Consider the following 56199-nt stretch of genomic DNA (forward strand, 5'->3'; position numbering starts at 1 on the left):
GTCATCCAGTGCAACCAATATGCGCCCATCTGTTTCAGGAGACGGAATCAGCTCCCAGATAGTTTTCCACAGCCCAGCCCACGGAAAAGTTGAAGAAGCCATGAAAGTGTAAAAGCGCTTATTCTTGATCTCAAACCCAAACAACGTATCAAGGCAACGCCAAAGATTAGAGGTCATTGATGACGTAAAAGGAACGATAATAGACAGGATCGTGTAAACGAACAGAGAGGCTCGTTCGCGGCCTAAAGTGGTTTCGGAAAAATGATCTTGAAGCGGGAGTAAAATATCGCGTAAAATGAACATGAATGAGGTCGTTTTATTTGTATAATCAATGTGTTATAAACTTTTATTATACAGTAAAACCAGGCCTCATTCATGATTAACCTGTTGTTTTTAAAAAGAATTCAAGGCTTTTAGTCAACGGAATGGCATTAATATTAGTAATACCAAATATTTCAGGAAAATAAGCATTAGCTGATATTCTTATGCTTTAAAAACTAGGAAACTTCAGCTATGAAATATTGAGGCCTTATTAAGGTTTACTGGCATAGTAGAGCGGACTTTAGTCTCTCAGTGCTAAATAACTGAAGTTTCCCAATTATTGAGTAGCTGAAATATACAATGCTGGTGTATCGAGGTTTATTTTAGGTGGTTTTGCCATGTTTATAGCAAAACCCTACTTAATTCCCCTTAGGCAATAGCATTTGAAACGAATGAAAGACTATCTTTTTCATATAGTTGTAGCATAGTTTCAATTTTACCATAAATAATTATTGGGAAACTTCAGCTAAATAAATCTCCCGCCTACATTAAAATCGTTGCATAAGTTCTTGCACCTCTATTGGGGCGTTGGCTTTAGCCTACATGGGGTAATATCAGTGCAGGTTAAAGCCAGCGCCCCATATACTGAACTTTATACTGCGAATACTTATGGAACTATTTATATTAGCGGACTAAAGTCCGCTCTACACTATACACAACGCTCGAATGACACCTAAAAAACCCAAAGGTACACGCAAAGGTTTTACCACCGGGGCATGTTCTGCTGCAGCGGCCAGAGCTGCGACTTTAGGCCTGTTAACAGGGAAAGTACCTGAGAAAATCGAATCCTTATTACCCAATGGTCAGCGGGTCAGCTTTGCAGTACATGCAAGTTCGGTCGCTAAAGATCATGCGCAAGCAGTTATTATCAAAGATGCCGGGGATGACCCCGATTGCACGCATAAAGCGCATATGACTGTTGCTGTGTGCATCTTAAGCGATACCGCCAACCAGGTGTTATTAAAAGGGGGCGACGGGGTAGGAACCATTACCATGCGCGGCCTGGGCCTGGAAGTTGGAGGTCCGGCAATTAACCCTGTTCCACGCAAAAATATTGAAGCGAACATCCGCGAAGTCGCTAGCGACATGCTGCAAACAAAGAGCCTTGAAGTGACTATTTCAGTTCCAGGTGGCAGGGATATGGCCAAGAAAACCTTAAATGATCGTCTAGGTATTATTGATGGTATATCAATTTTAGGCACCAACGGCATTGTTCACCCATATTCCACGGCAGCCTTTCGTGCCAGTGTGGTTCAAGGTGTAGAAGTCGCGGCTAATCAGGGACAGCAGGCGGTAGTCTTAACCACTGGCGGGCGTACCGAGAAATTTACCATACGCGAATTAGCTGATTTAGATCCTGCCTGCTTTGTACAGATGGGCGACTTTTTAGGTCCTGCTCTGGATAGTGCGCAGCAAGCTGGGATTAAGCAAATCATTATCGGCGGCATGGTGGGTAAAGTCAGCAAAATTGCCCAGGGTGAAGTGATTACTCATGCGCGGCGTAACCCGGTTAATACACAATTATTAGCTGACCTTGCTGCAGAAGTGGGTGCCGAAGTCTCGGTTTGTGAGGAAATAGCTGCAGGTGAGACCGCCAGATTTGCAGGGGAACGCATGCATGAACAGGGACTGGCCGACGCTTTTTATAAAGCATTATGCGCACGCGTGGTTACCACACTTGAGGCGCGCTACCCTGGCGTTTTTAGCTACCGAATCTTAATGTGTGATTTTGATGGAGAAAAGTTAGTAGATTATGGCGTATAAATGTCAGATTATAGGTGTACTGGATAACGGGCTGGAAGGCCTGTCATTTGCCGCATTAAACGCGCTGCAGAATGCCGAGGTAGTAATTGCGGCAACACGGGTATTAACGCTGTTTGCTGATTCAATCAGTGCTGCCGAATGTAAAGACCTAAGCGGAAATTTAGCTAAAGTGCCGGAGTGGATCAATAGCGCGTTAACCCGTAAAAAATCCGTTGTAGTATTAGCCACAGGTGATCCTCTTTGTCATGGTATAGCCAGCTTTTTAACTAAAAAACTGGGTGCTGAACAGCTTGAAATTTTACCCAATGTATCCTCTGTGCAACTAGCATTTGCCAGCATAGGGATGGCCTGGCAAGATGCAAAGATCTGCTCGGTACATAATAAAGATGCAGGGGAATGGCAAACAGGTTTTGGTAGAGAGCATGGCTTTTATAATTTACTACAAGCGATCAACCAGCACGATAAATTAGCTATTTTAACCAGCCCTGAAAATGACCCATCGCGTATTGCGCACATGCTAGTTATGGAAAATATGGCAGATTTATTTAGCATGGTGGTTGCGGAAAACCTGCTCTGCACTGATGAGAAAATCTTTCAGGACATAAGCATCGCTGAACTAGCCGGGCAGATATTTAGCGGCAATGATGTAGTCATCTTGTGCCGATTACAAGCTAAACAGCCGGAGTTACTGTTTGGATATGCAGATCATGCATTTAAGCAGCGCAAACCGGATAAAGGCCTGATAACCAAGCGCGAAGTGCGTGCCGTATCACTAGCAAGAATGCAATTAACGGCTGAGAGCATTACCTGGGATATAGGAGCAGGATCAGGGTCAGTCGGTATAGAAGCAGCTAAACTGTGTACTAAAGGGCATGTCTATGCAGTGGAAAAAAATGTTGCTGACTTTGCGATTGCCAGTGAAAATGCGCGTGACTTTGCACTGCATAATTACACCATCATAGAAAATAAAGCACCGCGGGGAATGGAGTACTGGCCAGCGCCGGATGCTATATTTATCGGTGGCTCTGGTGGTGAACTAGCTGAGCTTATTGCACTTAGCCTAGAGAGGCTGCAGGCGAATGGCTGTCTAGTCATGAACTTTGTAACACTGGGAAATTTAACTACCGCATTAGAGATATTGAAGCAAAGCAGTGCAAGCTGGGATATCACCCAGTTACAAGCTTCACGTAGCCAACCTATTTTACATATGCACCGTATGCGCGCTGAAAATCCGGTATGGGTCGTCTGTGCACAAAAAACAATACACAATGGAGTGAATACTTAATGCGTACTACGCTTTATACCATGAAGGAGATGAACATAAGTAAGAGAAGAGACCTTATTAGTAAAGACCAAAAATCAGACTCACAACGTTTTGCTTTATTACCTTTTACCAAGTTAAACAGTGATATGGAAGTCACAATAACGTCAAGCTCTTTATGGAGAACTAAATGATAGCAAGCTTATATGGTGTCTCCTTAGGTCCTGGTGACCCTGGCTTAATCACTAGAAAAGCCTGGGAATTATTACATTCCGGGGCAGAGTGGACTTACCCGGTAAGAAAAAAACAGGGTAAGAGCTATGCGCTCAACATTGCTCTGCAAGCAGGGTTAACGCCTCCGGAAAATCATACCGAGCTGGTTTTTCCGATGACCCATGACCGGGAAATATTAGCTAAATACTGGCTGCGGGCTGCCGAGCAGGTATTATCCAAATTACAGGCAGGCAATGATGTGGTGTTTTTAGTTGAAGGAGATGCTTCAACCTATTCGACCTTTCAGCACCTGGCAAAAACTGTCGCCGCGCTGGATGCCAGCATTATCATTGAAACGATTGCCGGGGTCAGCTCATTTAATGCGGCGGCGGCGCGCGCTAAAATCCCACTGGCGGATACCGATGATACGGTTGCGATTATTCCGGCTGGCTACGGTATAGCAATGATTGAAAAAATGCTGCATGACTTTGATACCTTAATTTTATTAAAGGTAAAGCCACTACTTGATGATATACTCGAATTATTAGAACATAAGAATTTATTAACTCAGTCTTGTTTTATCGAAAAGGCTGGGTCTAATGAAGAGCGCATTGTCCGCGATGTAATGAGTCTAAAAGGGCAAAAAGTCAATTATTTATCATTGCTAATGGTACATAATTCCCATAGAATTAGGGAGGAACTTATCCGCGGTTGCCGGAAAAAGTAAACTCCTATAATAAGAAATCAAGAGGAAATAATATGAATGGTACGCAAAAATTAATGGCCGCAGTTGTTGCTGTATTTGTAATCGGTTTTTTAATGGTTGGAGGCAACAAAGAACAAACGGTAGAACAACAGGAAAATGCCGCGATGGTTAGGGCGACTGCTCAAATGCAGCGTATGGCAAATTTAAAATGCCCACAAGCAATAAAAAAATTCACCGGCGATCAAACGTATTTCCCTACATCTACTGATACCGATCATCTAACTTATGTGACTATGATCTGGGATGCGTCTAAATCAGATGATAAATATAGCTTTAAGTTAGCCAAGTGTACAGTACATGAAACTGTAGGCGGTATTTCACTGTTAGTCATTGATGGCAAAACAAAGATTGAGAAAGAAGTTAAGCGCTAGCACGCGGATTAGTCATTCAGTCGAAGAAATCACTTAGCTGAAGTTTCCCAATTATTGAGTAGCTGAAATACACAATGCTGGTGTATCGAGGTTTATTTTAGGTGGTTTTGCCATGTTTATAGCAAACCCCTACTTAATTCCCCTTAGGCAATAGCATTTGAAACGAATGAAAAGACTATTTTTTCATATAGTTGTAGCATAGTTTCAATTTTACCATAAATAATTATTGGGAATCTTCAGTTACTTAGGTAACGTGCATAAATAACTCACCCGGATTATTTATTGCGCGTTGCCTTAAAGTTGCCAATCTTCTCAAAACCGTGAAGCGGGTTTGACCCAGCAAATGGGTGAGGGAGAAAAAGCCTAATAGATATAATATTCAATGACTTATGCGCGCAATCAGCGTTCAACTGATGTTATTAGGATCAAGCAGAGCAGATTGATGCTAGTTTTCTGCTAAAATTGCTTAAACTGCACTGAATAACGGAAGCTTTCGGGGTCAAAATAATCAAGTTCTATGCCATTAATTTCCACATAGGGGTACATAAGGTAATTAACAGGTTTTGACTGCTGTGCGGGCGGCAGTCTAATCCCTCTGCCGCCTCGTTCAAGCACCATCCGGTATGCATCGACACCGCCAAAAAAATACTTTCTAAGCTCTTTTGTATCGGCTAATACCAGGTTATCTTCCAGCATTTTTTTCTTACATCAGCGGGATCAACGGCTACCCAGCCTGTACCGGGAAGGTAAAATTCAGCCCAGCAATGATAATCATTAGTAATGTCTTGCACTGCTTTTGTACCTAGTCTAAGGCCAAAAACTTCTCTGGCTGGAACGCCGATGTTTCTTGCTAACGCCACATAGACAGAACTAATATCAGCGCATTTTCCACTTAATTTGCTTAAGGTCACTTCAACAATACCAAGGCCGCAACCTTTGACGCTGGGATCTCGCGATGTGTTTTCAACGACCCAGTCATAAACAGCCTGTGCTTTTCAAGAATACCGGTTTTACCTTTTTTGATGTTATTAGCAATTTCTGCAACCTGCCCTCCCGTTGGAATCCACCATTCAGACTGCAAATATTTTTGTATTTCAATCGGTACTGGTGCGCCGGTATCGCGTAAGTTTCTATTCTGGCGTTCTTTGCTGCTTACCTTAACCCATCTTCGTCACTATTGATGATGTAGTTGTTATAAATCAATTGGTTGAAATTTTAAAAAGTAGCCAGTTGGCACTACAGATTTTGTGTTTTTGTCATCAGTGTTCCCCAATCAATTGAGGCCGTGAAACTAACCTCGCCACAAGAGAGCTCATAAAGCACTGTAAAGACATTCCTGTTATTATTGCGTTTTGAACTGCTCGAATGGTATACGAGCTGATACGAGATATTCTTGCCTGGAAAAATAATGGATTCACAAAACGATCTCGTTTTTGAGCCTGTTGCTGCCTAATCTCCAGAGCCTTGCTATATTTTTTATCCGATGGATGAATCAATTCTGGCTGTTGTGTTTTTGAAATCTCTTCAAACACGCGCATTAAATTATAGCTCATTGCAGTCAGGCGCATTTGATTTTCAAGTGAGCGGGTATTGGAAGACCAAGCTTTAGTTTCCTTGAAATTACTTTTAGTGTTATTGAATGTCTTTTCAATCGTCCATCGCTTGAAATACAGCATGGCAATGGTTCCAGGGTTAATAGTCATTGGCAAGGTTGTCACAAACCGGTGAAGTTTTCCGGTTTCTGGATCACGGTAATCCACCACGTTAAATTTGATGCCCTTGTTTTCGTACACACTGTATGCTTCAACCCCTGTATTGATCTTATGGCGGGAGTCAAAAGGGATAGGCTCAACCAGAGTCGCAATTGAATTTTCTTTTAGCATTGAAATCATGTAATTAGCATGTCGTTTCTGCCGATCCCACCAGACAAAGTCGGTGACGGCTTTATCGTAGACATAGAGATGTTTCTGAGAGCTGTTATTTCCCTTGTTTTGCTTTCCAATATGATCTCGTAACACAGGTATTTCTTGATGTCTCTGAGTTCCGTTTGTCACCAGACAAAGAAATCTGAGCAACCCACTTCTGAGATTCAACGCGTAAATCCCCCCGGCCGCATAAACTTTCCCCTTGCTGTTCTTTTCAGCATGGCAAGCATGATCAATAAAATGTCCATCCGCTGCTTCTATGGTGTATTCGTCAAGTTCCGGGAATGTTTTATGATAATCATGCTATAGCAGTGTTTCAGAGTGAAGATGATAGCTCTGCTGTTCAAATGCCTCAAGCATACTTGTTCGTCTATGCGACTTCAGTGATTTAAAATACGTTGAGTGGGGAAGCAGCTGGCCATAAATCTGTTCATTGGTTTGGAGGAAATGGCGACCACTATCGACCACACTGATACAGCGTAATAACCCAAGGCGAATAAAGTCGATATCCTTCAACTCTGGGCTTGAACGAGCCCACAAAGGATGACGCTCTGCTAACAGGGCACGTTCCATACTTTCATTGCAGTGTTGGTGAATACGTTCAGAGAGTGGTAGGTCTTTAAGCATGGGTGATATCCGTTTATGAGGTGATTACAACGGTAATTATTAGAAAAATTTTTTCGGCAATTGCAAGCTTTATTTGAAATTATTTGTTGTTTTTTTACGGTGCCTACAGAGTGTTTATTTGCTGTTATAAGTGATTAAAATCAGAAATATGGAAATATTCGAGTGGTGCTACCTTCAGGTAGGTTATAGGCTGCTTTGTTTAGGTACTTCTTCTGTAACTACTCAGCGTATTTTTTAACTTTAAAATCAAATGGATATATTTTAATTTAACCTGACTTTAGTCATTTTCACCTTTAAAAAGGGGTGAAAATTGGGCTAAAATTCAGAGAGATACATTAATTATTATTTTAAATCAATCTGTTATGAGTTTAAATTACGCTGAGTAGTTACCTTCTTCTTTCAATGGGAACACTGATGGTTTTTGTATAAAACGTTGATTTTTTTAGAGTATTTTTGTCGCATGTAAATTACACTCAAATAACGATGATTTTTTTGACAAAAGTCAATGAATTTATCGACAAAAATAATATAAATGGCACTACAAAACTTTCAAAAAAACACCATTGATTTTAAAGAGAATTTTTCGACAAAAAATCGATTAAACCGATGAATCAATAGCTTAGAAAGATAAAAGTGACGAAGATGGGTTAAAACCAAACAGTAAACGTTTCTGCTGAATTCCCTTTGGCCACTCAGCATAAAAGTACAACACACCACTGATCGGTTCTTTATAAACGCCAGAGTTTATAAAATTGCCTTGAATATGCATATCTTCAATTAATTGATACTGCCCGGACACTGGGTACGGTAGCCATATTTTCGCAGCTTGTGGCGACTCAGTGGTTTGTAAATCTACTTTAATATTGATATGCCCTTGTTGCTCATTTGCAGGGCTATATTCTGGTATAAATAAACAGAGAGTAAAGAGTAAAAAAATAACGTTTGATTTCATGGCGTAACTTGTGTGTTTAAAAATAAATGGACTTAATAGTCTAGGCCATACTAAGAGTGTGCTGGTGCAGCACGTAGCTGATAATATCTTTTAGTGCATTGTGTGTCAGACCAGTTATTAGGATTAATTTACATATCAAAAAAGATATTTTAACCAGTGCAGCAATATATGCTCACTGATGTTTTAGAAGCAAGCAGTGTCAAAACAGACATTTCTCAATATGATATACTTTTCAGGCTCTTAATTATTGGCCTACAGAGCAGCTAGTACAGCACCCACTAAATTTAACTAACACCATTTACAAGGGACAATACATGACTGTAAAAACCATCATATTAGCAGCTGGGCAAGGTACGCGCATGCGATCAGCCTTGCCAAAAGTATTGCATAAAGTTGCCAATCGCAGTTTGTTGCAACATGTATATGATACTAGTAAGCAAATAGATAATAATGAAATTATTATCATCTATGGCCATGGTGGCGAGCTGGTTAAGCAAACATTATCTGAGATAGATGCTCAATGGGTAGAGCAGCAAGAACAATTAGGTACGGGACATGCCGTATTACAAGCGGATAGTCTGATAGAGAATGAAGATACTCTGCTTATTTTATATGGTGATGTGCCGTTATTGAGTAAACAGTCTATCGATGGTTTGCTGGCCAATGTATCAACACAAAGCGTGGCGCTACTAACCGTTAATCTTGAAAATCCGACCGGCTATGGACGTATAGTGCGTGATGATACGACTGATAGGGTGCTAAAAATAGTTGAGCAGAAAGATGCGACAAAAAAACAGCAGGGTATTAACGAGGTCAATACTGGCATTCTTGCCGTTAAGGGCGAACAGTTAAAGCTCTGGATTCACCGCCTGGATAATAGTAACGCGCAACAGGAATTCTATCTAACCGATGTCATAGAAATGGCGGTTAATGACGGTATAGCTATTAAAACCAGTCAGCCAGAATTTATAGACGAAGTGTTAGGGGTCAATGATCGCAAGCAACTGAGTCACCTTGAGCGAGTTTATCAAAGCTTGCAGGCAGACAAATTAATGGAGCTGGGCGTAAGCTTATTAGATCCTGCGCGGGTAGACTGCCGGGGAAGTTTTACTGCTTTAGGTCAGGATATATCGGTGGATATTAATGTTATTTTCGAGGGCAATAATAGCATAGGTAATAATGTAAAAATTGGAGCCAATACCATTCTCAATAATTCAGTGATTGCCGATAATGTAGAGATTCTAGCTAACTGTATTATTGATAATGCTATAGTCGGCGCGGGTAGCAGAATAGGGCCCTTTGCCAGATTACGCCCACAGGCAGAGCTAGCTGAGCAGGTGCATATTGGAAATTTTGTAGAAGTCAAAAAGGCGACAGTGGCAAAGGGGAGCAAAATTAATCACTTAAGCTACATCGGTGATGCCACAATAGGCAGTAAAGTCAATATTGGTGCGGGCACTATTACCTGCAATTACGATGGCGTTAATAAATTCCGCACAGTGATAGAAGACGGTGCATTTATTGGGTCAGATACACAACTAATTGCCCCGGTCACAGTAGGTAAAAATGCTACCATTGGGGCGGGTTCGACGATTACCAAAAGTACCCCAGATGAAAAACTAACCTTAACTCGATCTAAGCAAATCACAATACAAAACTGGCAGCGTCCAGTTAAGAAGGAGCAATAATATGTGTGGCATAGTCGGAGGAATTGCACAAAGAAATGTCCTCCCTATTTTAATTGAAGGCTTGAAAAGGCTGGAATATCGTGGCTACGATTCGGCTGGATTAGCGGTTATTGCAGATAAGCAAATTCATCGGCATCGAGAAATCGGCAAGACTAAAGGCCTGGAAGATTTGCTTGCTGCAGATCCATGTTCAGGAAATATCGGCATTGCTCATACGCGTTGGGCAACCCATGGCAAGCCCAGTACCCAGAATGCTCACCCCCATATCTGTAATAACAAAGTGGCAGTAGTACATAACGGCATTATTGAGAATCACCAGCTGTTGCGTGATACACAAAAAGCCCAGGGTTATAAATTTACCTCGGAAACTGACACTGAAGTCATTGCCCATCAGATTTATCAAGAATTAGAAAATACCGATAGTTTGTTACAAGCGGTAAAAAATACCATCCAGCATTTAGAGGGCGCTTATGCACTAGGCGTGGTCAGCAAAGATGAAGAAGATACATTAATTACCTGTCGTAAAGGCAGCCCCTTAGTAATTGGTGTAGGTATAGGTGAGTACTTTATCGCCTCAGATGTAGCCGCGCTATTACCTGTTACCCAGCGCTTTATCTTTTTAGAAGAAGGGGATATTGCTGAACTGAAAATTAACAGCCTGGTTATCTATGACAAAGATGATCAGCTAGTCGACCGGCCAGTTAAAGAAAGTAGCTTAAAGGCTGATGCGGTAGATAAAGGCGAGTATCGGCACTATATGCTCAAGGAAATATATGAGCAACCTAATGCCATTGCCGAAACCCTGGAAGGGCGATTTATAGCGGATAAGTTACAAGACTATGCTTTTGGGCATAATGCCGCAGCAATATTTGATAAGGTAAATGCCGTACAAATATTGGCTTGTGGCACCAGCTTTCATTCTGGCCTAGTGGCAGAATACTGGTTTGAAAAATTAGCTCGCGTTCCCTGCCGAGTGGAAGTCGCCAGTGAATTTCGATATCGCAAGCCGGTACTATCAGCAGATACTCTAGTTGTGACCATCTCGCAATCGGGTGAAACAGCCGATACACTGGCAGCATTAGCAGAAGCAAAAAGGCTGGGTGCGAAGTACTCATTAAGTATTTGTAATGTACCCGAAAGTTCCTTAGTTAGAGAGTCAGACTTAGTATTAATGACCCGGGCCGGGCCTGAAATTGGCGTGGCATCTACTAAAGCATTTACTACCCAGTTAGTTTCTCTAATGTTGCTGGTGATGGCAGTGGGCAGACGCTTTGCCTTAACGGCTGAAACAGAGGCAGAAATAACCACAGAGTTATTCAAATTACCCCGCATTATCAAAGAAGTACTACAAATTGATACAGAAATTGAAACCTTATCAGAGCAATTTGCCGAAAAAAATCACGCCTTGTTTTTAGGTAGAGGAACGCACTACCCCATCGCGATGGAAGGTGCTTTAAAATTAAAAGAAATATCCTATATTCATGCGGAAGCCTATCCTGCAGGTGAATTAAAACATGGCCCGCTCGCCTTGATAGATGCTGAAATGCCTGTGGTAACAGTCGCACCTAATAATAGTTTATTAGAAAAACTGAAGTCCAATATCCAGGAAGTCAGTGCCAGAGGTGGGCAACTAATTGTTTTTCTTGACGAATCAATTAGCACAGAAGCGGATGACAATGTGCAAATTGTCAGGATCCCCAAGGTAAATAACCTGATTGCCCCGATAGTCTATGTGATTCCGCTACAACTACTTTCCTATCATGTCGCCATACTTAAAGGCACCGATGTCGATCAGCCAAGAAACCTTGCTAAATCAGTAACGGTGGAGTAATGCTGGTAGCGAGATGAATTGGCCTTCGTTCCCAAACTCTGTTTGGGAATAAGCGTTGCATGATTTTTTTAGGATATGAGTGTATTTTGTGAGCACCTAAGTATATTTCCATTCAGTAGCGATTAAAAAGATGCAGGATTTTGAGCAAATATTTCAGCGCGCCGCGACCAGAAAAGGCGGCGAAGATCAGCTAAAATCACTCTTACCCCCAATCAAATCGGTAGAGGAAGTCTGTTTGCTAACAGATGACCGGATCTTGTCGATAATGACCCAGTGTATCTTTCAGGCAGGGTTTAACTGGAAAGTCGTGGAAAAAAAGTGGCCGGAATTTGAAACCGTATTTAATAAACTCAAGCCTGAAATACTGGAATTATTATCCGCAGAAGACTTGGAAGCATTGGCCAAAGACGCACGCATAATCCGCAATATGCAAAAGATAATAACCGTTCCCAGAAATGCGCAATGGATAAATGAAATCGCTAAAGAGCATGGCAGTTTCGCAAAATTTATCGGTCTATGGCCCACATACAATATTGTTGAGTTGTTTAAGCTACTTAAAGCAAAGGGGCGCGCGTCTAGGCGGAAATACAGGGCCAAGAGTATTAAGACTGGTTGGTATAGACAGCTTTATATTAAGCACCGATGTATTACAGGCTATAGCACCCCAAAGAGTCAAGACAGATTTTTCAACAATCCTTATTCCATATTCCTAAGCCGCTTCATTCTGCTGTTCATTAGCTAAAATACTTTCTCTATATACATTCATTGGTTTTTTATAGTCCAGGGTTTCATGAAACCGTTGATGATTATAAAACTCAATATAGTCATCAACATCTTCTATTAACGCTCTAATTGAACCATATTCATTTAAATAAATACGCTCACATTTTGCACTTCGCCAAAACCGTTCAATACAAATATTATCCGTTGCTCGTCCTTTTCCATCCATAGAAATAGTAATGCCTTTGTTTTTTAGTCGTTGGGTATGAATTTCACTGGTGTATTGACTGCCTTGATCCGTATTAAAAATTTCAGGTGTTCCGTAGAGAGAAAGCGCTTCATCTAATACATCCATAACTAAAAAAGAATCCATTGTGTTTGATATTTTATGGGCGAGCACTGCTTTTGAGTGCCAATCAATAATCGCCGCTAAATAAACCATCCCTTCTTTGGTTTTAATATAGGTTATATCTGTACTCCAAACTTGGTTAGCGTGTGATATATCAAGATCTCTAAGCTTATAAGTATATTTTTTATGTTCTTTTATGGGGATCGTTGTATTGACTTGTTTTACCGCTAATACGGCTTTCAAGCCCATCTGCTGCCGATAACTCGCCACCGTGTTTAAACTGACTTTAAAACCACCTTCAAGCAACTGCTGGTGTACTTTAGCCGCACCATAAATAGGGATGTCTTTAAAAATGTGATTAATCTGAGTTTTGATCTCTTCTTTCTTTTTATTCTCTCTTTTTTTGTAATAGAGATTGCTTCTATTTAATCCTAATAATGCACACTGCTGTGTTAGAGGTAGAGTGTTAAGCTTGGGCTCAATCAACTGTTTTCTATCAGATGAGTCCAAGCTTTTTAGCTTTTTTTCGAGCCACTCCTTTTCAACCGTCATTTTTCCTACGATTTTTGTGAGCATCTCATTTTGTTCTTGAGCTGCTAATAGATCCTCTTTGTAATCTTTAACGGCTTTGGAGGGCTCCATTGCTATTTCTGCATTGTCTAAGAATATTTTTTTCCAGTTTTGTAGGTTCTTAGGTGTGATGTTATTTGCACTGGCAATTTCTTGCAGTGTTTTTTCATTCTTTAAAACTTCTAATACCAACTTGCTTTTAAATTCAGCACTGTAGACCGTTCTTTTTCTGCTCATTTTAATACTCCAATTTTTTACAAATAGTAACTAATTTGGAATAAGATTGCTTTGATTTCTTGTCTGGATTTGCTGGGGGATTATAATTTTAACTATTATGACCATTGCTGTTTCTGAGCGTATTTCCGAGATCGGATTACTCCGTGCCGTTGGTGCTGAACAGAATACTATTTTTACACTGTTTTTATTTGAGGCTTTGGTACTGAGCCTGGTCGGTGGACTTGTCGGAGTCGGGCTAGGGATTATAGTCGTGCAACTGATTACTATTGTCGTGCCTGGCTTGCCAGTACAGCTCGCCTGGGGTTATATTGCTGTAGCATTTGCTGTTTCCTTATTAATAGGCCTTTTGGCAGGGGTAGTTCCAGCAATGAAAGCTGCCCGCTTGCAGCCATTGGAAGCCTTGCGCACTGAGTAATGTTGACGTTTTATGATTGCTGATAATTAAATTGAAAATAATATTTGTAGGTCGGAATTTAGTCTGAGAACTTCTCACACATAACGGACTAAAGTCTGCTCTACGACATTATGTTGCTTATTTAATCGCGCCCCCAGTCATCTTCGGTTTTGACTCGACACTGAAGAATGTGTTAAAAGTAGAAGCATTTTAGATCCATGAGTGACTAGGCAGAGAAACGTTAAGCAATGAATAGCCCAGAAAAAACAAAAATAAAAGCGGCTGGCATGCGGCTACATGATTAACCGCATGCAAACCTTTTTTGTCGGTATGCTAAGAACATGGTCGATTCCCATTGTCTTAATGTTAAGTGTGGCATCAGGTTTTACGACATATTATGGTATGTCGCATTTCATTATTCCCTGGATCGCCTTGGTGATTACCGTTGCGATTCAGTCTATAGTGGTGATTTGCACGCTGGAACTTGCTGGCATACACTGGCGCGCAAATCGTATGCGCTATTTTTCGGTGCTGGTTTCATTAGTGATAGCATTGGTCGCGTCGGTGTCGTTTTCGTATTTTAAATTTTACGAAGTTTCTGAAAAAGATAGCATCCATATCCAGCGCTTAAACGATATCAGAACCGATATAAAATCCTATCTCAATGAGGTACTACCTTTTAAAAGCAAAGTGTTGGCGCAAAAGCGGGCTGATCTGGAGCAAGCCTCTAAAGAGGTCTCGCTGGCTTATTTTGGAACGCACCCTGAAATAGTTCCAGGGTTTCGGAATCAAGTTGGCAAAGGGCCGTTCTGGGAACGCTATAATGAAATTTATCAGGCAAAGAAACAGGCCTTTAGCGAACTGCAAACAGAGTTTTCGGCGCTAGATAAAAGTGTTCAGGAGCTGCAATCCAGTCTGACCAATCTAGATATTGCGATTGATGTGGAAACTGCATATTACGATGTGATTAGCAATTTTCAAAATGTACAGTTTAAGGTTAATCAGTTAGCGAGTGAGTTCGGCCAGTCATTGCCAGAGCCTCCAATGCTTTTAACCTACAAGCAGTTTATTGAAGAGGTAAAGCCGAGCATGGCAATGTGGAATGGCTTTTCTTTGTTTGCGTTTGGTTGTGCTGCGATGGTTGATTTTTTTACCGTGCTGCTTTCGTACCGCCTGGAATTTACAGCACCGGGGCCATTGACTGCTGATGAAGAAGAGCTGGTATTTGAATGTTTACGCCAGTTTACCCAGTTTCGAATTAATAAAAATGATGAGCTGGAAATGATCATTGAGAAAAGTAATATCGAAAAGGCTCGGCGTTATTCAGACTGGTCGCGAATGTTTGCGGTAGGCTTGTTGCTGAGCCGTGGTTTTCTGCGGAAAATAGATAATAGAACGGTAGAATTTGCGCCTAATTTGTATCCATTGATTGCAGCAAAAATGGGTGATAAATTAACTAAACTACGAGCTGAAGCACAATTGGCAAGAAAAGTGGGTGAACATGAGTAGTTCGGGCACTGAATTAGAGAGGTGGTTAATCGATGGTATTTTGGACAATGACCTGACGTCAGGTTCTGAAGTGTGGGAGATCAACTTTGATGAAAGCCGGCAATTGGTTCTGAGAGATTTTGGCCCCTATCAAAGCCTGTACTTGCGCCCGCAAAATTTTGTTAAGCGCTTTTATCATACGCTATACCCTTTAGCAGTTGAAGACTGGCAGGTGTGTGATCGAATGCAACTGTATGATGAGTTTTGTACCATCGATACGCAGCTAAATATTCGCTTTCAGGCAGCATTGGAATATGCGCAGAAACACACCGAAATCCTCTCCGATATTAATGAACATATTAAAAACACCTTTCATAGGTCAGTTAAAGACAAGATTAGTAAGCAATTACTGAATTTACAAGATGACGAATGGGTGCGTTCTGGTCTGGGGGAGATAGGAAAATCCATTGCCATGGACGTGAGCGAAATGTTGATGATAGAAGATATTGATGCACAGGCGCGTTGTTCTATTCGAGCTTCATTTGTTGAGTTTCCTGATGTGCAACTGGGTAAGGAAACGGTTTATCTAAGTGTGTTGAAAAAGAGCTATGAGGTATCTGAAGAGCGGCGGGAAGAGCAGTTTCGCCAAGAGCAACAAGAGCAACAGCAATTACTAGCGTATCACCATAAGCAGCTAGAGAGTATAGAGCAGGAAGCAGAATTAGAGCGGCTGAAGCAGGATCAGGATGCCACACATCAACGGCAATTATTACTCGATCAACAGCAACAGCAGCAAGAACAGTTTGCTATTGAGGCCCGTTTGCATGAAGAAAAAATACAGCATGAAAATTATCTGAATGATATTACTTTAAATGTTCAGTTGCAGGCCAGGCAAGAGCAGGAAAAACGTACCAGAAATGCGGAGCTGAAATCGCAGGCAGAAGATTTAAGTCATCAAGCCTTATTAGAAGACCAGAAAGTGCAGGCAGATATTGAGAAATATGAGCAAATACAGGCTCGCTGGCTGGAAGCAAAAGATAATGCACATGTGCAGGAATTAGAAAGAGAGATACAGCAAAAAAAATTGAAATTTGAGATGGATACTGCTTATAAAAGGCAGGAAGAACAGTTGCAACTGGAATTCAGGCGCGCCATGCTACCTCACGAAATTCCGGGACTCCTGTCGCCATAATTCGTTCACCTACGCAGCGGATGGGAGATGCCCTGAACGCCCTGCGTCCGCAACGACTACGCACAAAAGCCGCTTCGTCATTACTACCTCACTGGCTGGACGGCTATTCGGAATGCAATTCTTGCTCCTCTCGCGTGCTGCTAGCACACGTCGAATCAGCGAATTGCCCTGTCGCCTATCACTCGATGTTCAAGTTTTTCCATCCCATTGCCATCAAACTCTTACCTTCACCCAGCAGAACAATACTTTAATGATGCTGTTGGCCCTAAGCGCCCTAAATCTCTGCCAATCATATGTTTTCCTGATGGCATCAGTTGAAACACATCCTTTATTAATTCACCTAACTCTTTCAGCTTATCACCAGGATCTGGAAACTCTAGCAATGACGTGATGAACTCAAGCAGTACATCCATTTGAGACTTGCGCTGTAAGCTTCCTACGGTATACGCAGGTAGTTTGCTTTCAATGCGGGCTATTTGCTCTGGGTGAAGGAGAAGGCAATGGTCAAACAAAAGACTCAGAATCAGGCCACGGCTTGATCCCTCCTCATCTAATTGTTTGGCCTCACGCCCCCATCCTTCATAAAGCTTCCAGTCCTCAAAGAAAACCTCAATCAACCATCTCAACGTATAGGCTTGAATAATATCTTGTGTGCGCCAATTCAGGTCTGTCGCCACTAAATAGCGATAGTCGTTTTCACCGTCATATTCTAAGGCAATGACAAAGCGTTTTTTACTGTGAGAACTCACCTTTAATCGTGCACTGCTGACAGTCACTTTAATCTCTTTGCCGCCACGTACACGTATTATCTGATCAATGCCTTTGTTAATCGAATTAAAGTAGCTCTCGACTGACCTTATTCTACCTCTATATTCAATATTTTGGTTTTCACGTAATTGGCTAATCACCTGCGAGCCTCCAGATTCTTTAGCGGCTTCGTCCATAAAGGCTTTTTCACCATACAGCGCATCAAGCCAGTACGCCTTTAATTTTAATCAGGCTATGCGCAACTTTAAACTCTTTTAATAAGCCTAATGCAATCTCTGTTTTGGTCGGGTAGGCACTGTAATGGATGAGGTAACTAGCAGCAATAATACTATCGTTTGTCCATTAACATACCCGCCGGAGCCTTTTGTGTTTCTGCTTGTAAACCTTATAAACTGAAGTTTCCCAATAATTATTTATGGTAAAATTGAAACTATGCTACAACTATATGAAAAAAATAGTCTTTTCATTCGTTTCAAATGCTATTGCCTAAGGGGAATTAAGTAGGGGTTTGCTATAAACATGGCAAAACCACCTAAAATAAACCTCGATACACCAGCATTGTGTATTTCAGCTACTCAATAATTGGGAAACTTCAGTTTCCTCAGTATTCCCTGTTAAATAAACACCAGTTCAACACTCATTGAATTTAATGAACAACATTAACCATTAAGCTATTGTATTTAAATGTATTTCATAATTAACTGCATTTAAGGGATGCTGTGCCAGTTTAATTTTAGGAATTATTAAATCTGTATTTCACCCTTCTTTACTATATCAAAGACATACCCGACCGTAATAAACATGCCAAGCTCAAAAATTATTTATACCGAAACCGACGAAGCCCCTGCCCTGGCTACCTATTCATTTTTACCTATAGTCCAGTCTTATTTAAAGGCGGCGGATGTTGCCGTTGAAACACGGGATATTTCATTGGCAGGCCGTATTCTTGCTAATTTTCCTGATAATCTGTCAGCACAGCAGCAGCAAAGTGATGCTTTGGCAGAACTGGGTGCATGGGCAAAAACAGCCGATGCTAATATTATCAAGCTACCTAATATCAGTGCGTCTATTCCTCAGTTGCATGCGGCGATCAAGGAATTACAGCAGGCAGGTTTTGATCTTCCGGATTATCCTGAAGATCCGGATACAGATACGGCAAAGAGCATTCAGGCGCGTTACGCTAAAGTGTTAGGGAGTGCGGTTAACCCAGTATTGCGCGAGGGAAATTCGGATCGGCGCGTAGCTGATCCGGTCAAAGAATATGCCCGAAAACATCCGCACTCCATGGGCGCGTGGTCTGCTGAATCCAGATCACATGTTGCTTCAATGAGCGATGGAGATTTTTATTCGAGTGAACAATCGGCTGTGATAAAAGCCTCAGGCGAAGTAAAAATTGAACTCTATGCTGATGCGGGTCCGACTTTAGTATTAAAACAAACAACACCAGTATTAAAAAACGAAGTTATTGATTCGGCAGTGATGAGTCGCACAGCATTACGTACTTTCTTTGCTGAATCAATTCGTGATGCCAAACAGCAGGACTTATTATTGTCATTACATCTTAAAGCCACCATGATGAAAGTGTCTGACCCTATTATGTTCGGACATGCGGTCAGCGTTTATTATCAGGATGCCTTTGCTAAACATGAGAGTACCTTTAAGCAACTAGGTGTCGATACGCGAAATGGGCTGGGTGATGTGTATACAAAAATTGCTGGCTTGCCGGAGGATCAGCGCAAAGCAATAGCAGCGGATATTCAAGCGGTGTACCAGACCCAGCCAGAGCTGGCGATGGTGGATTCAGATAAAGGCATTACTAATCTGCATGTGCCCAGCGATGTGATTGTCGATGCCTCTATGCCTGCGGCATTACGCTCTTCTGGCAAGATGTGGGGTCCAGATGGACAGTTACATGATACTAAAGCGATGATTCCGGATCGCTGTTATGCGGGTATTTATCAGGAGGTTTTTAAGTTTTGTCAGCAGCATGGTGCATTTGATGTGACAACTATGGGCAGTGTCAGTAATGTAGGCCTGATGGCACAGAAAGCGGAAGAATATGGCTCGCATGACAAAACCTCTGAAATTCCGCAAAGTGGTATTGTACGAGTGATCGACAGTGCGGGGACAGTATTGCTGGAAAGCAAGGTTGAGCAGGGCGATATCTGGCGCATGTGTCAGACTAAAGACTTACCTATACAGGACTGGGTCAAATTAGCTGTCAGCCGGGCAAGAGCTACCGGACAACCTGCGATTTTCTGGCTGAATAAAAACCGCGCCCATGATGCTAATTTAATCGCTATCGTGGAAAGCTATTTGCAGGAACATGATACCAGTGGTATTGATATTCAGATTATGCCACCGGTAGAAGCCATACGTTTCACTTTACAGCGGGTAAAAGCTGGAGAAAACACCATCTCGGTAACGGGTAATGTGCTGCGGGATTATTTAACCGATCTCTTCCCCATTCTGGAATTGGGTACCAGTGCAAAAATGCTATCTATTGTGCCTTTGCTGGCAGGTGGCGGGCTATTTGAAACAGGGGCCGGTGGTTCTGCGCCCAAGCATGTACAGCAATTATTAGAACAAAACCATTTGCGCTGGGACTCGTTGGGTGAATTTTTGGCGCTGGCGGTTTCTGTGGAAGATCTAGGCTTAAAAACCGGCAATGAAAAAGCACAGGTAATGGCCGCTGCGCTAAATGCCGCAAATAGCCGTTTTTTAAATAATAATAAGTCACCATCGCGCAAGGTAGGTGAGCTGGATACGCGTGGCAGTCATTTTTATCTTGCCATGTACTGGGCACAAGCGCTGGCTGAGCAAGATAAGGATAAAGAATTGCAGGCTAAATTCGCACCAGTCGCGCAGCAACTAAGCGATAATGAAGATAAGATTGTTGGTCAGCTTAACGCGGTACAAGGCAAGCCTGTCGATCTTGCAGGTTATTTTCATCCAGACAAAGCGCTGGCGACTCAAGTCATGCGCCCTAGTGCCAGCTTTAATGCGGTGATTGATAGCCTGTAAGTAGCTGGTATAGCAGAGCCAGTTCTTCAAGGAGCATGCTGGCTTGTTAGACAGTTTGACGGAATAAAGTTACCAAGATTGCGAAGAATTTTTGAATCTGGACAAACTATCTCAAGAGGAGCATAGTCATTCTACGTAACAATTGAGGTCGTTTGCTCAGGAGCAAAAAGGCAAGTAAGGTTGGTAGTTTTTTGTTAGACTTCCTTAAGTAATCGTAAATAGCATTTAACCCAGTTCGGCTGTTGCTCTTGTTTGCGCTGCATCCAGCATGGTCCAGTAAAGTAAGCCGCCGCTGTCAGCCCCGGACGGGCTGACAGCGTCTGTTTGCTGGGCTAAGTTTGAGCGAGCAAGCCTTGGAGATTGCAAAGTAGCCGCATTATCCTAGGTGTTTCGTAAAGCAAGTATACCCTGGGACTGGTTGCTACGGGTGAGTGTGGTCTTAATTTTAAAACGTTATAGCATTACTGAAGGTGTGTTGGCCTTTGATGAATCAGACCGAGCACGATCTAAGTCTACAAAACGTATTTATAAGGTTTACAAGCAGAAACACAAAGGCTCCGGCGGGTATGTTAATGGACAAACGATAGTATTATTGCTGCTAGTTACCTCATCCATTACAGTGCCTGTCGGTTTTTTCTTTTATATGCCGGATCCAGCCTTAAAGCAGTGGGATAAAGAAGATAAACGGCGGGGAGTCGCTATTTTTGCGAAAGCTTGTTTTGGGCATCCCAGCCCAAGCAAGCAGCAAAAACTTAACGCGACCACTTATGCCTCCGGCGGCCCCGATTCGTCCTCGTCACCTCGTCCCGACCCAACAAGGGGTCGGAACATAGGCTCCAAATGACTTGACGCCGTGTCGGATGGCCTTTTATTTTGTCTCCACCTTCGCTAACGCTCAGACTCCGACAAAACAACGGCCCTACGGCTATCGCGGACTAAAAATCATCACTTCGCTTAGGCTACGTTTCCCTGATTTTCAGCGGTTGAAAAAGAGCGGTATAGCAAAAAAAGATCGGCCTATTAAGCCTGAACGTGACAGTGCCTACCCGACCAAAACAGAGATTGCATTAGGCTTATTAAAAGAGTTTAAAGTTGCGCATAGCCTGATTAAAATTAAAGGCGTACTGGCTGATGCGCTGTATGGTGAAAAGCCTTTATGGACGAAGCCGCTAAAGAATCTGGAGGCTCGCAGGTGATTAGCCAATTATGTAAAAACCAAAATATTGAATATAGAGCAGGCGCGCCATGCTACCTCACGAAATTCCGGGACTCCTGTCGCCGTAATTCGTTCACCTACGCAGCGAATAGGAGATGCTCCAGCCGCCCTGCGTCCGCCACAGACTGAGCACAAAGCAGCTCAGTCATGGCTACCACAATCGGGGAGTCGCTATTTTTGCGAAAGCTTGTTTTGGGCATCCCAGCCCAAGCAAGCAGCAAAAACTTAACGCGACCACTTATGCCTCCGGCGGCCCCGATTCGTCCTCGTCACCTCGTCCCGACCCAACAAGGGGTCGGAACATAGGCTCCAAATGACTTGACGCCGTGTCGGATGGCCTTTTATTTTGTCTCCACCTTCGCTAACGCTCAGACTCCGACAAAACAACGGCCCTACGGCTATCGCGGACTAAAAATCATCACTTCGCTTAGGCTACGTTTCCCTGATTTTCAGCGATGGCTCTACGGCTATTCGGGATAAAATTTTAGCCTCCCTCGCGCGCTATCGCGCACTTCGGATTGGCAAATTTCCCTGCGCCTTCTGGAGACTATCAGCCCGTCCGGGGCTGACAGCGGTAGAATAAGGTCAGTCGAGAGCTACTTTAATTCGATTAACAAAGGCATTGAGCAGACAATACGTGTACGTGGCGGCAAAGAGATTAACAGGCGCGCCATGCTACCTCACGAAATTCCGGGACTCCTGTCGCCATAATTCGTTCACCTACGCAGCGGATGGGAGATGCCCTGAACGCCCTGCGTCCGCAACGACTACGCACAAAAGCCGCTTCGTCATTACTACCTCACTGGCTGGACGGCTATTCGGAATGCAATTCTTGCTCCTCTCGCGTGCTGCTAGCACACGTCGAATCAGCGAATTGCTCTGTCGCCTATCAGGGACTAAAAATCACCACTTCGCTAAGCTCCGTTTCCATGATTTTCCATCAGTGTTCCCCTATCAATTGAGGCCGTGAAACTAACCTCGCCACAAGAGAGCTCATAAAGCACTGTAAAGACATTCCTGTTATTATTGCGTTTTGAACTGCCCGAATGGTATACGAGCTGATACGAGATATTCTTGCCTGGAAAAATAATGGATTCACAAAACGATCTCGTTTTTGAGCCTGTTGCTGCCTTATCTCCAGAGCCTCGCTATATTTTTTATCCGATGGATGAATCAATTCTGGCTGTTGTGTTTTTGAAATCTCTTCAAACACGCGCATTAAATTATAGCTCATTGCAGTCAGGCGCATTTGATTTTCAAGTGAGCGGGTATTGGAAGACCAAGCTTTAGTTTCCTTGAAATTACTTTTAGTGTTATTGAATGTCTTTTCAATCGTCCATCGCTTGAAATACAGCATGGCAATGGTTCCAGGGTTAATAGTCATTGGCAAGGTTGTCACAAACCGGTGAAGTTTTCCGGTTTGTGGATCACGGTAATCCACCACGTTAAATTTGATGCCCTTGTTTTCGTACACACTGTATGCTTCAACCCCTGTATTCATCTCATGGCGGGAGTCAAAAGGGATAGACTCAACCAGAGTCGCAATTGAATTTTCTTTTACTCGATGTTCAAGTTTTCAGCTATAACTGGGCTAAGAAAAGTAAATTTTTCCGGCTTTGTTTTATAAGTGATTGATTTACAATGATGTTGATGCTTTCTTTGTCAGTAGAATTATCAATAAAATCAATCAGTTAAAAAACTTGAACATCGAGTTTTAGCATTGAAATCATGTAATTAGCATGCCGTTTCTGCCGATCCCACCAGACAAAGTCGGTGACGGCTTTATCGTAGACATAGAGATGTCTCTGAGTTCCGTTTGTCACCAGACAAAGAAATCTGAGCAACCCACTTCTGAGATTCAACGCGTAAATCCCCCCGGCCGCATAAACTTTCCCCTTGCTGTTTTTTTCAGTATGGCAGGCATGATCAATAAAATGTCCATCCGCTGCTTCTATGGTGTATTCGTCAAGTTCCGGGAATGCTTTAAGATAATCAATGCCTTGCGATAGCAGTGTTTCAGCGTGAAGATGATAGCTCTGCTGTTCAAATGCCTCAAGCATACTTGTTCGTCTATGCGACTTCAGTGATTTAAAATACGTTGAGTGGGGAAGCCGCTGGCCATAAATCTGTTCATTGGTTTGGAGGAAATGGCGACCACTATCGACTACACTGATACAGCGTAATAACCCAAGGCGAATAAAGTCGATATCCTTCAACTCTGGGCATGAACGAGCCCACAAAGGATGACGCTCTGCTAACAGGGCACGTTCCATACTTTCATTGCAGTGTTGGTGAATATGTTCAGAGAGTGGTAGGTCTTTAAGCATGGGTGATATCCGTTTATGAGGTGATTAAAACGGAAATTTTTAGAAAATTTTTTCGGCAATTGCAAGCTTTATTTGAAATTATTTGTTGTTTTTTACGGTGCCTACAGAGTGTCTATTTGCTGTTATAAGTGATTAAAATCAAAAAGATGGAAATATTCGAGTGGTGCTACATTCAGGTAGGTTATAGGCTGCTTTGTTTAGGTACTTCTTCTTTCAATGGGAACACTGATGACCACAGTACGTATTCCCAAGCAGGAACTTGGGAACAAGATTTTTTCTGGGGCTGCATGCATATAAATGCGCTATGATCTACAGTACCAGCTTGCTGAGTGTGATAGGCTAATGCTATGAAACAAATGGATACTACTATGACCAGAAATATCTTTATTGCTATTTTGCTACTATTGTCATCCAGTTTAAGTAGTGTCAGTGCTACTGAAAGGATGGCGCGTCTCATTGGCGGGAGTGCCGCTGATTCTGGCGCATGGCCCTGGATGGCGGGGCTGGTTTACAATCATTCCACTACCCGCAATAATGTGTTTTGCGGCGCATCCCTAATTGCAAAAGACTGGGTACTCACTGCGGCACACTGTGTAGTTGATATTGGCAGTTCCAGCTTTGATGTGATTATTAATCAGGCGCATCTTGAAATTGATACCGTCAATGGTGAGCGTAAGCATGTGGGATATATTTTATTCCACCCTTTTTATAATGATTTTAATTTAGATAATGACCTTGCTTTGCTCAAATTAGCTAGCCCTTCCCGGAATCAGCCGATTAATGTTCTGGCTCCTTTTACATTGCAGGATCATGCTGGTAAATCTGCAATTGCATTAGGCTGGGGGGCTACCACGACAACACCTCTGCGATATCCAGTCGAGCTACAGCAGGTTGACTTACCACTTATTGATAACCCACGCTGCAATGCGGCGATGGGTAGCGTTACTGATGATATACTTTGCGCTGGTGATGGCCAGGGTGAAAGAGATACCTGTTTTGGTGATAGCGGCGGCCCGTTAATGGTCTTTGATACTGAAAGCGGCACTTGGCAGCAGGCAGGAATTACCAGCTGGGTATTTGCTTGTGCTGCTCCTGGCTTCTTTGGTGTGTATACCCGGCTGAAAAATTATGCTGCGTTTATTTCTGATCATATCTGTACCCCAGATCAAATACCAGCTCCGGTTTCTCTAAACCTAGGCATTAATGGTAATATAGCTGGCGCAAGCTGGAATACGGTAGACAATGCTGCTGGCTTTCGTCTGAATTATGCTCCTTTTCCCGATGCACCAACTATTGAAAGTATCGATATGAATCGTGCCACTGACCTTGCTGTCAAACTAGCTGTTGGTAGCGCCTTTTATGTCGGCATCACCAGCTATAACGGCAACTGCATTAGTGAATATTCAAATATTGAGCATTTTATTATTGAATAAATGTAGGCTGATGATTTTTCTTGCGCAGCAATAAAAACGTAACCCGGCATATAGGGCAAACCAGAACCAGCAATTTACCTCGCATTTATTGCTGGGTTTCGTTCCTCAACCCAGCCTACGCTGGATATATTTTCTAAATGACCTTACCGATAAAATTAAGCATCGTTTTTCTTAACTTTAATAAGCTGGCGGAAACTCTTGCTACCAGTACCCGCTTACAAGAACTATGTATTAATCGTGATGATATAGAAATTATTGCCGTTGATAATGGCTCAACTGATGGTACTGCCGAATATTTGCAGGAGCAAAGTAACATTAGCAGTCTGTTGCTATCTGACAATAGCGGTATTGCGGGTTATAGCGCGGGGTTTAACAAAGCCCAAGGCGAGTATATATTAATTCTGGATGATGACTCCTGCCCACTCAATCTTGCTGGTATTGATCACGCATTACAGATATTAGATCAACGAGCTGATATAGGCATAATAGCGGCACATATTCAGACACCCGATGGAACGCCGCAATGGAGCTGGCACTTACCCATAAGCAACGTCTTTTCTCGCTCGCCGTTTTTTATCGGTTGTGGATTTATTATCCGGCGTGATTTATTTGCTAAAATTGGCTGGTATCCGGCAGATTTCTTTCTCTATCAAAATGAGATAGATGTTAGCTTTCAGGTGCGCTTACAGGGCTATGATATTTTTTATGATCCAGCGTGTATTATTGTTCATAGGGGTATTCCCAGCCAGCGCCCCAGCTGGCGGAGGGTATTCTTCCCCACCCGTAATACGCTCTGGCTAATTCGCCGTTACTATCCACAACCGCAGGCTAGTTATTTACTTATGTCGCGTTTAATAATTGGCCTGATTAGTGCTATTAGGTTTAATCAACTAGCCACTTATTTTAAAGCCGTGAGAGAGGGTTTATTTCATCCGCTTACCAGGCATATTTTACCGCCTGATTTACACAAGTCATTTTCTCCCTGGTGGAAACAGAACAGCCTTATTCATCAACTTTTTAGACGCGCATGATAACAACAGCAAAAATCCTTATTATCATTGTCACCTGGAATAAAAAAGAGTATGTCATTGATTTGCTCAATTCTTTGTCTGCCATTAATTTTCCTAGAGAACAGCTAGATATTCTGGTTATTGATAATGCCAGTAATGACGGTACTGTTGAAGCACTAGACGCACAATTTAATGATATTCAGATTATTCGTAATAGCGAAAATATCGGTGGTACTGGCGGCTTTAATACGGGCCTCGCCTGGGCATTTGAGCAAGCTGAATCTCGCTATGATTATTTATGGTTATTAGATAATGATGTTGTTGTTCATCAAGATGCACTCAGTGAATTAGTTACAATACTTGATACCCAACCCGATATTGCCATTGCTGGCTCGACCATGATGCAGCTAGATTATCCGTGGCGTATCAATGAAATGGGCGCGTTTGTTGATAGAGAGCGTGGCACTTTATTATTTAATCGGCATTTGAAAGAAGTGCTGGGGTGGAGAGACAAAGCCTTACCTGAATTATTGACAGGTGATGCAGACTTGAGCAATAAACTCAGCTATTGTCAGCCTAGTATGGATGTCGACTATGTTGCCGCTGCCTCGTTACTCATACGAGCGCCTGTGGCTAAACAGGCCGGTTTATGGATGGATTTCTTTATTCACTATGATGATGTGGAGTGGTGTTTACGTATTGCTCAGGCAGGCCACCGCATTGTTATCTCTGCAAAATCATTAATCTGGCATGTTTCTGCGATTGCCAAAGTACCTAGCTGGATACTCTATTATGATAATCGTAATGTTTTATATTTACTGGACAGACACAGTGACCTGCTAGCGGTTAAAAACACTATACGCTGGATATTGAAAAAAGCTTTGTATTTTAAATTATTGGGAAAAGATGATCTAGCACAACTACATTTACAGGCCTTAGCAGATTATGAGCACAGTTTCATGGGCAAAAAGGATATTCAACTCCCCTACAAAATTGAGAGCCTGACTGAAATAGCCGCTGTTTTTGCTGACCCCGCAATTAAAAACATTATTATTCCCTGGACTGTCAATTTACAGGCAAGTTCATTGTTGAACACCCTGGTCATGGCGATGAGAAAACGACCAGACCTTAAGGTGTTTTATATAGTGCCTCCCAGCCATATTCCATTGCCACCACGCCAATTTCCAAATGCGATTCCACTCGCTATGCCAAATTTTATAGCGTTTCGCTATCTTAAATACCTGCGTTTACGCAAGCAGTTTGATCTGGCTTTACAATCAGATTATCAGCCTATATTGCCATTGTCCTGGATAGCCAGGCAGAATCTGTTTGTGAATTACGAAAGCTTCTGCCTGCGCCCCGCGCCGCTATTCGCTGAGATTATCAACAGCCTGCCTGCTTTATTTAAAAAGTGGATTAATGCAAGATAGCCATACGATTGTGCTATGCTTTAGCCAATGAAGATATATAATTGGAACCCATAAAAAACCAAAGGCTTATCAAAGAAAGGGGGAACTTCATTCGAAAGTGCAATTTTTCATCTACAAAATAATGGTTTACTCGATGACATTGCACACCCAAATACAAAGGAATATCCCAATCAACGAATATTTATTATTAATATCATCAGTGTTCCCATTGAAAGAAGAAGTACCTAAACAAAGCAGCCTATAACCTACCTGAAGGTAGCACCACTCGAATATTTCCATCTTTTTGATTTTAATCACTTATAACAGCAAATAGACACTCTGTAGGCACCGTAAAGAAACAACAAATAATTTCAAATAAAGCTTGCAATTGCCGAAAAAATTTTCTAAAAATTTCCGTTTTAATCACCTCATAAACGGATATCACCCATGCTTAAAGACCTACCACTCTCTGAACATATTCACCAACACTGCAATGAAAGTATGGAACGTGCCCTGTTAGCAGAGCGTCATCCTTTGTGGGCTCGTTCATGCCCAGAGTTGAAGGATATCGACTTTATTCGCCTTGGGTTATTACGCTGTATCAGTGTAGTCGATAGTGGTCGCCATTTCCTCCAAACCAATGAACAGATTTATGGCCAGCTGCTTCCCCACTCAACGTATTTTAAATCACTGAAGTCGCATAGACGAACAAGTATGCTTGAGGCATTTGAACAGCAGAGCTATCATCTTCACGCTGAAACACTGCTATCGCAAGGCATTGATTATCTTAAAGCATTCCCGGAACTTGACGAATACACCATAGAAGCAGCGGATGGACATTTTATTGATCATGCCTGCCATACTGAAAAAAACAGCAAGGGGAAAGTTTATGCGGCCGGGGGGATTTACGCGTTGAATCTCAGAAGTGGGTTGCTCAGATTTCTTTGTCTGGTGACAAACGGAACTCAGAGACATCAAGAAATACCTGTGTTACGAGATCATATTGAAAAGCAAAACAAGGGAAATAACAGCTCTCAGAAACATCTCTATGTCTACGATAAAGCCGTCACCGACTTTGTCTGGTGGGATCGGCAGAAACGACATGCTAATTACATGATTTCAATGCTAAAAGAAAATTCAATTGCGACTCTGGTTGAGTCTATCCCTTTTGACTCCCGCCATGAGATCAATACAGGGGTTGAAGCATACAGTGTGTACGAAAACAAGGGCATCAAATTTAACGTGGTGGATTACCGTGATCCAGAAACCGGAAAACTTCACCGGTTTGTGACAACCTTGCCAATGACTATTAACCCTGGAACCATTGCCATGCTGTATTTCAAGCGATGGACGATTGAAAAGACATTCAATAACACTAAAAGTAATTTCAAGGAAACTAAAGCTTGGTCTTCCAATACCCGCTCACTTGAAAATCAAATGCGCCTGACTGCAATGAGCTATAATTTAATGCGCGTGTTTGAAGAGATTTCAAAAACACAACAGCCAGAATTGATTCATCCATCGGATAAAAAATATAGCGAGGCTCTGGAAATTAGGCAGCAACAGGCTCAAAAACGAGATCGTTTTGTGAATCCATTATTTTTCCAGGCAAGAATATCTCGTATCACTCGATGTTCAAGTTTTTCAACTGATTGATTTTATTGACAATTTTACTGACAAAGAAAGCATCAACATCATTGTAAATCAATCACTTATAAAACAAAGCCGGAAAAATTTACTTTTCTTAGCCCAGTTATAGCTGAAAACTTGAACATCGAGTATCAGCTCGTATACCATTCGGGCAGTTCAAAACGCAATAATAACAGGAATGTCTTTACAGTGTTTTATGAGCTTTCTTGTGGCGAGGTTAGTTTTACCGCCTCAATTGATAGGGGAACACTGATGATTAATATTGATGATTATGCTCACTTGGTACCGTATGTTGAATCAAAGAATGAGATATTTCTTAAAACTATCCTGACACGGGGGGCTATTATTCCAAGCCGCAAAACAACCAGGAAATATTTCGGAGTTAATAAATGACAAAAATTAAATTTGATGAAGATGTTAATAATCATTTTAACCTGCTGATTACTAGTCATTAACGAAGGGGATGACTTCCCGGTTAGCTTCCTCCAGACTTTCTTGATAAGCAGCTCGGGGAGTCGCTATTTTTGCGAAAGCTTGTTTTGGGCATCCCAGCCCAAGCAAGCAGCAAAAACTTAACGCGACCACTTATGCCTCCGGCGGCCCCGATTCGTCCTCGTCACCTCGTCCCGACCCAACAAGGGGTCGGAACATAGGCTCCAAATGACTTGACGCCGTGTCGGATGGCCTTTTATTTTGTCTCCACCTTCGCTAACGCTCAGACTCCGACAAAACAACGGCCCTACGGCTATCGCGGACTAAAAATCTTCACTTCGCTAAAGCTCCGTTTCCCTGATTTTCAGCGAGTGCAAAAACACTAAAAACACAAGCCATTCTCCTATACAGTGGACAACCGAGAAAAAATTATCAGCCATTATAGAAACAAGTACCCTGAGCGAGCAAGAGTGTAATGAATATTGTCGTACACGTGGGCTTTATAAAGCTGAACTTGAGTCCTGGAAGACCCATTTTATTAAAGGATCAGAGCAAAACGTGACGCAAGAAAAAACAGATAAAAACGTATTAAAACAATTACGTAGTGAAAACAAAAAATTAAAGAAAGAGCTTAATCGCAAAGAGAAAGCACTTGCAGAAACAGCGGCCTTATTGGTGCTTAGAAAAAAGCTGGATGCGCTCTGGGAGGAAAACGAGGACGCTTAATTCCTCACTCAGAGCGCGTAAATTATGTCACATGGATCAATGAAGCCATTGGACAAGGTGCCAGAAAGGGCAAAGCCTGTGATATTGTTGGTATCAGCATTCGTACCTTACAAAACTGGCAAGTTAACGGAGGAGTAGAGGCCGATAAAAGGTCGGATGCCATACGCCCATCTCCTAATACTCGATGTTCAAGTTTTTGATATTGAGAAGGTAAAATCAGGTATTCTGAGGTTGTTGTAATTTTATCGGTGTAAGCCCATGTTAATGAATGCCCCAGCCACCTTTATCCAAAGCTATATTGACGATTTAAATGATGCGCTCAATCAGCTAAAACCCGGAGCCGCTTTGACACGGATTCAAGCCGCTTGGTTGGGCACTTGTTTAACGTGCATACTGCTAATGAACTCTGTTTGCTGGGCTAAGTTTGAGCGAGCAAGCCTTGGAGATTGCAAAGTAGCCGCATTATCCTGGGTGTTTCGTAAAGCAAGTATACCCTGGGACTGGTTGCTACGGGTGAGTGTGGTCTTAATTCTAAAACGTTATGGCATTACTGAAGGTGTGTTGGCCTTTGATGAATCAGACCGAGCACGATCTAAGTCTACAAAACGTATTTATAAGGTTTACAAGCAGAAACACAAAGGCTCCGGCGGGTATGTTACAGGCGCGCCATGCTACCTCACGAAATTCCGGGACTCCTGTCGCCGTAATTCGTTCACCTACGCAGCGAATAGGAGATGCTCCAGCCGCCCTGCGTCCGCCACAGACTGAGCACAAAGCAGCTCAGTCATGGCTACCACAAATGGCTCTACGGCTATTCGGGATAAAATTTTAGCCTCCCTCGCGCGCTATCGCGCACTTCGGATTGGCAAATTTCCCTGCGCCTTCTGGAGACTATCAGCCCGTCCGGGGCTGACAGCGATGGACAAACGATAGTATTATTGCTGCTAGTTACCTCATCCATTACAGTGCCTGTCGGTTTTTTCTTTTATATGCCGGATCCAGCCTTAAAGCAGTGGGATAAAGAAGATAAACGGTTGAAAAAGAGCGGTATAGCAAAAAAAGACCGGCCTATTAAGCCTGAACGTGACAGTGCCTACCCGACCAAAACAGAGATTGCATTAGGCTTATTAAAAGAGTTTAAAGTTGCGCATAGCCTGATTAAAATTAAAGGCGTACTGGCTTGATGCGCTGTATGGTGAAAAAGCCTTTATGGACGAAGCCGCTAAAGAATCTGGAGGCTCGCAGGTGATTAGCCAATTACGTAAAAACCAAAATATTGAATATAGAGGTAGAATAAGGTCAGTCGAGAGCTACTTTAATTCGATTAACAAAGGCATTGATCAGATAATACGTGTACGTGACGGCAAAGAGATTAACAGGCGCGCCATGCTACCTCACGAAATTCCGGGACTCCTGTCGCCATAATTCGTTCACCTACGCAGCGGATGGGAGATGCCCTGAACGCCCTGCGTCCGCAACGACTACGCACAAAAGCCGCTTCGTCATTACTACCTCACTGGCTGGGCGGCTATTCGGAATGCAATTCTTGCTCCTCTCGCGTGCTGCTAGCACACGTCGAATCAGCGAATTGCCCTGTCGCCTATCAGGGACTAAAAATCACCACTTCGCTAAGCTCCATTTCCATGATTTTCAGCGAGTGACTGTCAGCAGTGCACGATTAAAGGTGAGTTCTCACAGTAAAAAACGCTTTGTCATTGCCTTAAAATATGGCGGTGAAAACGACTATCGCTATTTAGTGGCGACAGACCTGACTTGGCGCACGCAAGATATTATTCAAGCCTATACGTTGAGATGGCTGATTGAGGTTTTCTTTGAGGACTGGAAGCTTTATGAAGGATGGGGGCGTGAGGCCAAACAATTAGATGAAGAGTGATCAAGCCGTGGCCTGATTCTGAGTCTTTTGTTTGACCATTGCCTTCTCCTTCACCCAGAGCAAATAGCCCGCATTGAAAGCAAACTACCTGCGTATACCGTAGGAAGCTTACAGCGCAAGTCTCAAATGGATGTACTGCTTGAGTTCATCACGTCATTGCTAGAGTTTCCAGATCCTGGTGATAAGCTGAAAGAGTTAGGTGAATTAATAAAGGATGTGTTTCAACTGATGCCATCAGGAAAACATATGATTGGCAGAGATTTAGGGCGCTTAGGGCCAACAGCATCATTAAAGTATTGTTCTGCTGGGTGAAGGTAAGAGTTTGATGGCAATGGGATGGAAAAACTTGAACATCGAGTTTAAGATAATCAATGCCTTGCGATAGCAGTGTTTCAGCGTGAAGATGATAGCTCTGCTGTTCAAATGCCTCAAGCATACTTGTTCGTCTATGCGACTTCAGTGATTTAAAATACGTTGAGTGGGGAAGTAGCTGGCCATAAATCTGTTCATTGGTTTGGAGGAAATGGCGACCACTATCGACTACACTGATACAGCCTAATAACCCAAGGCGAATAAAGTCGATATCCTTCAACTCTGGGCATGAACGAGCCCACAAAGGATGACGCTCTGCTAACAGGGCACGTTCCATACTTTCATTGCAGTGTTGGTGAATATGTTCAGAGAGTGGTAGGTCTTTAAGCATGGGTGATATCCGTTTATGAGGTGATTAAAACAGAAATTTTTAGAAAAATTTTTTCGGCAATTGCAAGCTTTATTTGAAATTATTTGTTGTTTTTTTACGGTGCCTACAGAGTGTCTATTTGCTGTTATAAGTGATTAAAATCAAAAAGATGGAAATATTCGAGTGGTGCTACCTTCAGATAGGTTATCGGCTGCTTTGTTTAGGTACTTCTTCTTTCAATGGGAACACTGATGTTATAAACTGAAGTTTCCCAATTATTGAGTAGCTGAAATACACAATGCTGGTGTATCGAGGTTTATTTTAGGTGATTTTGCCATGTTTATAGCAAACCCCTACTTAATTCCCCTTAGGCAATAGCATTTGAAACGAATGAAAAGACTATTTTTTTCATATAGTTGTAGCATAGTTTCAATTTTACCATAAATAATTATTGGGAAACTTCAGTAAAAAAAGTAACTATTAAGCACCCCCCCCTTCGTTTTGCCCCTTTCCCTAAGGGGGAGGGCACAAATGAAAGGAGCCAGAACAGTTACCGAAAAGTTAAAAATACCACTCCTAAATGTGGTAAGTCAAAACAAACAAAATTTATAATTCCTGAATTCGTATAATAAGTGCATAACCCTCTGCAAGTATTGGCTAGACTAACACCTGTTGAATTAAGACAAGACATAGGTGTAAAGTAAACAGCTACCAAACAATTTACAGAGGCTACAAATGAGCTATACACACCTATGTCCTGAAGAAAGATATTATATAGAAATTGAATTAGAAAAGGGAACTTCACAGAATAAAATAGCAGAAGCCTTAGCAGGCGCGCCATGCTACCTCACGAAATTCCGGGACTCCTGTCGCCGTAATTCATTCACCTACGCAGCGAATAGGAGATGCTCCAGCCGCCCTGCGTCCGCCACAGACTGAGCACAAAGCAGCTCAGTCATGGCTACCACAAATGGCTCTACGGCTATTCGGGATAAAATTTTAGCCTCCCTCGCGCGCTATCGCGCACTTCGGATTGGCAAATTTCCCTGCGCCTTCTGGAGACTATCAGCCCGTCCGGGGCTGACAGCGAACGAAGCCAAAGCAATATTTCACGCGAGATTAAACGCAATACAGGTCAAAGAGGCTACAGGCATAAACAAGCAGAAGATTTTGCCCAAGAACGACACAAAAACAAGCCTAAAGAGGTTAAATTAACGGATGAAATAAAAGGCATTGTTAATGTTCGCATTGAGGATGACTGGAGTCCTGAGCAGATTGCAGGGCGGTTAAAACAAGAGGGTATAATTAGTCTTCATCATGAAACAATCTACCAGCATATTCTGGCGGACAAAAAGGCAGGGGGTGAACTATACAAGCATCTTCGGCATCAGAACAAAACCTATCGCAAGCGGTATGGGTCAGCCCATAATAGGACAGGAATCCCTAATAGAGTCGATATAGATGAGCGTCCTGAAGAGGTCAACAACCGTAAGCGTATAGGTGATTGGGAGGCAGATACAATCATTGGGAAAAATCACAAAGGGGCGATTGTAACGTTGGATGAGCGAGTCTCTAAATTACGGTTGGCCTTCCCTTTAGCGGGGAAAAAGGCTCAATATGTATTAGACGCAACTATTTTAATGCTTGATCCTATAAAAAGCTTTGTTAAAACAATTACTTTTGATAACGGGAAAGAGTTTACCCTGCATGAAAAAATAGCAGAAGCACTAGGCTGTGATACGTATTTTGCGACTCCCTACAGCTCTTGGGAAAGAGGGCAAAATGAGAACGCTAATGGCTTATTAAGACAGTATTTCCCTAAAGTAATGGAGTTGATTGATGTTACGATAAAAGAGGTTTTTATAGCCGTTGATAAGCTAAATAGTCGCCCTAAAAAGTGTCTCAATTACAAAACACCTTATGAGGTATTTGAAGAGCTGACTGGGATAGATATGAAAAATTTATTGGGTTATGTACTTATGACTTGAATTCAGGATTCACCACAAGCGGGCTGATTACAGATATGGATTTCATAACTATAAACCGGGGTTATAAAATTACCCAGTGTTTGCCCAGGTGCATTTACAGCGCTATATACGATATACCTTGCAGGCTTATCAAAGGGAACTGATCTTTTCGCTACAGGAAAGGAAAAGTCAAGATTAAGCGGTGCTAGAGTAAAATTATTCAGTGCCGGAATAATTGCCGAAAAGTCAGAAAATGTCTGCCAGCCAAGACCCGGGGTCAAATAGTAATTCTGAAAAGCACCCGCCACCGGTACTAAATTACCCGCTGCATCAAGATTATAAGGTCCCGCGACTACGACATACAAATCTCCTGTTGCGCTTCCCTGCAGGCGAGCATGTAAACTTATTGTTTCTCCCTCGCCATAAAACATTTTATCTGAGGATATTTCAAATAAGTTATCGATTGGGGCTGGCAAAGTATATTCAGCAAAAACGACTCGTACATTACGTGCATCCCCAAGCACCATCAATAATAGCTTACCATTATAAAGCTTTGCACGACAGTTGCCTTCAACTGAAAAAGGCAATATTATTTGCCTAGCCGCCTGCCAGGAAACTCCGTCTGGACTGTAACGATACATCGTTGTGCCTCCAGCATCCTCTTCGCTTCGCACAAGTTTATTGATACCATCAATCGGTTTATCCGGTGAGTTATCCCAGATACCATGAAAGCCACCCGCTTCATCTATCAGTAGCTTCGGCCCCATACCGGCCCGGTGGGGGGACGCGCCTGCTGTTTTACCCGCAACAGTTGGCACATTCCAGCTGTTACCATTGAACTTGGCAATAATACAGGCGCGCCATGCTACCTCACGAAATTCCGGGACTCCTGTCGCCGTAATGCGTTCACCTACGCAGCGAATAGGAGATGCTCCAGCCGCCCTGCGTCCGCCACAGACTGAGCACAAAGCAGCTCAGTCATGGCTACCACAAATGGCTCTACGGCTATTCGGGATAAAATTTTAGCCTCCCTCGCGCGCTATCGCGCACTTCGGATTGGCAAATTTCCCTGCGCCTTCTGGAGACTATCAGCCCGTCCGGGGCTGACAGCGTTCGATGTACCCTGCTGAACACCCTGAGCATCAGTTACATAGCGGTAACTAGCAGCGAAGGGCGTGCCGTTTTGATCTATAGTTTCTCAGATAAATAATTTCCAAATTTGGAGCGCTTAAACTTAGGCGGTAACAACGAAATCTTCCCGCAATTTTTGCATAACACAAATCACTTTACTGGCATCATACATATAAGTGTTAAAAGTTTGCACAACTGAATCATGAAGATCTTCAAAAGTCTTAAAATACTTCATATGAGTCGAATCGCGTTTCGTATTTTTCCATAATTTCTCAATCGGATTAAAATCCGGCGAGAACGCAGGGAGACGTTCTACTGTCAAACGATCTACATTAGCTAACTTAAATTCCTTAATAACACCGCTTCCATGATACGGGGCACCATCTTCAATTAGAATAATCTTGCCTTTATAATAAGCCAGCAATTGTGTTAAAAACTCAACATAGCTTTCACCATTAAAACGCCCAGATGTTTCAGCGTGTTGTAATATCATTGGCTTATAACTCTCGATTAAGACGTTGTCGGCAATAGAATATATCGCTTCCATAAAAAGCTTCTGTGTTGGATATTTCTCATTTTTTAAGCTTTTAAGAATAGCTAAAAATTCTTGAGGCAGCCCAGCTTCTTTTAAAAGTCTAAGTGACTTTGGTTTTATCTCATAAGCCAATGATTCTCGGTATTGAAAACTCCCTCCTTCGAGTTCGATCGTACCAAACATTTTCAACCCTTTTCGAATCCCTGATGTTTTCACTGTGGGTTGCTCTCCTATTGGAGCCCAGGTTCGTGCCAATGAACCCCACATAGCAAATGACACCTCATCACCGAATAAAACGACACTCTTTTCTTCTACCGCCTTTTCCATAATGGCAGGCAATGTTTCTTCCAGCCACGTTTTTCTTTCAAGCTCGTACTTTTCTTCTTCTTGGCGATCAGTCACAAAACGAGCTTTTTGATAACTGAAGCCCAGTTTTTTCATTAGGCTTGATAAGTAGTTCAAGTTATAACGAACTTCAAATTTTAACCAAATAAGCTCGGCAATCATCGCAGTATTCCATATTCCACAATGAAATCCATTGTCTTCTGGGCCTTTCTTTATCAACTCAACCAATCTATTTTTCTGGTCTTTAGTTAACTTTGACTTCCGACCACATCCTTGATAGTGTTGCCCTATTAACCAACCGACACCTTTATGCATGAATGTTTTCAGCCAATTTATAATGGTTTTTTCACAGACTCCCATTAGGCGTGCTATTTCTTTGATTCCCATGCATTCACTGAACCAGAGTAGAGCTTGAGTTAATCGATATAAACAAATATTACTTAGCTTGAGAGCTGTCGCCATATTTTTTTTTAGTCGGTCTACAATTGACTTTGAAAAAGTGAGGGATACCATTTTTGACTGTTTCCGTTAGTGTTGGGACGAAAATTATAAGCCAGTTTCCCCTCTGTCGTTTTTGTTTGTTCGGAAATTAATTTTCTGAAAGTCTATAATACCAAGTCAGTCCAGAATTCATTTTCGGAGATATTGCCACTATTATCAATAATGGAAGTTTTCCAGCTAGGCTTAGTTTGCAATTTACCCTGCGCATCAGTCGCGTTATCAGAAAATGCATACCATAGTTTATGCCCGGCGCCTGATGGAAATGGCACTAGAGCACTCTCGGGAGTGACCGCTGGGTTAGTTGTCAGATAAGTATTTCTCAGAAATACTGCATTCTGATCGCCATAAGCAATATGATAGCGATTTCGCTGCGCTTCATAGACAAAATTAGTTAATCTATAATCCACAGCTGCAGGTAAATCCAGAACTACTTTGTTCCAGACATCTTTAGCAGAAGCTGATGGTACAGTTAACTGCAACCCTTTGGGGAAAGGTGGCTCACGTATTGTTCCATCAGCATTCAAGAAAATTTCAGTTTCACGGGCAAAGACCACCAGATTGTTATTCAGCTGCATTCTGGTATGAAAGCTACCGGAAGAAACATTGATTTTTTTAGACAGCACGCCATTATCTACTCTTTGATAAACTAGACCACTTCCATGCACTGTGCCATTACCATCGACAAAATCTCTTCTGACTATGTAGCTGATATGCGCCACTCCATCCGTATCCAGCATAATCCAGGTAGAAATTGACTCTCTGGAACCAAATTCTTCTAAAATTGTACGCTGCCCATCACCTGGCCAGTCTCCGCCAACGGCTTTGGTAACATATATTATTTGACTACGCTCTTCACCAGGCACCGGTTTAGAGTATACGGCATGTATGATGGCCTGGGAACTTACATCAAAATCATATGAGTATGTACGGCGTAGAAACGACTCCTCAGATTCTGTAAATAGCTGTTCCTTTAACAGGGTTAATTCAGCGTTTGCAGCGCCTTGAAATAACCCGATCAATATAATTATTAAAGTTAAATTACGCATTGCTCTGCTCCTAAACCTATTACAAACAACATATTCTCTTGTGCCATATCAGGATTATTTTCACAAGATAATAATCTTTAAAATTAGAACTGGAGCACATAATTTAAACAAAAAACTGTAACCTGCCAAAAATGCTTACGCTTAACTGTGAGTGCAAAAAATCTCGTTGCCAAACATTTCTTGGGAATGCATGATGCTCTGCTTAGCTCGGGCCTCTTACAGTAGGGCCTAGGAACAAGCGTTGTATGATTTTTTGGAATTGCTAAGCTAAATAATATAGCTTGTCCTGACTTTCTCTATTCAGATTTTTATTATAATAAGGGTCGCCTTGCTCTAACCAGCCTTGCCATTGCTGGAAAAATAACTGTTTATCCTGTTCAGGATAGTGCGCCAATACATCATGCCCTGTGTTTATAAACTGCGCCTGGGGAACACTGACACAACGCCAGTTTATTGCTAAGGCTCTTAATGCAAAATCCAGCAAGGCATAATAGCCTTGATAGTTACTATTGAGTCCATTTAATTGCTTCCATAAATCACGCCTAATCAGCACACAATAAGGGTGGGGAACGCTTATATTTCTAACTAGCCGGGTAATAGCCATATAGCCTACCTCACCAATAGAGTGCCCTTGGTAAGGAAGCAGTAATTCAGCATCCTTTTTATAAGTTGCGCCGACATAATCTATAACACTATCATCAGTAATAATACTGCCACTGGCTAAACCAACACTATCCATTTTTAACCAGGCGGCTAAATGACATAAGGCATTATCTGTCACTGGAGTCAGCGCCTCGCTTATTAGAGCAATATAGGGCGTTTCAGTCTCTGCTTGTTGTAATGCCTGATTAATGGAATCTGTATAAGTATTGTTTGCAGTAGCGGCATCAAGCGTAATCACTTCAATTTCATTTAACTCAGGACCGACTAAATCCAGCTGGTAATTGCCACGCCACAGACTTTTTATTTCTGAGGCTGCACCAGCGATACCGCGCCTTTGTAACGCCTGATTTAATGCAAAAACACCTGCTTTAAAGGCGTAATCTTTAGCACCACTGTCCAGCGAAACAGAGCCCTGATATTGCCTCCAATGATAAAGAACTTTCTGAATATGTCGTACTTGCGGCTGAGTTTCAATAGCGCGTAAAATTAAATCATAATCTTGCGAACCATCCAGTTCTGATCGATACCCCTGTAACTGATTTAATAAGCTACGTCGATAACACATCAGATGAAAAATATAATTGCCTGAGAGTAAGGTTTCTGGCGACCAGCCTGGCTTAAATAAGTGCATGTAACGCTGACCCTTTTGAGAAATCATATCTCTATCAGAGTAGACTATATCAACATCAGGCTGACGCTGGATTTGTTCAGCAATTAAAAACAGGGCATCGAGTGACAACCGATCATCGTGATCTAAAAACACCACATAATCCCCTGTAGATTTCTCTATGGCTAGATTAGTTGCCTTGGAAATCCCTTGCGATTGCCGACAAAAACAGACTTTAATCCTAGGGTCTTTACAAACAGCAGAATTTAATAAATTATGTGTTGCTAAATTGCTCGAGCCATCGTCTACTAAAATTAGCTGCCAATATGGATAGGCTTGAGCTCGTACTGAAATAATACATTCATAAAGCACCTCGGGCTGAGTATTATGAACCGGGGTAACAATGCTGATTTTGGGCGGCGACTGCCAGTGATATGCTTTCTGTTGCAGTAAGCGCCAGTCATTTAGGGTCTGTAAACTATGCTGATCAACCCACTGTTGATAATCCGGGCAATCATCCGCTGCTTGATTCCATAAGGTAAAACACTGTGTAGCCGGTGTAATAGCTGGATAGTACCGCAACCACAGCCATGATGACGTTATTGTTAAACAGGAGTGAGGGATATAATTTAATAATTTACGTAGGACTCTATGCCCCCAACGTTTTTTTTCCATAGGTCTAAATGTCTGTGTAGTCAGTCTACCAATGTCATTAAGTTATAGAATATAATTTTAAATAACAAGATGTAATACCGTAGGCTGATGATATGTACTCCTCTCCCACCAACAGTGTCATAATGCACCTAAGAGTAATAACGGAGCAAAGAGGAGCCCGACATGAATAATAGCGTAATTGGATTGGATATAGCAAAAAATATTTTTCACATGTATACATTTGATGAAAAAAAATCAAAACCTGTTAAGAAAAAGCTAAAACGAGCTGAGCTTTTAATATTTTTTGCAAATTATCCAGTGAGCTTAATTGGAATAGAAGCCTGTGGCGGAGCTCATCACTGGGCAAGAGAGTTAACTAAACAACTGAAGTTTCCCAATTATTGAGTAGCTGAAATACACAATGCTGGTGTATCGAGGTTTATTTTAGGTGGTTTTGCCATGTTTATAGCAAACCCCTACTTAATTCCCCTTAGGCAATAGCATTTGAAACGAATGAAAAGACTATTTTTTTCATATAGTTGCAGCGTAGTTTCAATTTTACCATAAATAATTATTGGGAAACTTCAGTTTTAATATTTTTTGCAAATTATCCAGTGAGCTTAATTGGAATAGAAGCCTCAGGCGCGCCATGCTACCTCACGAAATTCCGGGACTCCTGTCGCCATAATTCGTTCACCTACGCAGCGGATGGGAGATGCCCTGAACGCCCTGCGTCCGCAACGACTACGCACAAAAGACGCTTCGTCATTACTACCTCACTGGCTGGACGGCTATTCGGAATGCAATTCTTGCTCCTCTCGCGTGCTGCTAGCACACGTCGAATCAGCAAATTGCCCTGTCGCCTATCAGGGACTAAAAATCACCACTTCGCTAAGCTACGTTTCCATGATTTTCAGCGTAAGAGTAGAATTACCGTTGATTTTAGAAGATAGCGACAATGATTTGACTGATTTAAGTCGAGAAATGTTTGCTGAGCAATATGAAAAACCAGTTGCACTAGATGAAGAGATTAAACAACAGGACAGACGTATTAGCCGGCTATGTAATAGCCATCAGTTAAGCCAGCGTTTTCTTGATGTGCCAGGTATTGGGGCAATAACAGCCACCATCATTGCCTCAGACATAGGGACAGGTAAAAGCTATCAGAGTAGCCGAGATTATGCAGCCAGCTTAGGGATTGTTCCGAGACAACATAGCTGTGGTGATAATCAGGTTTATTTAGGAATTAGTAAGCGAGGTAACCGCTATATTCGTACGATGTTAATTCATGGAGCACGATCGGTGTTAAAGCACTGTAGTGGTAAAAAAGATAAATTAAGCCTATGGCTACAAGCACTCATTGAGCGGCGTGGATTTAATAAAGCCGCCGTTGCGCTGGCCAATGAAAATGCCCGAATACTGTGGGCGATGGCGAGTCAGGATAAAGAATATGATGCAGCTCTGACATAGTTAGAGTGCATAAGCAGGGTTACCCACCCTTTGCCCACCGACTGCGAGCTAGGAGGGCTCTTCGTCTGTGGACAAAGCGTGGATAACCCTGAGATAACCGAGTAACCAAGATTGCGGAGGCAAGTTAACCAATATTGATGACAACAACAGGTCAGACCGATACTTTTACAGAACCCGTGCAACCCAGAGAGTCCATTGCGAGACCGTTAGGCTGGTAGGGTCAAAAAGTACGCGAATAGATTCATCAGGAGTCCTGAGGCAAAAAAGCCTCTGTTAGAGACCGAATATATGGCTGCAATCTTGTTCACTGTTATTAGCATCAATTATGTAAAACTTGGCTTGCAATAAACGAGGAGTCCATATATGGGTTAGATTTTTCGTAACTACTCAGCGTGTTTTTTAACTTTAAAATCAAATGGATATATTTTAATTTAACCTGACTTTAGTCATTTTCACCTTTAAAAAGGGGTGAAAATTGGACTAAAATTCAGAGAGATACATTAATTATTATTCTGAATCAATCTGTTATGAGTTTAAATTACGCTGAGTAGTTACGATTTTTCTTGCGTAGCAATAAAAACGTAACCCGGAAAATCCCTATATTGCATAAAATGCCGGGTTACGTTATCTGCGCTGTGCTTGATAATCTAACCTAGCCTACATGTAACACATTGTTCATAAAAATAGATTTAACTCTAAACCTGAAGTTTCCCAATAATTATTTATGGTAAAATTGAAACTATGCTACAACTATATGAAAGAAATAGTCTTTTCATTCGTTTCAAATGCTATTGCCTAAGGGGAATTAAGTAGGGGTTTGCTATAACTCGATGTTCAAGTTTTTGATATTGAGAAGGTAAAATCAGGTATTCTGAGGTTGTTGTAATTTTATCGGTGTAAGCCCATGTTAATGAATGCCCCAGCCACCTTTCGCTGAAAATCCTGGAAACGGAGCTTTAGCGAAGTGAAGATTTTTAGTCCGCGATAGCCGTAGGGCCGTTGTTTTGTCGGAGTCTGAGCGTTAGCGAAGGTGGAGACAAAATAAAAGGCCATCCGACACGGCGTCAAGTCATTTGGAGCCTATGTTCCGACCCCTTGTTGGGTCGGGACGAGGTGACGAGGACGAATCGGGGCCGCCGGAGGCATAAGTGGTCGCGTTAAGTTTTTGCTGCTTGCTTGGGCTGGGATGCCCAAAACAAGCTTTCGCAAAAATAGCGACTCCCCGAATCCAAAGCTATATTGACGATTTAAATGATGCGCTCAATCAGCTAAAACCCGGAGCCGCTTTGACACGGATTCAAGCCGCTTGGTTGGGCACTTGTTTAACGGGCATACTGCTAATGAACTCTGTTTGCTGGGCTAAGTTTGAGCGAGCAAGCCTTGGAGATTGCAAAGTAGCCGCATTATCCTGGGTGTTTCGTAAAGCAAGTATACCCTGGGACTGGTTGCTACGGGTGAGTGTGGTCTTAATTTTAAAACGTTATGGCATTACTGAAGGTGTGTTGGCCTTTGATGAATCAGACCGAGCACGATCTAAGTCTACAAAACGTATTTATAAGGTTTACAAGCAGAAACACAAAGGCTCTGGCGGGTATGTTAATGGACAAACGATAGTATTATTGCTGCTAGTTACCTCATCCATTACAGTGCCTGTCGGTTTTTTCTTTTATATGCCGGATCCAGCCTTAAAGCAGTGGGATAAAGAAGATAAACGGTTGAAAAAGAGCGGTATAGCAAAAAAAGATCGGCCTATTAAGCCTGAACGTGACAGTGCCTACCCGACCAAAACAGAGATTGCATTAGGCTTATTTAAAAGAGTTTAAAGTTGCGCATAGCCTGATTAAAATTAAAGGCTTACTGGCTGATGCGCTGTATGGTGAAAAAGCCTTTATGGACGAAGCCGCTAAAGAATCTGGAGGCTCGCAGGTGATTAGCCAATTACGTAAAAACCAAAATATTGAATATAGAGGTAGAATAAGGTCAGTCGAGAGCTACTTTAATTCGATTAACAAAGGCATTGATCAGATAATACGTGTACGTGGCGGAAAAGAGATTAAAGTGACTGTCAGCAGTGCACGATTAAAGGTGAGTTCTCACAGTAAAAAACGCTTTGTCATTGCCTTAAAATATGACGGTGAAAACGACTATCGCTATTTAGTGGCGACAGACCTGACTTGGCGCACACAAGATATTATTCAAGCCTATACGTTGAGATGGCTGATTGAGGTTTTCTTTGAGGACTGGAAGCTTTATGAAGTATGGGGGCGTGAGGCCAAACAATTAGATGAAGAGGGATCAAGCCGTGTCCTGATTCTGAGTCTTTTGTTTGACCATTGCCTTCTCCTTCACCCAGAGCAAATAGCCCGCATTGAAAGCAAACTACCTGCGTATACCGTAGGTAGCTTACAGCGCAAGTCTCAAATGGATGTACTGCTTGAGTTCATCACGTCATTGCTAGAGTTTCCAGATCCTGGTGATAAGCTGAAAGAGTTAGGTGAATTAATAAAGGATGTGTTTCAACTGATGCCATCAGGAAAACATATGATTGGCAGAGATTTAGGGCCAACAGCATCATTAAAGTATTGTTCTGCTGGGTGAAGGTAAGAGCTTGATGGCAATGGGATGGAAAAACTTGAACATCGAGTATAAACATGGCAAAACCACCTAAAATAAACCTCGATACACCAGCATTGTGTATTTCAGCTACTCAATAATTGGGAAACTTCAGCTCTAAACTTAATGGCTTGGTTTTAATTGTTGACTAAATTACCTGACCTGGCATGAACCTCAATTGATTCAAATGTCGCACCTTTTATCTGGTTTTTTCGATAATATTCCCTGTTACATTTGCCGTTAAATGGATCCCAGCAAAATGCGCGCCTAAAATTGTATTTGCAGTAATCTGATTATTACAACTGGCAAAATCATGCTGCTCAGGATGCTGCCGCTCGGCAACACCGACTAATATACCAAAGTAATGAAACCGGTCATTCACTCCGCGGTTATTATTTTCAATTAAGTTATTGGCTATGGTACTTGCATAAGCCGCATTATCCAGACTTATCCCCGGCAATTTTGCTTTTGAACTGCCATCCGCCATGAGCCCCATTTCACTGACAAAATCTATTCCCAGCTCAACTTCATGCTGCATACCACGCCAGCCATTATTATATACATGGCAATTCTGGATGATACAACCCCAGGAGCCATTATCAATGGTAATTCCCTCACAATCGTTATGTGCAATAACACAGTTCTTGACACTTAAATAAGCAACACCATCGGTGGTAATACCCATTTTACGGTTATGTGAAAAAACACAATCTATCATATCGGTGCGATAGGGAGATGGATCATCTATAGCAAAAGGCCCAAAGTTACCAATAACATGCAGGCGCGCCATGCTACCTCACGAAATTCCGGGACTCCTGTCGCCGTAATTCGTTCACCTACGCAGCGAATAGGAGATGCTCCAGCCGCCCTGCGGCCGCCACAGACTGAGCACAAAGCAGCTCAGTCATGGCTACCACAAATGGCTCTACGGCTATTCGGGATAAAATTTTAGCCTCCCTCGCGCGCTATCGCGCACTTCGGATTGGCAAATTTCCCTGCGCCTTCTGGAGACTATCAGCCCGTCCGGGGCTGACAGCGGTCGGTATGGTGTAACTGGGCCTCAAAGTCCATAGGGTCAATATGCCCAGGTAATTTTAAGTCGGTTAAAAAAACACCGCTTTGCTGACAATATTCTGCAGTGCACTGCTGCATCAAAGTTTCATTCACATCACGAATAAACATAAAACCGACTAAGCCAGCATATTGCACACGGCAATTAATGAGTTTACTTTGATATACTTGGTCAGAAAATAACACACCGACTGCTCTAGGCGAAATAATCTCTATATTTTCCAGATGCAGTGCCCGAGCATGACTAGCAAACAAGGCGGCGCAAAATTTATGCTCCCCTTGATGGTAAATCCTGATATTGCTAATAGTGACTTGTTCTATGAGCCGGTCTGCTGCGCCCTGAATAATAATGCCATAATCAGCTTGCTTAAAAACCAGCTCGGTTCGCCCCGCGACTCCGGTTAGGCATATACCCTGCGTTAGGTTCAAGGTATTGCGTAATTCCAGGCATCCTGCTGGTAAGCGAATTTCACCACCCATCTCTTGTAGCGATTAAACGGCATTAAGCAAGTTGCTTTCGGTAAAATCTTCCGCCGTTAATTCAATTAGATTCTGGCTACGCTGCTGATGCAGCACTTGCTGGTTCACAAAATCAATGGACTTAGGTTGATTGTAAAGTTTGTCCACATACTCCATGCGCTCAAACAGCGCCCATTGAGGTTGTGCATATACAAGCCTGGAGTGCGACTGTTGTTTTAATGTATTTCTTTTCAATATGACACTTTTAATCTTATGGCGTAACATAAGTATTTTTTTAAGGTAAAAAGGCTTTCAGAATATAGAACCAGAACGTGGTTTAGCTTGCTAAAATTAATAGTTTCATAAATATTCGCAGCATAAAGTTCAGTATATGAGTCGCTCGCTTTAACCTACACTGCTATTACCCCGTGTAGGCTAAAGCCTACACTCCAATAGAAAGCAAGAACTTATACAATGATTAAATGCAACCTCTATTGCTCCTCATCTACCATCGGCCCTTCTCTTTGTCCTTCAGTCTGTATTTCCAGGCCATCATAGCCTCTTAATACTTGATCCGAACCTGGTGTCCATACATCTTCATCATAATAGATACCGGTTAGCTTACGCTTAAATTCATCGGTGATTTTACGTGCATCAAATTTATTTGCAACCACACGTGGTGTAATCACCACAACTAGCTCATCTTTGGTTACTTTTTTGCCTACCGCCCCAAACAACCAGCCTACATATGGAATATCCTTTAAATAAGGAATCCCGTTATTATCATAGGTATGCGTTTCATTAATTAAACCACCTAACATGACACTTTCTCCGTCGACGACAGCCACCGTTGTTTTTATTTGCCGCTTTAAAATCGTTGGCGAGTCAATTTGTGAAGAGGTTGTCTGTGAAGCAGTATCAACGCTTTGATCTATCTCTAACACTATCTGGCCACTTGCATTAACTCGAGGTTTTACTTTTAAAATAACACCGGTGTCCAGCATTTCAATAGAGCTAGTCTGAATGGGGTTAGTCCCCCCACCACTTGTATTGGTTGATTCTGCGGTTCTGATAGGCACTGAATCACCTACTTTAATGGTGGCCTCTTGATTATTTAATACCATCAAAGAGGGCGATGACAATACATTAATTCGATTGTCTTTAGCTAGTGCCGTGAATATTAGACGTATATCATTGCCACTCGTTAGCAGCCCATAGGTAAAACCTCCTGATGCACCTGAAGCTGCAATGCCTGTTAATGTGTCATTGATGTTTCCTAGTGCTCCTAACCCCTTCAACCCATTAGGCCCACTATTTCTGAACAACCACTCCACGCCGTAAGCCAGGTTATCATCCAGTTTAACAGCCACAATACTCGCGTCTATAAGCACCTGTAAGGGCATTACATCCAGGTGTTTAATAATCTTACTCAGCGCTCGGTATTGCTGCGGTTCTGCCATAATAATCAAGGCATTACCAGGCTCATCGGGAATAATAATCACGCCTTCTAAAGATGCATTTCCCTGACTTCGGCTAGTGGTTACCCTGGCTTTTTTGGGTGATCTCTGAACCCGATTATCGATTCTTTTCAGGGATTGCCCAGGCGCTACCGATATGGACTTGCTTTTAGTGGGTGCAATACCACTAATAACTGAGCTTAATGTCGCAGCCAACCCCGTTGCATCAACGTGCTGTACTTTATAGACGATCACCCCACCTTCACCAATCACACCATTTTGCTGATCCAGCCTGTCTATCCATTTTTTCGCTTCTTTTAAGTATTCTCTTTGCTGAGTCACCACTAAAATAGCATTAAGGTGTTTGATACTAATAAAGCGCAACATTCCCGAGAGTGGGTTTTGCTCCCCCTTATTAAATATATTCTCGATATCGGCAACAGTGCTACCCACTTCGGTGTTTTCCAAAGGATATAAGCCAAAGGACATCCCTTCGATATAATTAACATCGAAAGTATTAACCAGGTTAATGATTTTTTCTAATTCAGTCTTGGTGCCCGCTACAAATAAAAGATTGCGTGCCAGGTCGATTCTGAGGATGGCGCTGGCAGGCACAACTGGTTTTAATACCTCCGCCATATCGGTAGCACCTACATATTCCAGCGGGATAACCTTAACCTGGTAGCCCGCGCCCAGTTTCTCACTGACTAAAATAGATGCATCCGCAGTATGAACCCCTTTCGCATCAGGCTCAATTCTGTATACGCCATCACGCTTAATAAGCACTGCGCCGTTAACCCGTAACAGTGTTTCCAGGGTTGGCAATAAATCATCTTTATGCAGAGGCTTAGTCGTTTGTAAAGTGACACTGCCTTTAACCGCTGGGTTGAGAATATAATTCTCCTCCAGCATATCACTCAAGATAATCTTACTAACTTCGCCTATATCTGCCGCATCAAAGTTAATTGAGTATTTTCCGTCAACCGTAGACTTGGTAACCGATGGCTTAGTCGCTTTTTCCATAAACTCGCCGGAGCCAATAAACTCCTGACTCGGCATGGATCTGGCCTCGGTTTTGATATTTTCATCATTATCCAGTTGGCTAAAAATTACGTTATCGCTAGGTTCTGTCTGGTCAGTCTGTGTTGATGTTTCTACCTCCTGATCGCTATCTTTAGCAGGACTTTCCAGTTCCAAGCCATCTTCTTTAATCGGTATTTTAATGCCTAATTTTGGCCCTAGGTGGAATTTACTTAACGACTCACAAGCGGTTAAGGAAAGAGCACTGATCACTAGCAAGCTAAGAAAGCTTACGCGTTTTTTATAAGAATTCATTTTGCTTTCTTAATTTTCGGTTTAAAAGGGTTCGCTTTACGTGAGCTTCTGGGTTTAACTTTTTTGTGTACTCGCGGTTTAGCCAATAATATTTCATCTGTGTTTTTATCTGCTGAAATCATCACCCGGTCATGCTTTATTTCCTTGATTGTCCAGCCATTAATTTGCTGGTTCTGTTTCAGGCGTTTAAATTTTGGCTCATCCGCTTTTGCCTTCGGGTCATGAAACAAGGCATAAACACCAGCGGGTGTATTAATAATGCCGATAAGCGCCATGCTAATGTCTTCCGCTGGCTTTACTTCAACTACGACTGCTTCTTCAGCGGCTTCAGTATCTTCCAGCACAATCGGCTTACGTCCGACAAAAAACAACGGTCTTTCCACCATTTCATGAAAATCGTTTATGGCATGTTCTTTAAATTGCGTACTGGGAACTTCCTGTAAGCTAAAGCCTGAACTTTGCACATTATCTATTTCCTGCAAAAGTTGCTCTCGATAACTATCCTGATAACTAGCCACTAATAGCATCAAGATTAATATTAATACGCTGCAGACAACAAACACCAGGGCCAACATATATTCCCATTTAAGCTGCTTCATTACATTTGTTTCCTCATGTAACTAGACACTTCTAGCGTCACCACAACATTCCCCCTCTCCTCGGTTTTACGAGTTTTTCTATTGCGTTTTTTAGGCGCGGGTATAACCGTAACATTTTCAATAATCAGCAGGGGCTTTTTGGTTTCGATCTCATATAACAGTGCCCTGAGCATTTCCATATCCCCGGTCAATTTTACTTTGACGGCAATACGGACTAAGCCCTCCTGCTCTTTATTGGGTAATACCTGAGAACTACTTAATTCTCCCCCTGCATCCACCGCCATGGATTTAATACTATTTTGCAACTCAGCCGCCGCCAGTGATGCTGATTCCTGGGTACTAAAATAACCCAGCGAATTAATCTCTTTGCGGCCTTGCTCTACATCGAGCAAGACTTCTTCTCGACTGGCAATTACTCGCTGGTAGCGCTTAATACGAAAGGCCTGTTCCTCAATATCATCATTTATTGCACTTAAATGGTTTAGCCAAGGTACAATAATGAGCGCACTTATACCGATAATGATGCCGAATAGCAGGCTCAGTGCCAACCATCGTTGTTGTGTATTATTCAGCGTCTGCATTTTGTTCGATAATGACTTCGGTTGATATTTTAAAGCTCTCCAGACCAGACCGCCGATCTTTTGTTACCGGGGATATAAATTTAGTGTTTTTAAATAATTCGGTTTTCTCCAAAGACGCAATTAAATTTGATGCACTACCCGACTGACCGGTCAGTTGCAGAGTTTTATTATAATAACGCCAGTTTGAAACCCAGGTATCATCGCCAAAAACTTCAGTAACCTTATTCATTAATTCAATGACAGAAGCATTCGCCTGTTTTTTATCTATCAGTGCCTGGGTCGCCTGAAATAAATAATCGATGCTTTTCTTGGAATCTTCTATCTCCGATGCGATCTTTTCCACCTTGCGCGTGCGTTGCTTTAGTTCATCTAATTGCTCAGTTGCCTTGTTTACAGGCAAAAGCATTAACACAATTAATAACACTAAAGTTACCGACGCTGCGCCCAACATTACCCACAACGGCTTTCTATTCGCCGTCTGGCACAGCTCTTTAGGCAATAGGTTATATTGACTATTGCTGTCTTCATAGCTAACGCATCGCGCTGCAGAGTCAGCATAATAGGGCTTAAGACCCAGGCTCAGGCAATGCTGATACATACTATCCAGGCTGTCTTTTTTCACCAGGATCAATAATAAATGAATCAGTGCTTTATTATTTGCCGGACCCAGTTTGATAAAATCGAAATAGACCTGTTCTGCGTTAAAGGGAGTATAGCGATCCAGTTCATAGGACATCACCTGGTATAGATTCCCTTCAGCAGCGGCTGGTAAAAACACATCCTGAGTAACCGACAAATCGACTGGAACGCGCAATACCACCTTTGCATCGCTATATTGCTTATCACTGGCAATCAGGTTTTGTAATTCTTCTTTCACCAGCTCATTAAACTCAAACTCGCCTAATGGCGTTTTCTGCTGCTGATTAACAAAGCTGATTCTGGCTGATGCCTGATTAATTTCAACCACTAACAGACTTTTATCCCGCGCCATGGCATCAATAAATTTCTGCGGCACAAGAAAACCTAATTGCTGCCACCACCATTTAAAAAACAGCGATACATCAATTTCAGCATCAAGATTTAACATACTAATTGATTACCCGCTTATCATTTCCAGGTAAAAACAAGGAGGGCATTGGATAATCCTCGGCCCATTTTAATATCTCAAAAGGTAGGTCATTTTTTGCATGTCCTCGTTTCATTATTGCCATTATCTTTTCACTAATATCTTTTGCGATCATTGCCTCGGCAATAATCATATAAACATTACTTTTACCGCTGCCGCTATACCACTCTGGTTGAGCAACCGTTTCACCGTTACGTTCGCTTTCTACTCGCTGCAACAAGTACTCATCAACCATCGCTGCATTAACATCGGGCAGGGTTAACAGTACTTCGCGTGTTGCTGTCACTGGGTTAATTTTCTTGTTTTTTGTATAAACACTGATTTTTCCTTCGAGCTGCTTATATATATCCGCTGTCATGCCCAGTACCATCTGTACCTCTTCGACACTTTTAAACGCACCGTTGCGCGGTGTATAGCTTAACCCCGCCTCTTCATACTGCTGCATTTCTGCACCATTCACTCGATGCAAGTCATTTTTATCCCGCCAGTCTAAAATCGCATCACTTAGGCTATCAGCCAGCTCTTCATCAATCGCTAATGAATCAAATAGCTGTTGTAGCTGACCGTTAGTGGCCAGGTTAATATTAATCTTGCCTGCTTCATCCGCAATCAGCATGCGAATGCGTTTACCTGCTAATTCAATTTCGTACAAACTGCTATTTGCCTGCCAGCGCTGCTCATTATCGTTGCTTAACAGCATTAGAATTGCATAATTAATGCCTGCCTCAGCAAGCGCTGCGGCTTGTGCCTTTTCCTTTAAGCCACCCGTAATTGCAGTTTCTCTCTGTATCGTCAGGGCAAAGCTGCTGGCCATAATTGTTAACAGCGTGGTTACCCATAAAACAACAATCAGCGCCAGGCCTTTATTTGTCTGCATTGGTATTCATATTTACAAACTGGCCATTGACTATGCCAAAAGAGGCATCGGCCTTGCCAGTCTCACCAAAAGCCTTGTCGACTTTTAAGGCAACTACCAGCTGCGGCCAGACTTCACCATTCACCAGCTCAATATCAATACTGACCAGTCGCGGCAGAAAATCTTTTTCCTGCCAGTCATTACCCCAGTTTAAATCACTACGACTACTGCTGGTATCGGCACCAAAATAGGCAAATTGCAGACTCTTAATTTTTGTTAAAATAATCACCGGCTTTTCAACCCATGGCTCCTCACCTTCTGCTTGCGGAAAAAAAGGCTGAATTTCAACCTGCAATTGACTTCCTTGCTCACCTAGTTCTGAACGCTGCAGGCTCATTTTAAATAATTGCAAGCCTAGGCGACCAGCACTTGCGGGCATGGCTGCTACAAACTGTATCTGCTCCTGTTCACCCTGAAAAGAAAATTGCGGCTCTTCTAAAAAGCTACCATCCAAAGGCGCTGTCGCATGTAATTTACTTTGCAAAAAGTTCTGAATAATGGCCGCCTGGCTGATCTGGGCAATTTTCTTTTCCCCCGCATTCCAGTTCTGCACGCACATTCTTAAGCTGGCAAATAATAACAACATCATAATGCTCATCAGGCTCATGCCAATCAGAACTTCTAATAACGTAAAGCCAGATTGCCTGACCTGCTTGTCTGTTATCATTGCTCTTTAGTCAGCTTGATGGTGGTCAGCTCAAACTGACGATTATTTCTGCCTGCCTGCCATTCAACCGTAACAGTCACCAGATAAGGTACAACTTTTTGCTGCTCTGCATCCAGACCCATTTTATCCAGATTAAAGGTTTGCATCTCTACTGTCCAAAAATATTTTTCCTCCACCTCGCCACTCTGTACACCGTTGTCCAGCGGCTCTCCTACGCCTGCAGCAGCCAGTCTGGACTGCGCTATAATCACCGCCTGCTGATACTCTTCAGAAACGATAGTACGTCTTAAGCCACCAGAAAAAATATTCAATAAAATGGTTAAGGAAAAAGCCAGGATTGAAAAGGCGATTAGAATCTCCAGCAAGGAAAATCCTTGCTGCAATCCTCGTTCAGCACGGTACCGTACCAGTTTACCAGTCATCAATTTCAACTTGCCCGGTTAACCAGTTTACATCTAGCTGACGCTTGCTTTCACCTAGCTCCAGAGTAATGCGCCCACCGGTTGAAGAGCCGTCAGCAAAGAAGCGTATCCCACCATGGTTTTCATCAATAATCTGCGACTGGGCAATATCCAAAACCACCACTATATCCCCGGCTATTTTATAAACTTTTTTTTTGCCCGTAATCTGATAGGAATTTTTTTCCAGATCAACTAAAAATGTACTTTCTTTACGGCGTGTCAGCGCATGCCCCCGGGCAAAGCGTAGTGCTGATGCCATTTCTCGCGCAGCCGCATTTAAGCTGGCCGTCTGATTTCCAGAGCCGATATTAGGTATTGCAACAGCCGCTGCCATGGCAATAATCACGATCACCAATAGTAATTCTATTAGCGTGAAGCCTCTCCCATGTAGAGCGGACTTTAGTCCGCTATCTTCTGCTCCATTAAGCAGCGGACTAAAGTCCGCTCTACTCAGGTAGGTTTTTTTAATTATTCCCAACTATTAACATCCTGATCTTCGCCATCTCCACACGCTGCGTTACACGCTGCGTTATCAGCACCTAATGAAAACAAGTCAAAGCGGCCATGCTCACCAGGAGAAACATAGTGATAATCATAAACCCACGGATCCTGTGGTACGGTATTTTTACGTAAATACGGGCCATTCCACGAGCGCGCACTAGAGGGTTTTTCAACCAATGCTTTCAGCCCTTCGCTAGAGGTAGGGTAGCGCCCTACATCCATTTTATACATATCCAGCGCACCGGCCAGATCTTCAATTTGCACTCTGGCGGTCTTGGTTTTAGCGCCGCCTAAATGCTTCATTACCTGAGGTCCGACTAGACCTGCTAACATTCCGATAATGGCTAACACTACCAATAACTCTATTAAGGTAAAACCGCGCATTGCGCTATTCGTCTTTTTCATTGTTGTTCTCATCTTTATGATTTATTAAAACGCTAAGTCATTAACACTTAAAATTGCTGACAAAATGGAAATGATAATACCGGCAATCAGCAATCCCAGCGTAACGATTAAAATTGGTTCCATCATCGCCAACATACGTTCAATGGTTATTTTCAGCTGCTTATCATAGGTATTCGCTGTTCGCTCCAGCATTTCTTCCATTTTACCTGTTTCTTCACCCATTTTAATCATCTGGGTTGCCATTTTGGGAAATTGTCCCGACTCAATTAAGGCACTGGACATGTCTTTTCCCTGTTTCAGGTTTTCCTCGGCTTCAGATACGGCCTGCACTAAAACCAGATTGCTTAAGGTACCTTTAACAATGCCTAGCGCCGTTAAGATCGGCACGCCATTCGATAGCAGCGTACCTAAAGTACGGGTAAAATTAGTGGTACTCATATTACGAATAATTTCACCGACTAGGGGGATGGATAAAATAACCCCATCCCAGCGCATTTTTCGCGGCCCTATGGTCATCTCATAACGCATAGTGAAATAAGTACCCGTGCCGAGTATCATTAAAATCCACCAGTAACTTTGCAGCCACTCTGCCGTACCCACCACAATTTGTGTAGAAACAGGCAGTTCTTTACCCGCACTTTCAAACATCTCGGTAAACTGAGGTACTACAAAAGTCAGCAATAAAAACACCGATCCAACTGCCATAACCACCAGAATTATCGGGTAGATCATTGCGGTACTCACCGTGTCTTTGAGCTCTTTAGATTTCTCTATATATTCGGATAATTGCCCAAGTACAATATCAACACTTCCACCCGCCTCGCCTGCACGTAACATATTGATATAAAAACGTGAAAATGCGCTGGATTCACTCTGCAAGGCATCGGCAAGATTTGCTCCACCCTTGACCTGCTGCAATACATTCTTAATCAGCTTATGGATTTTAGAATCTTCTTCTATCAGATCCATTAGCACCACTAAAGAACGGTCTATCGGCAAACCAGCCTGCAACAAGGTCGCAAGTTCTTTAGTAAACAGGCCTATATCTTTTTGTGTCAGCGCATCCTTGTCCTGCTTAAAGGAAAATAAATACGCAGATTTCAGCCCTGCTTGCGAAACTTCCACGGGGATTAAGCCTTCACCCTGCAAAAAACTCACGACCGCTGTCTCGTCTTTAGCTTCTTTAGTGCCTTCCTGCACATTGCCTTCTGCATTAACTGCCTTATATGCAAATAAAGTCACTTTAAACTTCCGTGGCTACGCGTAATACTTCTTCTAAAGTGGTCAGACCCTTGACCGCTTTTGCCAGACCATCCTGATAAATTGACAGCATACCGCCACGCACCGCTTCTTCCTGAATCAAGCCGGACTCCTTGTGCTCCATAACCATTTTTCTAATGCTATCATTCATCACTAAAAACTCAATAATTGCCAATCGACCGCTATAACCAATCCCGCCGCATTCTTTACAGCCTGTTGCTTGATATAGTGTTAAATGTCCATTTTTCAAGAAGCGGCTCAGGCCTTTTTCCTGTATTACTTCATCTAACGGCTGATAAGGCTCGCGGCAATGCATACATAATTTTCTAACCAGGCGCTGGGCTAAAATACCATTCACTGTTGAGGTCAACAGATAGTCATCCAGCCCCATATCCAGCAATCTGGCCAATGCCCCCGCCGCATCATTAGTATGCAGGGTAGACAGCACCAGATGCCCTGTTAATGCTGATTGCACCGCGATTTTTGCAGTTTCCAGGTCGCGCATCTCCCCGATCATAATCACATCGGGATCCTGGCGCACAATTGAGCGCAATGCGCTACTAAAGGTTAAGCCAATTTTGGGCTTCGC

General features: G+C 42.5%; 69 protein-coding genes and 2 pseudogenes (1 of these 71 only partly in view). 38 read left to right on the top strand and 33 right to left on the bottom strand.

Annotated elements, in window-relative coordinates; all coding sequences use genetic code 11:
• A pseudogene (locus K6984_RS04885) lies at positions 1-303 on the bottom strand (IS701 family transposase); the annotation flags it as partial.
• A gap of 684 nt (positions 304-987) precedes the next feature.
• On the opposite strand from K6984_RS04885, the gene K6984_RS04890 reads away from it, so the two are divergent.
• From K6984_RS04890 to K6984_RS04905, 4 genes are all read left to right on the top strand, one after another.
• The gene (locus K6984_RS04890) at positions 988-2085 is read left to right on the top strand and encodes a cobalt-precorrin-5B (C(1))-methyltransferase (RefSeq protein ID WP_221894493.1); all 1098 of its coding nucleotides are present in this window, start codon (positions 988-990) and stop codon (positions 2083-2085) included.
• Positions 2075-3370, top strand: a complete 1296-nt coding sequence (cbiE, locus tag K6984_RS04895; RefSeq protein WP_221894494.1) for a precorrin-6y C5,15-methyltransferase (decarboxylating) subunit CbiE — start codon at positions 2075-2077, stop codon at positions 3368-3370. Before K6984_RS04890 ends, cbiE begins: the two co-directional genes overlap by 11 nt.
• Positions 3371-3536: 166 nt before the next feature.
• Positions 3537-4286, top strand: a complete 750-nt coding sequence (cobI, locus tag K6984_RS04900) for a precorrin-2 C(20)-methyltransferase (RefSeq protein WP_221894495.1) — start codon at positions 3537-3539, stop codon at positions 4284-4286.
• A 53-nt stretch (positions 4287-4339) separates the two neighbouring features.
• Positions 4340-4696, top strand: a complete 357-nt coding sequence (locus tag K6984_RS04905) for a hypothetical protein (RefSeq protein ID WP_230987909.1) — start codon at positions 4340-4342, stop codon at positions 4694-4696.
• Positions 4697-5152: 456 nt separating this feature from the next.
• Here the strand turns inward: K6984_RS04905 and K6984_RS04910 are convergent, their stop codons facing one another.
• From K6984_RS04910 to K6984_RS04930, 5 genes and pseudogenes are all read right to left on the bottom strand, one after another.
• A complete protein-coding gene (locus K6984_RS04910) occupies positions 5153-5392 on the bottom strand; it encodes a hypothetical protein (protein WP_221894496.1) in 240 nt (79 codons plus the stop codon).
• Positions 5368-5679: pseudogene (locus K6984_RS35980) on the bottom strand (transglutaminase-like domain-containing protein); the annotation flags it as partial. The pseudogene K6984_RS35980 and the gene K6984_RS04910, both read right to left, overlap by 25 nt.
• Before the next feature lie 276 nt (positions 5680-5955).
• Positions 5956-6882: a transposase gene (locus K6984_RS04920; RefSeq protein WP_338024460.1), complete on the bottom strand. Its 927-nt coding sequence runs from the start codon at positions 6880-6882 to the stop codon at positions 5956-5958.
• 42 nt (positions 6883-6924) lie between these two features.
• Positions 6925-7248: a hypothetical protein gene (locus K6984_RS04925; protein WP_221894498.1), complete on the bottom strand. Its 324-nt coding sequence runs from the start codon at positions 7246-7248 to the stop codon at positions 6925-6927.
• Between the two features lie 619 nt (positions 7249-7867).
• The gene (locus K6984_RS04930; protein ID WP_221894499.1) at positions 7868-8200 is read right to left on the bottom strand and encodes a hypothetical protein; all 333 of its coding nucleotides are present in this window, start codon (positions 8198-8200) and stop codon (positions 7868-7870) included.
• A gap of 314 nt (positions 8201-8514) precedes the next feature.
• Between K6984_RS04930 and glmU the strand changes: the two genes are divergently transcribed.
• The 3 genes from glmU to K6984_RS04945 all read left to right on the top strand — a co-directional run bounded on the left by glmU (position 8515) and on the right by K6984_RS04945 (position 12461).
• Positions 8515-9888, top strand: a complete 1374-nt coding sequence (glmU, locus tag K6984_RS04935; protein WP_221894500.1) for a bifunctional UDP-N-acetylglucosamine diphosphorylase/glucosamine-1-phosphate N-acetyltransferase GlmU — start codon at positions 8515-8517, stop codon at positions 9886-9888.
• 1 nt (position 9889) lies between these two features.
• Positions 9890-11719, top strand: coding sequence for a glutamine--fructose-6-phosphate transaminase (isomerizing) (gene glmS / locus K6984_RS04940; protein ID WP_221894501.1), 1830 nt, complete (start codon positions 9890-9892; stop codon positions 11717-11719).
• Positions 11720-11849: 130 nt separating this feature from the next.
• Positions 11850-12461 (top strand): DNA-3-methyladenine glycosylase I, encoded by a 612-nt coding sequence (locus K6984_RS04945; protein ID WP_221894502.1) that lies wholly within the window; start codon positions 11850-11852, stop codon positions 12459-12461.
• Here the strand turns inward: K6984_RS04945 and K6984_RS04950 are convergent.
• Complete coding sequence (locus K6984_RS04950; protein WP_087870166.1) at positions 12429-13595, bottom strand: IS3 family transposase; 1167 nt, start codon at positions 13593-13595, stop codon at positions 12429-12431. The two genes, K6984_RS04945 and K6984_RS04950, sit on opposite strands and share 33 nt — an antisense overlap.
• A gap of 67 nt (positions 13596-13662) precedes the next feature.
• Here K6984_RS04950 and K6984_RS04955 point away from each other — a divergent pair, with 67 nt between their 5' ends.
• From K6984_RS04955 to K6984_RS04970, 4 genes are all read left to right on the top strand, one after another.
• Entirely contained in the window at positions 13663-14010 is a 348-nt protein-coding gene (locus tag K6984_RS04955; RefSeq protein WP_338024461.1) for an ABC transporter permease, read from the top strand.
• A gap of 276 nt (positions 14011-14286) precedes the next feature.
• Complete coding sequence (locus tag K6984_RS04960) at positions 14287-15498, top strand: hypothetical protein (protein ID WP_221894504.1); 1212 nt, start codon at positions 14287-14289, stop codon at positions 15496-15498.
• Complete coding sequence (locus tag K6984_RS04965; RefSeq protein ID WP_221894505.1) at positions 15491-16669, top strand: hypothetical protein; 1179 nt, start codon at positions 15491-15493, stop codon at positions 16667-16669. The genes K6984_RS04960 and K6984_RS04965 overlap by 8 nt, the downstream gene beginning before the upstream one ends.
• Before the next feature lie 20 nt (positions 16670-16689).
• Positions 16690-16920 (top strand): hypothetical protein, encoded by a 231-nt coding sequence (locus tag K6984_RS04970; RefSeq protein ID WP_221894506.1) that lies wholly within the window; start codon positions 16690-16692, stop codon positions 16918-16920.
• Here the strand turns inward: K6984_RS04970 and K6984_RS04975 are convergent.
• Positions 16897-17613 carry a hypothetical protein gene (locus tag K6984_RS04975; protein ID WP_221894507.1) on the bottom strand — a complete coding sequence of 239 codons (717 nt, stop codon included), beginning with the start codon at positions 17611-17613 and terminating at the stop codon, positions 16897-16899. The genes K6984_RS04970 and K6984_RS04975 overlap by 24 nt on opposite strands.
• A 625-nt stretch (positions 17614-18238) precedes the next feature.
• Here K6984_RS04975 and K6984_RS04980 point away from each other — a divergent pair.
• The 3 genes from K6984_RS04980 (at position 18239) to K6984_RS04990 (ending at position 21657) form a co-directional block, all read left to right on the top strand.
• Complete coding sequence (locus tag K6984_RS04980) at positions 18239-20461, top strand: NADP-dependent isocitrate dehydrogenase (RefSeq protein WP_476693186.1); 2223 nt, start codon at positions 18239-18241, stop codon at positions 20459-20461.
• Between the two features lie 385 nt (positions 20462-20846).
• Positions 20847-21305 (top strand): transposase, encoded by a 459-nt coding sequence (locus tag K6984_RS04985; protein ID WP_221894508.1) that lies wholly within the window; start codon positions 20847-20849, stop codon positions 21303-21305.
• Positions 21306-21321: 16 nt separating this feature from the next.
• Positions 21322-21657, top strand: coding sequence for a hypothetical protein (locus K6984_RS04990; protein WP_221894509.1), 336 nt, complete (start codon positions 21322-21324; stop codon positions 21655-21657).
• Between the two features lie 8 nt (positions 21658-21665).
• On the opposite strand, the gene K6984_RS04995 is transcribed toward K6984_RS04990, so the two are convergent.
• Positions 21666-21812 carry a hypothetical protein gene (locus tag K6984_RS04995; protein WP_221894510.1) on the bottom strand — a complete coding sequence of 49 codons (147 nt, stop codon included), beginning with the start codon at positions 21810-21812 and terminating at the stop codon, positions 21666-21668.
• Between the two features lie 12 nt (positions 21813-21824).
• Here K6984_RS04995 and K6984_RS05000 point away from each other — a divergent pair, with 12 nt between their 5' ends.
• The 3 genes from K6984_RS05000 to K6984_RS05010 all read left to right on the top strand — a co-directional run bounded on the left by K6984_RS05000 (position 21825) and on the right by K6984_RS05010 (position 22639).
• Positions 21825-21983: a hypothetical protein gene (locus K6984_RS05000; RefSeq protein ID WP_221894511.1), complete on the top strand. Its 159-nt coding sequence runs from the start codon at positions 21825-21827 to the stop codon at positions 21981-21983.
• Between the two features lie 27 nt (positions 21984-22010).
• A complete protein-coding gene (locus tag K6984_RS05005; protein WP_221894512.1) occupies positions 22011-22157 on the top strand; it encodes a hypothetical protein in 147 nt (48 codons plus the stop codon).
• Between the two features lie 251 nt (positions 22158-22408).
• Complete coding sequence (locus K6984_RS05010) at positions 22409-22639, top strand: hypothetical protein (protein ID WP_221894513.1); 231 nt, start codon at positions 22409-22411, stop codon at positions 22637-22639.
• On the opposite strand, the gene K6984_RS05015 is transcribed toward K6984_RS05010, so the two are convergent.
• Together K6984_RS05015 and K6984_RS05020 are read right to left on the bottom strand one after the other, a co-directional pair.
• The gene (locus tag K6984_RS05015; RefSeq protein WP_221894514.1) at positions 22618-23178 is read right to left on the bottom strand and encodes a transposase; all 561 of its coding nucleotides are present in this window, start codon (positions 23176-23178) and stop codon (positions 22618-22620) included. The two genes, K6984_RS05010 and K6984_RS05015, sit on opposite strands and share 22 nt — an antisense overlap.
• A gap of 190 nt (positions 23179-23368) precedes the next feature.
• Positions 23369-24004 carry a hypothetical protein gene (locus K6984_RS05020; RefSeq protein ID WP_221894515.1) on the bottom strand — a complete coding sequence of 212 codons (636 nt, stop codon included), beginning with the start codon at positions 24002-24004 and terminating at the stop codon, positions 23369-23371.
• A 347-nt stretch (positions 24005-24351) separates the two neighbouring features.
• Here K6984_RS05020 and K6984_RS05025 point away from each other — a divergent pair, with 347 nt between their 5' ends.
• From K6984_RS05025 to K6984_RS05080, 13 genes are all read left to right on the top strand, one after another.
• Complete coding sequence (locus K6984_RS05025; protein ID WP_221894516.1) at positions 24352-25437, top strand: S1 family peptidase; 1086 nt, start codon at positions 24352-24354, stop codon at positions 25435-25437.
• A 137-nt stretch (positions 25438-25574) separates the two neighbouring features.
• Positions 25575-26468 (top strand): glycosyltransferase family 2 protein, encoded by an 894-nt coding sequence (locus K6984_RS05030; protein ID WP_221894517.1) that lies wholly within the window; start codon positions 25575-25577, stop codon positions 26466-26468.
• Positions 26465-27877: a glycosyltransferase family 2 protein gene (locus K6984_RS05035; RefSeq protein WP_221894518.1), complete on the top strand. Its 1413-nt coding sequence runs from the start codon at positions 26465-26467 to the stop codon at positions 27875-27877. Before K6984_RS05030 ends, K6984_RS05035 begins: the two co-directional genes overlap by 4 nt.
• A gap of 426 nt (positions 27878-28303) precedes the next feature.
• Positions 28304-29512 (top strand): transposase, encoded by a 1209-nt coding sequence (locus K6984_RS05040; protein ID WP_221894519.1) that lies wholly within the window; start codon positions 28304-28306, stop codon positions 29510-29512.
• 518 nt (positions 29513-30030) lie between these two features.
• A complete protein-coding gene (locus K6984_RS32635; protein WP_263458596.1) occupies positions 30031-30159 on the top strand; it encodes a hypothetical protein in 129 nt (42 codons plus the stop codon).
• 27 nt (positions 30160-30186) lie between these two features.
• A complete protein-coding gene (locus tag K6984_RS05045) occupies positions 30187-30324 on the top strand; it encodes a hypothetical protein (protein ID WP_221894520.1) in 138 nt (45 codons plus the stop codon).
• 19 nt (positions 30325-30343) lie between these two features.
• Complete coding sequence (locus K6984_RS05050; RefSeq protein ID WP_263458664.1) at positions 30344-30664, top strand: transposase; 321 nt, start codon at positions 30344-30346, stop codon at positions 30662-30664.
• Between the two features lie 258 nt (positions 30665-30922).
• Positions 30923-31432, top strand: coding sequence for a hypothetical protein (locus tag K6984_RS05055; RefSeq protein WP_221894521.1), 510 nt, complete (start codon positions 30923-30925; stop codon positions 31430-31432).
• 18 nt (positions 31433-31450) lie between these two features.
• The gene (locus tag K6984_RS05060) at positions 31451-31597 is read left to right on the top strand and encodes a hypothetical protein (RefSeq protein WP_221894522.1); all 147 of its coding nucleotides are present in this window, start codon (positions 31451-31453) and stop codon (positions 31595-31597) included.
• 5 nt (positions 31598-31602) lie between these two features.
• On the top strand, positions 31603-31848 hold the full coding sequence (locus K6984_RS05065; protein ID WP_221894523.1) for a hypothetical protein: 246 nt from the start codon (positions 31603-31605) through the stop codon (positions 31846-31848).
• Between the two features lie 25 nt (positions 31849-31873).
• Entirely contained in the window at positions 31874-32089 is a 216-nt protein-coding gene (locus K6984_RS05070) for a hypothetical protein (protein ID WP_221894524.1), read from the top strand.
• A 20-nt stretch (positions 32090-32109) separates the two neighbouring features.
• The gene (locus K6984_RS05075; RefSeq protein ID WP_221894525.1) at positions 32110-32325 is read left to right on the top strand and encodes a hypothetical protein; all 216 of its coding nucleotides are present in this window, start codon (positions 32110-32112) and stop codon (positions 32323-32325) included.
• On the top strand, positions 32253-32558 hold the full coding sequence (locus K6984_RS05080) for a hypothetical protein (protein WP_221894526.1): 306 nt from the start codon (positions 32253-32255) through the stop codon (positions 32556-32558). Before K6984_RS05075 ends, K6984_RS05080 begins: the two co-directional genes overlap by 73 nt.
• Positions 32559-32706: 148 nt before the next feature.
• Here K6984_RS05080 and K6984_RS05085 read toward each other — a convergent pair whose 3' ends face one another.
• Positions 32707-33261, bottom strand: a complete 555-nt coding sequence (locus K6984_RS05085) for a hypothetical protein (RefSeq protein ID WP_221894527.1) — start codon at positions 33259-33261, stop codon at positions 32707-32709.
• Between the two features lie 714 nt (positions 33262-33975).
• On the opposite strand from K6984_RS05085, the gene K6984_RS05090 reads away from it, so the two are divergent.
• A complete protein-coding gene (locus tag K6984_RS05090) occupies positions 33976-34179 on the top strand; it encodes a helix-turn-helix domain-containing protein (protein WP_221894528.1) in 204 nt (67 codons plus the stop codon).
• Between the two features lie 101 nt (positions 34180-34280).
• Positions 34281-35228, top strand: coding sequence for an IS30 family transposase (locus K6984_RS05095; protein ID WP_221894802.1), 948 nt, complete (start codon positions 34281-34283; stop codon positions 35226-35228).
• Positions 35229-35230: 2 nt separating this feature from the next.
• Here the strand turns inward: K6984_RS05095 and K6984_RS05100 are convergent, their stop codons facing one another.
• Positions 35231-36175, bottom strand: a complete 945-nt coding sequence (locus K6984_RS05100) for a hypothetical protein (RefSeq protein ID WP_221894529.1) — start codon at positions 36173-36175, stop codon at positions 35231-35233.
• Positions 36176-36187: 12 nt separating this feature from the next.
• Here K6984_RS05100 and K6984_RS05105 point away from each other — a divergent pair, with 12 nt between their 5' ends.
• A complete protein-coding gene (locus K6984_RS05105; protein ID WP_221894530.1) occupies positions 36188-36337 on the top strand; it encodes a hypothetical protein in 150 nt (49 codons plus the stop codon).
• Positions 36338-36441: 104 nt separating this feature from the next.
• Here K6984_RS05105 and K6984_RS05110 read toward each other — a convergent pair whose 3' ends face one another.
• The 3 genes from K6984_RS05110 to K6984_RS05120 form a co-directional block, all read right to left on the bottom strand.
• Complete coding sequence (locus K6984_RS05110; protein ID WP_221894531.1) at positions 36442-37731, bottom strand: IS630 family transposase; 1290 nt, start codon at positions 37729-37731, stop codon at positions 36442-36444.
• Positions 37732-37823: 92 nt separating this feature from the next.
• Entirely contained in the window at positions 37824-38765 is a 942-nt protein-coding gene (locus K6984_RS05115) for a hypothetical protein (RefSeq protein ID WP_221894532.1), read from the bottom strand.
• Positions 38766-39027: 262 nt separating this feature from the next.
• Positions 39028-40710 (bottom strand): glycosyltransferase family 2 protein, encoded by a 1683-nt coding sequence (locus tag K6984_RS05120; protein ID WP_221894533.1) that lies wholly within the window; start codon positions 40708-40710, stop codon positions 39028-39030.
• Between the two features lie 162 nt (positions 40711-40872).
• Here K6984_RS05120 and K6984_RS05125 point away from each other — a divergent pair, with 162 nt between their 5' ends.
• Together K6984_RS05125 and K6984_RS05130 are read left to right on the top strand one after the other, a co-directional pair.
• Entirely contained in the window at positions 40873-41094 is a 222-nt protein-coding gene (locus K6984_RS05125) for a hypothetical protein (RefSeq protein WP_221894534.1), read from the top strand.
• A 303-nt stretch (positions 41095-41397) separates the two neighbouring features.
• Positions 41398-42159, top strand: a complete 762-nt coding sequence (locus tag K6984_RS05130) for an IS110 family RNA-guided transposase (RefSeq protein WP_230987911.1) — start codon at positions 41398-41400, stop codon at positions 42157-42159.
• Positions 42160-43047: 888 nt separating this feature from the next.
• On the opposite strand, the gene K6984_RS05135 is transcribed toward K6984_RS05130, so the two are convergent.
• The gene (locus K6984_RS05135; protein WP_221894535.1) at positions 43048-43212 is read right to left on the bottom strand and encodes a hypothetical protein; all 165 of its coding nucleotides are present in this window, start codon (positions 43210-43212) and stop codon (positions 43048-43050) included.
• Positions 43213-43239: 27 nt separating this feature from the next.
• Positions 43240-43368 (bottom strand): hypothetical protein, encoded by a 129-nt coding sequence (locus tag K6984_RS32640; protein WP_263458596.1) that lies wholly within the window; start codon positions 43366-43368, stop codon positions 43240-43242.
• On the opposite strand from K6984_RS32640, the gene K6984_RS30615 reads away from it, so the two are divergent.
• Together K6984_RS30615 and K6984_RS30620 are read left to right on the top strand one after the other, a co-directional pair.
• The gene (locus tag K6984_RS30615) at positions 43332-43982 is read left to right on the top strand and encodes a transposase (RefSeq protein ID WP_230987912.1); all 651 of its coding nucleotides are present in this window, start codon (positions 43332-43334) and stop codon (positions 43980-43982) included. The genes K6984_RS32640 and K6984_RS30615 overlap by 37 nt on opposite strands.
• 67 nt (positions 43983-44049) lie before the next feature.
• Positions 44050-44757, top strand: a complete 708-nt coding sequence (locus K6984_RS30620; protein WP_230987913.1) for a hypothetical protein — start codon at positions 44050-44052, stop codon at positions 44755-44757.
• A gap of 214 nt (positions 44758-44971) precedes the next feature.
• On the opposite strand, the gene K6984_RS05145 is transcribed toward K6984_RS30620, so the two are convergent.
• Positions 44972-45562, bottom strand: coding sequence for a right-handed parallel beta-helix repeat-containing protein (locus tag K6984_RS05145; RefSeq protein ID WP_221894536.1), 591 nt, complete (start codon positions 45560-45562; stop codon positions 44972-44974).
• Entirely contained in the window at positions 45517-45666 is a 150-nt protein-coding gene (locus K6984_RS05150; protein WP_221894537.1) for a hypothetical protein, read from the bottom strand. Before K6984_RS05150 ends, K6984_RS05145 begins: the two co-directional genes overlap by 46 nt.
• A 12-nt stretch (positions 45667-45678) precedes the next feature.
• Between K6984_RS05150 and K6984_RS05155 the strand changes: the two genes are divergently transcribed.
• A complete protein-coding gene (locus K6984_RS05155) occupies positions 45679-45825 on the top strand; it encodes a hypothetical protein (protein ID WP_221894538.1) in 147 nt (48 codons plus the stop codon).
• On the opposite strand, the gene K6984_RS05160 is transcribed toward K6984_RS05155, so the two are convergent.
• The 13 genes from K6984_RS05160 to gspE all read right to left on the bottom strand — a co-directional run.
• A complete protein-coding gene (locus tag K6984_RS05160) occupies positions 45787-46323 on the bottom strand; it encodes a right-handed parallel beta-helix repeat-containing protein (protein ID WP_221894539.1) in 537 nt (178 codons plus the stop codon). The genes K6984_RS05155 and K6984_RS05160 overlap by 39 nt on opposite strands.
• A 12-nt stretch (positions 46324-46335) precedes the next feature.
• Positions 46336-46557: a hypothetical protein gene (locus K6984_RS05165; RefSeq protein WP_221894540.1), complete on the bottom strand. Its 222-nt coding sequence runs from the start codon at positions 46555-46557 to the stop codon at positions 46336-46338.
• A 236-nt stretch (positions 46558-46793) separates the two neighbouring features.
• The gene (gene gspD, locus K6984_RS05170) at positions 46794-49094 is read right to left on the bottom strand and encodes a type II secretion system secretin GspD (protein WP_221894541.1); all 2301 of its coding nucleotides are present in this window, start codon (positions 49092-49094) and stop codon (positions 46794-46796) included.
• Complete coding sequence (locus tag K6984_RS05175) at positions 49091-49693, bottom strand: hypothetical protein (protein ID WP_221894542.1); 603 nt, start codon at positions 49691-49693, stop codon at positions 49091-49093. The genes gspD and K6984_RS05175 overlap by 4 nt, the downstream gene beginning before the upstream one ends.
• Complete coding sequence (gene gspM, locus K6984_RS05180; RefSeq protein WP_221894543.1) at positions 49693-50241, bottom strand: type II secretion system protein GspM; 549 nt, start codon at positions 50239-50241, stop codon at positions 49693-49695. Before gspM ends, K6984_RS05175 begins: the two co-directional genes overlap by 1 nt.
• Before the next feature lie 16 nt (positions 50242-50257).
• Positions 50258-51361, bottom strand: coding sequence for a PilN domain-containing protein (locus K6984_RS05185; RefSeq protein WP_221894544.1), 1104 nt, complete (start codon positions 51359-51361; stop codon positions 50258-50260).
• 1 nt (position 51362) lies between these two features.
• Positions 51363-52214 carry a type II secretion system minor pseudopilin gene (locus tag K6984_RS05190; protein WP_221894545.1) on the bottom strand — a complete coding sequence of 284 codons (852 nt, stop codon included), beginning with the start codon at positions 52212-52214 and terminating at the stop codon, positions 51363-51365.
• A 49-nt stretch (positions 52215-52263) separates the two neighbouring features.
• On the bottom strand, positions 52264-52983 hold the full coding sequence (locus K6984_RS05195) for a prepilin-type N-terminal cleavage/methylation domain-containing protein (RefSeq protein ID WP_221894546.1): 720 nt from the start codon (positions 52981-52983) through the stop codon (positions 52264-52266).
• Positions 52980-53405, bottom strand: coding sequence for a type IV pilus modification PilV family protein (locus K6984_RS05200; RefSeq protein WP_221894803.1), 426 nt, complete (start codon positions 53403-53405; stop codon positions 52980-52982). The genes K6984_RS05195 and K6984_RS05200 overlap by 4 nt, the downstream gene beginning before the upstream one ends.
• A complete protein-coding gene (locus tag K6984_RS05205) occupies positions 53395-53922 on the bottom strand; it encodes a GspH/FimT family protein (RefSeq protein WP_230987914.1) in 528 nt (175 codons plus the stop codon). The genes K6984_RS05200 and K6984_RS05205 overlap by 11 nt, the downstream gene beginning before the upstream one ends.
• Entirely contained in the window at positions 53913-54350 is a 438-nt protein-coding gene (gene gspG / locus K6984_RS05210) for a type II secretion system major pseudopilin GspG (protein WP_221894547.1), read from the bottom strand. Before gspG ends, K6984_RS05205 begins: the two co-directional genes overlap by 10 nt.
• A gap of 24 nt (positions 54351-54374) precedes the next feature.
• Positions 54375-55592: a type II secretion system F family protein gene (locus K6984_RS05215; protein WP_221894548.1), complete on the bottom strand. Its 1218-nt coding sequence runs from the start codon at positions 55590-55592 to the stop codon at positions 54375-54377.
• A 1-nt stretch (position 55593) separates the two neighbouring features.
• Positions 55594-56199, bottom strand: the 3' end of a protein-coding gene (gspE, locus tag K6984_RS05220) for a type II secretion system ATPase GspE (protein ID WP_221894549.1). It continues 1077 nt past the right edge of the window; only the last 606 of its 1683 coding nucleotides appear in the window; its start codon lies off the right edge, out of view; it ends in the stop codon at positions 55594-55596.

This window comes from Bathymodiolus japonicus methanotrophic gill symbiont, from assembly GCF_019721995.1.
In the GTDB taxonomy this organism is placed as follows: domain Bacteria; phylum Pseudomonadota; class Gammaproteobacteria; order Methylococcales; family Methylomonadaceae; genus Methyloprofundus.

Excerpts from the sequence above, each read along its gene's own strand:
- K6984_RS05020 (WP_221894515.1), bottom strand. The coding sequence starts at position 24,004 with ATGCTTAAAGACCTACCACTCTCTGAACATATTCACCAACACTGCAAT.
- glmU (WP_221894500.1), top strand. The coding sequence starts at position 8,515 with ATGACTGTAAAAACCATCATATTAGCAGCTGGGCAAGGTACGCGCATG.
- K6984_RS05115 (WP_221894532.1), bottom strand. The coding sequence starts at position 38,765 with ATGCGTAATTTAACTTTAATAATTATATTGATCGGGTTATTTCAAGGC.
- K6984_RS04960 (WP_221894504.1), top strand. The coding sequence starts at position 14,287 with ATGATTAACCGCATGCAAACCTTTTTTGTCGGTATGCTAAGAACATGG.
- K6984_RS05060 (WP_221894522.1), top strand. The coding sequence starts at position 31,451 with ATGGCTACCACAAATGGCTCTACGGCTATTCGGGATAAAATTTTAGCC.
- K6984_RS04975 (WP_221894507.1), bottom strand. The coding sequence starts at position 17,613 with ATGGACGAAGCCGCTAAAGAATCTGGAGGCTCGCAGGTGATTAGCCAA.
- K6984_RS05195 (WP_221894546.1), bottom strand. The coding sequence starts at position 52,983 with ATGATAACAGACAAGCAGGTCAGGCAATCTGGCTTTACGTTATTAGAA.
- glmS (WP_221894501.1), top strand. The coding sequence starts at position 9,890 with ATGTGTGGCATAGTCGGAGGAATTGCACAAAGAAATGTCCTCCCTATT.
- K6984_RS05200 (WP_221894803.1), bottom strand. The coding sequence starts at position 53,405 with ATGACTGGTAAACTGGTACGGTACCGTGCTGAACGAGGATTGCAGCAA.
- K6984_RS05070 (WP_221894524.1), top strand. The coding sequence starts at position 31,874 with ATGGACGAAGCCGCTAAAGAATCTGGAGGCTCGCAGGTGATTAGCCAA.
- K6984_RS05085 (WP_221894527.1), bottom strand. The coding sequence starts at position 33,261 with ATGCTTAAAGACCTACCACTCTCTGAACATATTCACCAACACTGCAAT.
- K6984_RS04980 (WP_476693186.1), top strand. The coding sequence starts at position 18,239 with ATGCCAAGCTCAAAAATTATTTATACCGAAACCGACGAAGCCCCTGCC.
- K6984_RS05105 (WP_221894530.1), top strand. The coding sequence starts at position 36,188 with ATGGCTACCACAAATGGCTCTACGGCTATTCGGGATAAAATTTTAGCC.
- K6984_RS05040 (WP_221894519.1), top strand. The coding sequence starts at position 28,304 with ATGCTTAAAGACCTACCACTCTCTGAACATATTCACCAACACTGCAAT.
- cbiE (WP_221894494.1), top strand. The coding sequence starts at position 2,075 with ATGGCGTATAAATGTCAGATTATAGGTGTACTGGATAACGGGCTGGAA.
- K6984_RS04890 (WP_221894493.1), top strand. The coding sequence starts at position 988 with ATGACACCTAAAAAACCCAAAGGTACACGCAAAGGTTTTACCACCGGG.
- K6984_RS05090 (WP_221894528.1), top strand. The coding sequence starts at position 33,976 with ATGAGCTATACACACCTATGTCCTGAAGAAAGATATTATATAGAAATT.
- K6984_RS05010 (WP_221894513.1), top strand. The coding sequence starts at position 22,409 with ATGGGAGATGCCCTGAACGCCCTGCGTCCGCAACGACTACGCACAAAA.
- K6984_RS05175 (WP_221894542.1), bottom strand. The coding sequence starts at position 49,693 with ATGAAGCAGCTTAAATGGGAATATATGTTGGCCCTGGTGTTTGTTGTC.
- K6984_RS05155 (WP_221894538.1), top strand. The coding sequence starts at position 45,679 with ATGGCTACCACAAATGGCTCTACGGCTATTCGGGATAAAATTTTAGCC.
- K6984_RS04925 (WP_221894498.1), bottom strand. The coding sequence starts at position 7,248 with ATGCTTAAAGACCTACCACTCTCTGAACGTATTCACCAACACTGCAAT.
- K6984_RS04905 (WP_230987909.1), top strand. The coding sequence starts at position 4,340 with ATGGCCGCAGTTGTTGCTGTATTTGTAATCGGTTTTTTAATGGTTGGA.
- K6984_RS04965 (WP_221894505.1), top strand. The coding sequence starts at position 15,491 with ATGAGTAGTTCGGGCACTGAATTAGAGAGGTGGTTAATCGATGGTATT.
- K6984_RS05110 (WP_221894531.1), bottom strand. The coding sequence starts at position 37,731 with ATGGTATCCCTCACTTTTTCAAAGTCAATTGTAGACCGACTAAAAAAA.
- K6984_RS04970 (WP_221894506.1), top strand. The coding sequence starts at position 16,690 with ATGGGAGATGCCCTGAACGCCCTGCGTCCGCAACGACTACGCACAAAA.
- K6984_RS05030 (WP_221894517.1), top strand. The coding sequence starts at position 25,575 with ATGACCTTACCGATAAAATTAAGCATCGTTTTTCTTAACTTTAATAAG.
- K6984_RS05190 (WP_221894545.1), bottom strand. The coding sequence starts at position 52,214 with ATGGCCAGCAGCTTTGCCCTGACGATACAGAGAGAAACTGCAATTACG.
- K6984_RS05035 (WP_221894518.1), top strand. The coding sequence starts at position 26,465 with ATGATAACAACAGCAAAAATCCTTATTATCATTGTCACCTGGAATAAA.
- K6984_RS05130 (WP_230987911.1), top strand. The coding sequence starts at position 41,398 with ATGGGAGATGCCCTGAACGCCCTGCGTCCGCAACGACTACGCACAAAA.
- K6984_RS05185 (WP_221894544.1), bottom strand. The coding sequence starts at position 51,361 with ATGTTAAATCTTGATGCTGAAATTGATGTATCGCTGTTTTTTAAATGG.
- K6984_RS05145 (WP_221894536.1), bottom strand. The coding sequence starts at position 45,562 with ATGGCGCGCCTGCATGTTATTGGTAACTTTGGGCCTTTTGCTATAGAT.
- K6984_RS04990 (WP_221894509.1), top strand. The coding sequence starts at position 21,322 with ATGGCCTTTTATTTTGTCTCCACCTTCGCTAACGCTCAGACTCCGACA.
- K6984_RS04930 (WP_221894499.1), bottom strand. The coding sequence starts at position 8,200 with ATGAAATCAAACGTTATTTTTTTACTCTTTACTCTCTGTTTATTTATA.
- K6984_RS05025 (WP_221894516.1), top strand. The coding sequence starts at position 24,352 with ATGAAACAAATGGATACTACTATGACCAGAAATATCTTTATTGCTATT.
- K6984_RS05120 (WP_221894533.1), bottom strand. The coding sequence starts at position 40,710 with ATGGAAAAAAAACGTTGGGGGCATAGAGTCCTACGTAAATTATTAAAT.
- K6984_RS04950 (WP_087870166.1), bottom strand. The coding sequence starts at position 13,595 with ATGAGCAGAAAAAGAACGGTCTACAGTGCTGAATTTAAAAGCAAGTTG.
- K6984_RS05000 (WP_221894511.1), top strand. The coding sequence starts at position 21,825 with ATGGCTACCACAATCGGGGAGTCGCTATTTTTGCGAAAGCTTGTTTTG.
- K6984_RS05125 (WP_221894534.1), top strand. The coding sequence starts at position 40,873 with ATGAATAATAGCGTAATTGGATTGGATATAGCAAAAAATATTTTTCAC.
- K6984_RS04945 (WP_221894502.1), top strand. The coding sequence starts at position 11,850 with ATGCAGGATTTTGAGCAAATATTTCAGCGCGCCGCGACCAGAAAAGGC.
- K6984_RS05005 (WP_221894512.1), top strand. The coding sequence starts at position 22,011 with ATGGCCTTTTATTTTGTCTCCACCTTCGCTAACGCTCAGACTCCGACA.
- K6984_RS05160 (WP_221894539.1), bottom strand. The coding sequence starts at position 46,323 with ATGGGTGGTGAAATTCGCTTACCAGCAGGATGCCTGGAATTACGCAAT.
- gspG (WP_221894547.1), bottom strand. The coding sequence starts at position 54,350 with ATGAAAAAGACGAATAGCGCAATGCGCGGTTTTACCTTAATAGAGTTA.
- K6984_RS05055 (WP_221894521.1), top strand. The coding sequence starts at position 30,923 with ATGTTAATGAATGCCCCAGCCACCTTTATCCAAAGCTATATTGACGAT.
- K6984_RS30620 (WP_230987913.1), top strand. The coding sequence starts at position 44,050 with ATGGACGAAGCCGCTAAAGAATCTGGAGGCTCGCAGGTGATTAGCCAA.
- gspD (WP_221894541.1), bottom strand. The coding sequence starts at position 49,094 with ATGAATTCTTATAAAAAACGCGTAAGCTTTCTTAGCTTGCTAGTGATC.
- K6984_RS05075 (WP_221894525.1), top strand. The coding sequence starts at position 32,110 with ATGGGAGATGCCCTGAACGCCCTGCGTCCGCAACGACTACGCACAAAA.
- K6984_RS05045 (WP_221894520.1), top strand. The coding sequence starts at position 30,187 with ATGGCCTTTTATTTTGTCTCCACCTTCGCTAACGCTCAGACTCCGACA.
- cobI (WP_221894495.1), top strand. The coding sequence starts at position 3,537 with ATGATAGCAAGCTTATATGGTGTCTCCTTAGGTCCTGGTGACCCTGGC.
- K6984_RS05015 (WP_221894514.1), bottom strand. The coding sequence starts at position 23,178 with ATGAATACAGGGGTTGAAGCATACAGTGTGTACGAAAACAAGGGCATC.
- K6984_RS04910 (WP_221894496.1), bottom strand. The coding sequence starts at position 5,392 with ATGCTGGAAGATAACCTGGTATTAGCCGATACAAAAGAGCTTAGAAAG.
- K6984_RS05135 (WP_221894535.1), bottom strand. The coding sequence starts at position 43,212 with ATGGCCTTTTATTTTGTCTCCACCTTCGCTAACGCTCAGACTCCGACA.